This window comes from Propionivibrio dicarboxylicus, from assembly GCF_900099695.1.
GTDB classification, from domain to species: Bacteria; Pseudomonadota; Gammaproteobacteria; order Burkholderiales; family Rhodocyclaceae; genus Propionivibrio; species Propionivibrio dicarboxylicus.
Map to the genome: position 1 here is coordinate 1 of NZ_FNCY01000023.1, position 57,671 is coordinate 57,671.

Here is a 57,671-nt window from a genome sequence, read left to right on the forward strand (position 1 = left end):
GGCAAGGGCGCGCTGAAGGCGCCGATGCCTGGCGTGATCCTGGAAGTGAATGTCAAGGCTGGCGACAAGGTAACGCGTGGTCAGCAAGTGGCGATTCTGGACGCGATGAAGATGCACAACGTGATTGGTGCGCCGCGTGACGGCGTTATCGGTGAAGTGTGCGTGGCGGCGGGACAAAGTGTCGGTCACGGCGACGTGATCGTCACCTTCAAGGAGGACTGAGATGATCGATCAAGAAACGATCGGCCTGCTCATGAAAGGCGTCAATGGCGTCACATGGCAGTCGCTGGTCATGATCGGCGTGTCGTTTGTCCTGTTCTATCTTGCGATCGTCAAGGACTACGAACCGCTGCTGCTGCTGCCGATTGGCGCGGGCTGTCTGCTCGCCAACCTGCCGCTGTCGCCGTTGATTGCCGAAGACGGGATGCTGAAGATTCTGTACGAGATGGGCGTGGGCAACGAGATGTTCCCGCTGCTGGTCTTCATCGGGATCGGTGCGCTGACCGACTTTGGACCGCTCCTGGAGAATCCGAAGTTCGTGCTGCTGGGTGCTGCGGGTCAGTTCGGGATCTTCCTGACGCTGATTCTGGCGCTGCTGCTGGGCTTCACGCAGAAGGAAGCGGCCTCGATCGGTATCATTGGCGCGATTGACGGACCGACGTCGATCTACGTGTCGGGTATTCTTGCACCGCATATGCTTGGGCCAATCACGGTGGCTGCTTACAGCTACATGTCGCTGGTACCGATCATCATGCCGCCGGTGATTTACGCGCTGACGACGAAGCATGAGCGTGCGATCCGCATGCCGTATGCGTCGCGGAAGCTGAGCACGCGGACGCGGATCATGTTCCCGATCATCGTGACGGTGATGGTGGGTATTCTGGTTCCGTTTGCGACGCCGCTGATCGGCATGCTGATGCTGGGCAACCTGATGAAGGAATCGGGTGCGGTGGAACGTCTGACGAAGGCCTCGTCGAATGAGATCGCGAACACGGTGACCTTGTTCCTGGGTCTGGCGGTTGGCGGCACGATGGTTGGCACGGACTTCCTGAAGTTCTCGACGCTGTTCATTCTGGGTCTGGGTCTTCTGGCGTTCGGTGTTGACTGTGCGGCCGGGGTGATCTTCGCGAAGATCCTGAACGTTCTGACGGGCGGCAAGGTGAACCCGATCATCGGCGCGGCGGGTATCAGCGCGTTCCCGATGGCGGCGCGGGTTTGCCAGCGCGTGGCGCAGGACGAGGACTTCGAGAACTTCCTGCTGATGCACGCGATGGGTGCGAACGCTGCGGGTCAGGTAGCCTCGGTGGTTGCCGGCGGTGTGGTGCTGGCGCTGATGGGTGCTGGCGGCTAAGCCGTTCGACGCGTAGTCATGCAAAAAGCCCGCCTTCCGGCGGGCTTTTTTTTATGGGCGGCGAGGGCGGAGATTGCAGCGAAATGCGGGCAAAAAAACACCCGCCGGAGCGGGTGTTCGATGTCGTGTTCAGCTGCGGTTTCGGGCTCAGCTTTCGTGCACAAAATCGAGCAGCATGTGGGCGGCGGCGCCGGGGGTCATCTCTCCGGCGGCGACTTTGCGCGAGACCTCGGGCAGTGCGGAGTGCACCGAGGGGTTGTTGCGGAAGCGATAGTGCAGGCCCGACTCGATCATGCTCCACATCCAAGCCAGCGCCTGTTTCTTGCGCTTATCTTCGAACTCTCCGGAGGCCTTCATAGCCGTGCAGTAGTTCTGGATTTCCTTCCAGAAGTCGCCCATACCCTGTTTTTGCAACGCGCTGACGTTGATCACCGGCGGCCGCCAGTTGGGCGAGGTCGGACGCAGCATGTGCAGCGCCTGCTTCCATTGGGCGCGGGCGACGGCCGACATTTGCGGGTCGATGTCGCTCTTGTTGATGGCGACGAGGTCGGCGATTTCGACGATCCCCTTCTTGATTGCCTGCAGGTCATCGCCGGCGTTCGGCAATTGCACCAGGACGAACATATCGACCATGCCGGCCACCGTCGTTTCACTCTGGCCGACGCCGACCGTCTCGACGAGGATGACGTCGTAACCGGCGGCTTCGCAGGCCAGCATCGATTCGCGGGTCTTCTCGGCGACACCGCCGAGCGAGCCGGCCGAGGGGCTGGGACGGATGAAGGCTTCATGACGCATGCAAAGCTGTTCCATGCGCGTCTTGTCGCCGAGAATCGAGCCACCCGAAACCGACGACGAGGGGTCGACGGCGAGGACGGCGAGCTTGTAACCCTGATCGATCAGCCAGACGCCCAGTGCTTCGATGAAGGTCGACTTGCCTGCACCGGGGACGCCAGAGATGCCGATGCGGATGGCCTTGCCGGAGTGCGGCAGGAGTCGTCCGAGAACCCGGTGGGCGCGGACCTGGTGGTCGTCGCGGGTGGATTCAATCAGCGTGATGGTCTTGGCGAGTGCGCGCCGCTGGCCGGCGAGGACGCCGTCGATCAGGTGTTGATCGTCTGCGGTGAGGGCATTGCTGGGCGGGGTGGTGGTCGCATCCATGGGAAAGTGTCTTTGGCTTGTAGCTGAAATCGGGACTGTGTAGACAATGCGTGCGGGTGAGGTTCCCGCCAACTGCAATTTCGTCCGCTCAAAAAGCGAAAAGCCAAACCCCGGCGTCTGCCGGGGTTTGGCTGCTTACGACATGATTAAGCCTTCTTGGCCTTGCGGATCTCTTCGAGCACCTTGCGGGCCGAATCCTCGATACGCGTGCCCGGGCCGAACACAGCCTTGGCACCACCGGCGAACAGGGCATCGTAGTCCTGAGCCGGGATAACACCACCGGCGAAGACGACGATGTCGTTCGCGCCTTGAGCCTTGAGCGCTTCGACGAGTTGCGGAACCAGCGTCTTGTGACCGGCGGCCAGCGACGAGCAGCCAATGGCGTGCACGTCGTTTTCGATGGCCAGACGGGCGGCTTCTTCCGGCGTCTGGAACAGCGGGCCGACGTCGACGTCGAATCCGAGGTCAGCGTAAGCAGTCGCAACCACCTTGGCGCCGCGGTCGTGACCGTCCTGGCCGAGCTTGGCGATCATGATGCGCGGACGACGGCCTTCTTCGGCAGCGAACTTCTCGATGTCAGCCTTGATTGAATCCCAGGTTTCGATACCTTCCACGACACCACCATAGACGCCAGAAATGGTTTGATTGTTGGCACGATGACGACCGAAGATTTTTTCCAGCGCATCGGACACTTCACCGACCGTGGCACGCAGACGCATAGCCTTGATGGTCAGATCCAGCAGGTTGCCCTGGCCGGTCTTGGCGCATTCGGTCAGTGCATCGAGAGCGGCATTGACGGCAGCCGTGTCGCGCGTGGCACGAATCTTCTTGAGACTGGCGACTTGCTCTTCACGGACGGCGTGGTTGTCGATGTCGAGAATTTCGATCGGATCTTCCTTGGCCAGCTTGTACTTGTTGACGCCGACGATAACCTTCTTGCCGGAGTCGATCAGTGCTTGCGTCTCAGCGGCACAGGTTTCGATCTTCATCTTGGCCCAGCCCGATTCAACGGCCTTGACCATCCCACCCATGGCTTCCACTTCTTCGATGATCGCCCAGGCCTTGTCAGCCATGTCCTGGGTCAGTTTTTCCATCATGTAGGAACCGGCCCAGGGATCGACCACGTTACAGATCTTGGTTTCTTCCTGGATGATGATCTGCGTGTTACGAGCGATACGCGACGAGAACTGGGTCGGCAGCGCGATGGCTTCGTCGAGCGCGTTGGTGTGCAGCGACTGGGTTCCGCCGAAAACGGCGGCCATGGCTTCGATCGTCGTACGAATGACGTTGTTGTACGGATCCTGCTCGGTCAGCGACCAGCCCGAGGTCTGGCTGTGCGTACGCAGCATCATCGACTTCGGGCTCTTGGCGCCGAGCTTCGTCATGATGCGGTGCCACAGCATACGGGCGGCGCGCATCTTGGCGATTTCGAGGTAGAAGTTCATGCCGACGGCCCAGAAGAACGACAGGCGGCCTGCAAACACGTCAACGTCCATGCCCGAAGCGATACCGGTGCGCACATATTCGGCGCCGTCGGCCAGCGTGAAGGCCATTTCGATCGCCTGGTTGGCGCCGGCTTCCTGCATGTGGTAGCCGGAAATCGAAATCGAGTTGAACTTCGGCATGTTCTGGGCGGTGTACCCGAAGATGTCAGCGATGATTTTCATCGACGGCGTCGGCGGGTAGATGTAGGTATTGCGAACCATGAACTCCTTCAGAATGTCGTTCTGAATGGTTCCGGTCAGTTGCTCTTGCGAAACGCCTTGTTCTTCGGCGGCGACGACGTAGCCAGCCAGCACCGGCAGCACGGCACCGTTCATGGTCATCGAGACGGAGACTTTGTCGAGCGGGATGCCGTCGAACAGAACCTTCATGTCTTCGACCGAGTCGATCGCCACGCCGGCCTTGCCGACGTCGCCGACGACGCGAGGATTATCCGAGTCATAACCGCGGTGCGTGGCCAGGTCGAACGCGACCGAGACGCCTTGGCCGCCGGCGGCCAGCGCCTTGCGGTAGAACGCGTTGGATTCCGTGGCGGTCGAGAAACCGGCGTACTGACGGATCGTCCACGGGCGTGCAGCGTACATCGTCGCTTGCGGGCCGCGGGTGTAGGGGGCGAAACCAGGCAGCGTGTCGGTGCAGGGCAGGTCGGCAATGTCAGCCTTGGTGTACAGCGGCTTGACGGTGATCCCTTCGGAGGTGATCCAGTTCAGCTTCTCAATATCGCCACCCGGCGCAGACTTGCTGGCAGCCTTTTTCCAAGCGTCCAGATTGGACGAATCGGAGAATTTTTCGTTCGACATGACTTTACCTTTCAGGAAGTAAAAACCGGGGCGTCATACGGCCTTCTGCACGTTTTTCCGGCGCGGACCTCTCGTCCGGGCCGTCATGCGGCTGTAATCTGCCATGAGCCATAAATCGTACTTTAACGACACCCCCCTCACAAGGCGAAGGCAGTCGAAATGTGGAAATCCACAAACGAAATAGGGCGATAGGGCACGGCTGCAGGCTATGCCGCAGCACTATTTCCGGGTTTTTCGCCGGCGTTTCTAGAGGGCGATGTAAAGCGCCAGGGGAACGAAGATGAGCGAGGCGATGTTGCCGACGACGACGATCGCGGAAACCAGTCCGGGATCCTGGCCGTAGCGCTCGGCGAAGATGTAGTTCATGACTGCCGGCGGCAGCGCCGCGTACAGGATCAGCAAACCCTGCATCGGCGGCGTCAATGGCAGGATTTTGGTCAGCGGCCAGGCGATCACCAGGCTGGAGATCGGGCAGAGGAAGGCGCCGACGAGGCCGATGCTCCAGTTGCCGACCCGGAAGGTCGAGAAGCCGACGCCGAGCGCGAAGAGACCGAGCGGGATGGCGGCGTCGCCGATCATGCGCAGGCTGCTGGCCAGCCAGTCAGGCAGGGCGAGGCCGGCCAGGCTCATCAGGACACCCAGGATCATCGCCCAGAGCATTGGGCTCTTGAGTGTGCCGCGGATGTCGATGCCGGGTGAGCAGATGCGGATGCCCAGGGTGAAGTGGATCAGGCTGAAGATCATGAAGATCGATACGGCGGCCGGCAACAGGTCGGCGCCAAAGGCGAACAGCGTCAGCGGCAGCCCCATGTTGGCGACGTTGGAGAAGACCATCGCCGGGACGAAGGCCGGCACGCTGTACTTGAGCAGGCGGGCGACGCCCCAGGCGATCAGGCCCGATCCGAAGAGCATGATGATCGAACCGAGCAGCAGCGGCAGGTATTCGACGATGTGGAAGTCCTTGGCCGCCATCGCCGAGAAGATCAGCGCGGGAAAGAGCACGTCGACCGACAGGCGATTGACCCAGCGCATGTCCGGCTTGGCGATGCGCCCGTAACCGAAACCGATGGCGGAAACGACGAGTACCGGCGTAATGATGCCGATGATGCGAATGAAAAGATCCATGTCGGGGGAAACGGAGGCCTGCGATTTGTCTTGTATAGCAGTGTAACCCGAGAATCGGACGCTGCGTTATTTTGCCGCGGCGATCGGCGCTACGACCGGTGCTTCGCGGATCGGCAGATTCACCAGTGCAGCCAGGCCGGCGAGCGTGATGTCGGCATACCACATCCAGCTGTAATCGCCGAAACGGGTGATCGAGATGCCGCCGAGCCAGGCGCCGAGGAAACCGCCGATCTGGTGCGAGAGCAGCGTCATCCCGAACAGCGTGCCGAGGTAGCGGATGCCGAACAACTTACCGACGATGGCGGCGGTCGGTGGGACCGTGGCCAGCCAGGTGAAGCCGAGGCCGGCCGCGAACAGGTAGAAAGTCAGGTCGGTACGTGGCGACACGAGGTAGAGCGCGATCAGCACGGCGCGCGAGCCGTACATCCAGAACAGCACGTACTTGCTGCGATAGCGGGCGACGCAGGCGCCGGCGACGAGGCTGCCGAGGATGTTGGCGGCGCCGATGATGGCCAGCGACCAACTGGCGACCGAGGCCGGCAGTCCGCATAGGTTGACTTCACCGGGCAGGTGAGTGACGAGGAAAGCGATGTGGAAGCCGCAGGTGAAGAAACCGGCGTGTAGCAGCAGATAGCTGCGGTCGCGGAAGGCGTCCTTCAGACTTTGCCAGAGCCCGGCGCCTTGGGCGGCGTGGCCATGATGATCGGGGCCGTGCGGTTCGGCAACTACGCGCACGAGCGGCAGGGCGGCGAGGGTGACGGCAGCGAGCGCCCACATTGCGCCCATCCAGCCCAGCACCTGGATCAGCTTTTGCAGGATCGGCGCGAAGATGAACTGGCCGAAGGAACCGCCGGCGTTGATGATCCCGGAGGCGGCACCCCGCGTCTGCGGCGGCAGGCGGTTGCTGACCGCGCCGATCAGTACCGAGAAACTGCCGGCGCCCGAGCCCATCGCCGAGAGCAGTCCGAGCGAGAGGATCAAGCCCGAAGTGCTGTCCATCCACGGCGTGACGGCGCTGCCAATGGCCAGTGTGACGAGGCCGCAGGCGAGGACCTTGGCCGGGCCGTACCGGTCGGCGAAGGCGCCGGCGATCGGCTGGATCAGCCCCCAGGTGAACTGGCCGACGGCCATTGCCAGACTGATCGCGGCAATGCCGAGGCCGGTGCTGTCGTTGAGCGGCGCCAGGAACAGGCCGAGCGATTGTCGCGCGCCCATCGTCACCATGAGGATGCCGGCGGCGGCAAGGGTGACGATCCAAAGGGCGGGCGTATTGAGCGATTTGAACATGGATGGACGAGGTCGGCAGGAGGGGGTTCGAACGCGCCGGAATGGCGGAGTTCAATGCTTCAGGTGTTGTCGGTGAAACGGTGGATTTGGCGGCGATCACGCTTGGTCGGGCGCTCGCCGCGGTCGCTACCGGGCGCCGGAGCGAGTCGCCGCGCTTCCTGCTCGGTCGCCCGCCGTTGCACGCTTTGCTCGGTTTCCCGGTAAAGCTGCTGGGCCGCGCTGGCCGGGCCGCGCGTGGCGGCGATGGCGCAGACGACGACGGTCCAGCGCTGGTAGCCGATGCTGAGATCGACGGTGTCGCCGGGGCGCACTTCACGCGCCGGTTTGACTGCCGCGCCGTTGAGCCGGACATGGCCGGCATCGATGGCGGCAGTGGCCAGCGAGCGCGTCTTGAAAAAACGCGCGGTCCACAGCCACTTATCGATCCGCAGACTTGCCGACGTGGATTCTGAACTCAATCGTTCAGTCCTTCTCGGCGTCGACGTTCATGTGGGCGGCTTCTTCGCGCCGGGTGAAGCGGTCGAGGTAGAGGTAGATGACCGGCGTCAGATAGAGCGTCAGCAACTGCGACAGCAGCAGCCCGCCGACGACGGCAAGTCCCAGCGGTTGCCGCACTTCGGCGCCGGCGCCGATGCCGAGGGCGATCGGCAGCGTGCCGACGAGCGCGGCCATCGAGGTCATCATGATCGGCCGGAAACGGATCAGGCAGGCCTGGAAGATCGCATCGAAGGCCGGCATGCCGGCACTGCGCTGCCGGTCGAGGGCGAAGTCGATCATCATGATGGCGTTCTTCTTGACGATGCCGATGAGCATGATGACGCCGACAAAGGCGTAGAGGCTGAGGTCGATCTGGAAGATCAGCAGGGTCAGGAGCGCGCCGACGGCGGCGGAGGGCAAGCCGGAGAGAATCGTCAGCGGGTGGATGAAGCTTTCGTAGAGGATGCCGAGCACAATATAGACGACCACGATGGCGATCGCCAGCAGGATGCCGAGGCCTTGCAACGACGCCTGGAACGCCTGGGCAGTGCCCTGCAGGCTGGTGTTGAGCGATACCGGGAGGCGCAGTTCGCGCTCAAGTTCCTTGATGCGATCGACCGCCTCGCCGAGCGAAACGCCTGGCATCAGGTTGAAGGAGATCGTCACCGACGGCAGCTGCCCCTGGTGGTTGATGGTCAGCGCCTGCGTCGACTTGGTCATGCGCGTGACGGTGTCGAGGGGCACCAGTTTGCCGCTGCTGGCGCGTACGTACAGGCGCGAGAGCATCGACGGGTCGAGCTGGAACTCCGGCGCCACCTCAAGGATGACCTGATACTGGTTGGCGGTGCCGTAGATGATCGAAATCTGGCGGGCGCTGAAGGCGCTCTGCAAGGCATCCTCGACCTGGGCGAAGCTAAGTCCCAGCGTGGCGATCTTGTCGCGGTCGACGGTCAGCGAGACGACCGGGCTCTTGTTGTTGAGCGTGCTCGATACGTCCACGATGCCGGGAATCTGGCGGATCTTGTCGAGCAGGGTATTCGTCCATTGATAGAGTTCGGCGAGATCGGTGTCCTGCAGCGTGTATTGGTATTGTCCGGCGGTGATCTGGCCGCCGATGCGGATGACCGGCGGGTTCTGCATATAGACCCGGATGCCGGGTACGGCGGCCAGCTTGGGACGCAGTTCCTGAATGATCTGGTCCGGCGTCAACTTTCTTTCGTGCGCCGGCTTGAGCATGATCGACAGCGTGCCGGTGTTGGATGTCGGGCGCTGGTTGGTGGCGCCAACGCTCGACATGAACGAACGGATGTTCGGATCCTGTGCGATGATTTCGGCGATCGCTTGCTGGTGCTCGACCATGTAGGCGAACGAAGCGTCCTGCGGGCCTTCGGTGGTCGCCGTGATCTGGCCGCTGTCGCCGCTCGGCAGGAAGTCCTTGGGCACCTTGCCGAATAGCACTGCGGTCAGCGCGATGGTCAGGAAGAAGCCGACGAGCACCGTGCGCGGATGTGCCATGGCGAGGCGCAGGCTGCGCTCGTAGCCGTTGAGCAGCGTGGTGAAGAAATTTTCGAAGGCCTTGAAGACACGGCCGTGGTTCTCCGTGTCGGAATGCTTGAGATAGCGACTGCACAGCATCGGCGTCAGCGTCAGCGAGACGATGCCCGAGACGAGAATGGCGGCGCAGATGGTGACGGCGAATTCGTTGAGCAGGCGGCCGACGATGCCGCCCATGAAGAGGACCGGGATGAACACCGCGGTCAGCGAGAAAGTCATCGAGATGATCGTGAAACCGATTTCGCGCGAGCCTTTGATCGCCGCGTGTAGGGGTGTCTCGCCCATCTCGACGTGGCGGACGATGTTCTCGAGCATGACAATGGCGTCGTCGACGACGAAGCCGACCGACAGCGTCAACGCAAGCAGCGACAGGTTGTCGAGGCTGAACTTCATCGCGTACATGACGGCGAAGGTGCCGATCACCGAGATCGGCAGTGCCAGCGCCGGGATTGTCGTCGCCGAGAGATTGCGCAGGAAGAGCAGGATGACGAGGATGACGAGGAAGCCGGCGAGCACCAGTGTGAATTGGACGTCGTCGATGGCCTCGCTGATGGTGACGCTGCGATCGTAGAGCGTCGTCATGTGGATGGCCGCCGGGAGCTTGGCCTGGAAGCTCGGCAGCACGCGCTTGACGGCGCTGACCGTCTCGATGGTGTTGGCGCCGGGCTGGCGGAAAATGGCGAGGACGATGGCGCGTTTGTCGACGTTCCAGGCGGCGATGCGCTTGTTCTCGACGCTGTCGATCGGCGTCGCGACTTCATCGAGCCGGACCGGCGCGCCGTTGCGCCAGGCGACGATGATGTTGCGGTAGGCGGCCGCGTTGCCGAGCTGGCCGTTGTCCTTGATCGAGAACGCCTGGTGCTCGCCGTCGAACAGGCCGACCGGTTGATTGACGTTGGCTTGGGCGATGGCTTGTTGCAACTCGTCGATGCCCATGCCGCGGGCGCTGAGCTGGTCGGGGTTGGCCTGGATGCGGACGGCGAATTTCTGCGAACCGAAGACCTGGACTTGTGCCACGCCGGTGATCGTCGACAGGCGCTGGGCGAGTTGCGTTTCGGCGTATTCGTTGACGACCGGGAGCGGCATCGTCGGCGACGACAGGGCGATGAAGAAGATCGGCGCGTCGGCCGGGTTGATCTTGCGGAACGACGGTGGGACCGGCATGCTCGGCGGCAGTTTGCGCTGGGCGGCGGCAATGGCGGCCTGGACGTCCTGAGCTGCGGCGTCGATGTTCTTGTTGAGCGAGAACTGCAGCGTGATGGCGGTCGAGCCGAGGGCGCTGACCGAACTCATCGAGTCGAGTCCGGCGATTGTCGCGAACTGGTTCTCGAGCGGCGTTGCCACGGCGGCGGCCATGGTTTCCGGCGAGGCACCCGGCAGGTTGGCGGTGACCGAGATGGTCGGGAAGTCCACGCTCGGCAGTTCGGAGACCGGCAGGGCGCGATAGGCGATCAGCCCAAATATGACAAACGCTGCCATCAGCAGCGTCGTCATCACCGGGCGGCGAATACACAGTTCAGGCAGGTTCATCGTGCCGATCCTATTGGGCTTTGGGGGCTTCGGTGCCGGTTTTTTCGGTCTTGTCGGCCGGTTTTGCGTCCTTGTCCTTGTCGCGGATCTTGACGCCCGGCGTCAGGCGCAAATGGCCGTCGGTGACGACGGTGTCGCCGGTAACCAGTCCGCTGGCGATGGCGGTGAGGCTGCCGTCGGCGGCGGCGATCTGGATCTTGCGCATCTCGACGCTGTTGTCTTCCTTGACGACGTATACGAAGTTGCCGTCGGCGCCTTGCTGGATCGCTTCGCCGGGAACCGTCACGGCCTTTTCAAGCACGTCGAGGATTAGCGAGACGTTGAGGAACTGCCCCGGCGTCAGCTTTTCATCCTCGTTCGGCAGCGAGGCCTTCATCAGGATTGTGCCGGTGGCGGTATCGACGGCATTGTCGATGAAGATGACCTTGCCGGTGAAATGTTGTGACTTGTCGTTCGGGAGCGTGATATCGACGCCCATTTCGCCGGCCTTGAAGGCGCTGCGCAGCCGCGCCAGGTGTTTCTCCGGAATCGAGAAGGAGACGAGCAGCGGGCGTACGCGGTTGACGACGGCCAGCGTCGTGTCATTGACCTTGACTGCGGAGCCCGGGAAAACCACCCGGGCACCGACGATGCCGGTGAATGGCGCACGGATCGTGGTGTAGGACAACTGCAGGCGGGCGACTTCGGCCGCCGCCTGGCTGGCGCGCAGGTTGGCGGTCGCGGCCGCCTCGTTGGTGCGCGTGTCGTTGACCTTCTCTTCGGAAACGAAATTGCGATCCCTGAGCGCCGTGTAGCGGGCCGTGTCGGCGCGCGACTTGGCGATCAGGGCCTCGTCCCGGGCGACCGCGGCCTCGGCCTGTTGCAGGCGCGCGGCGAAATCGGTCGGGTCGAGGCGGATCAGTACATCGCCCTGCTTGACGTGCTGACCCTCGGTAAAGAGCACCGCGGCGACCTGGCCGTCGATACGCGGTTTGAGCGTGACGCTCTCATAGGCTTCTGCGCGCCCGACAGCCCGCAAGGCGACCGGGACATTCGCCTCGGTTGCCTTGGCTGTGGTGACCGGCACCGGTGGCGGGGCCGGTTTTTTCTTGATGTCTTCGGAGCAGGCCGCCAGCGCAAGCGTGGCGGCTGTCAGCAGGGCGACGGGCGCAAATTTCACGGCATCAGGCTTTCGAGAGCGTAGAGTTCCTCGACGGTTTCGCGCCGGCGGATGAGGTAGGCCTGGTCGCCATCGACCATGACTTCGGCGACGCGCGGACGCGTGTTGTAGTTCGAACTCATCGTCATGCCGTAGGCACCGGCCGAGAGGACGGCGAGGAGGTCGCCGGGTTCGAGCGCCAGTTCGCGGTCGTGGCCGAGGAAGTCGCCGGATTCGCAGATCGGGCCGACGATCTGCCAGGTCTGCGGGGCGACATCACGCGGCTTGACGGCGACGATGTCATGCCAGGCATCGTACAGCGCCGGCCGTGCCAGGTCGTTCATGGCGGCGTCGATGATGGCGAAATTCTTGACTTCGCCCGGCTTCAGGTACTCGATCCTGGTCAGCAGCGCGCCGGCGTTGCCGACCATGCGACGGCCCGGTTCGAGGATGATCTTGAGGCCGCGGCCCTTGAGCTTGGCGAGCAGCGGTTGCAGGTAGGCCTTGGCCGTGGGCGCTTCTTCGTCCTTGTAGCGGATGCCGAGGCCGCCGCCGAGGTCGATGTGGTGCAGGTGAATGCCGCTGGCAGCCAGTTGGTCGACCAGGATCAGGATCTTGTCGAGCGCTTCGGCGACCGGCGACGGGTCGAGGAGCTGCGATCCGATATGACAATCGATGCCGGTAATTTCGAGGTTCGGCAGCGATGCGGCGCGCTGATACAGGGCGAGCGCATCCTCGTAGGCAACGCCGAACTTGTTCTTCTTGAGGCCGGTGGAGATGTAGGGGTGCGTCTTCGGATCGACGTTCGGGTTGACGCGGAAGCTGATCGGCGCCTTCTTGCCCAGGCGGCCAGCGACCTCGTTGAGCCGGTCGAGTTCCGGTGCGGATTCGACGTTGAAGCAGAGGATGCCGACGTTGAGCGCGTATTCCATTTCCTCGACCGACTTGCCGATCCCCGAGAAAACGACCTTCTTCGGATCGCCGCCGGCAGCCAGCGCACGCTTGAGTTCGCCGCCGGAGACGATGTCGAAACCGGCGCCCTTGCGGGCGAACACGTTGAGCACGCCGAGGTTGGAGTTCGACTTGATGGCAAAGCAGACGAGTGCGTCGGTTCCCGCCAGTTCCTGATGGTATTCGTCGAGAGCGGCTTCGAGCGCGGCGCGCGAATACACGTAGCAGGGCGTGCCGAAACGGGCGGCGATGTCGGACAGGGCGACGGATTCGGCGTAAAGCTCGCCGTTCTTCAGGGTAAAGGCATTCATCGGGAGGCTTCCTTGGTCGTGGTAGTATCTACTGCAGTTGTTGCGTCTTGACGCTGGGTCGGGGAGTCTTGCGCTTGTTTGGCTTGTTGTTGCAGCGCCTGCTGCCGCGCTTTCAGCCACGCCTGCTGTTCGGCCATTTGCGCGGGGGTGAGTGTTACCGGTCCCCGGGTACCGCAGGCACCGAGCATGACGAGTGTCGCCAGCAGAACGGATTGCGCAAGACGAATGGGCATGGTCACTTAACCAAAAGCGGGAATGTTAGCACAGGATGAATGACTCGGAATTCAATGTGTTGGCCGATCAAATGCTGGATCGGATCGAGGCGGCGCTGGATCGGTGCGATGCCGATATCGATTGCGCGCGGTCGGGTGACGGTGTGCTCGAAATCGAGTTCGACGACGGCGGAAAAATCGTCGTCAATCGGCATGGCGCGGCACAGGAAATTTGGGTGGCTGCACGTTCGGGCGGGTTTCATTTTCGTTGGGACGGTGCAGTCTGGCGCGATACGCGCGATGCGTCCGAATTGACCGCGGCGCTGGCCCGCCTGGTGTCGGCCCAGTCAGGCGCGGCGGTCAGCTTCGACTGACCGCCGCCGCGCTTAGTCGACGGGTTTCGAGTTCGGGTCCTGTCGCGGCTCCGGATCGACGTTCGCCGGCACATTCTCGCGGTAGAAGAACTCCTTCGCCGGTCCCTTGCCGTTGCCGGGCGCATCGACGGCGACCAGGCCGGGCGGTTGCGGGAGGAAGGTCTCGGGTACGTCCTTGAGCACCTTGGACATGTAGCCGATCCAGGCCGGCAAGGCGGTGGTGCCGCCGGTTTCTCCGTTGCCCATGTTCTTGGGATGATCGAAGCCGACCCAGGAACAGCCGACGACGGTGCGCTGATAGCCGCAGAACCAGGCATCGACGTGTTCGTTGGTCGTGCCGGTCTTGCCGGCGAGGTCGCGGCGCTTGAGGGTTGCCGAGGCGCGGGCCGCGGTGCCGTAAATGGTGACGTCGCGCAGCATGCTATCCATCATGTAGGCGTTGCGCGGGTCGATCACCAGCAAGGATTCATCGCCTGCCTGGACGGGTTGCGCCTGAGCCAGCACCTGATCCTTGTCGTCGCGGATCTCGCTGACGATGTAGGGCTGGATGCGATAGCCGCCGTTGGCGAAAACGGCATAGGCCGTCACCATCTGCCAGGGCGTGACCGAACCGGCGCCGAGCGCCATCGTCAGGTAGGGCGGATGCTTGTCGGCGTCGAAACCGAAGCGCGTGGCGTAATCCTGGATGAAATGCACGCCGCTGGCCTGGAGCAGGCGAATCGACACCATGTTCTTCGATTTGGTGAGCGCCGTGCGCATGCGCATCGGGCCTTCAAACTTGCCGTCGTAATTCTTCGGCTCCCAGGCCTGGCTACCGGTGACGGATGCCGGGATGCTGATCGGCGAGTCGTCGATGATCGAGGTTGGTGTGAATCCCTTTTCGAGTGAGCCCGAGTAGATGAACGGTTTGAAGCTCGAACCCGGTTGTCGCCATGCCTGTGTCACATGATTGAACTTGTTTCGGTTGAAGTCGAAGCCGCCGACCAGCGCGCGGATGGCGCCGGTGTCGGGCATGGCCGACAGGAACGCCGACTCGACCTCGGGCATCTGGGTGATTCTCCAGGCATTCTTGTCGTCGGCCATGACGCGGATGATGGCGCCGCGGCGCAAGCGCTTGTTGGCCGGTGCCTTGTCGTCGAGCCAGCGGGCGCCGAGCTTGAGTCCGTCGCCGGTGATGGTGATGATCTCGCCGCCCTTGCGGTAGGCGCGAATCTGCTTGGCATCGGCGTCGAGGATGACCGCCGGATGGAGGTCGGGCGAATCGCTGAAGTCCTGAAGGACTTCGTCGAGCGCTTCGTCCTGATCGGACTTGATGTCGCCCATTTCGACGTAGGTTTCGGCGCCGCGATAGCCGTGTCGACGATCGTATTCGAGCACGTTGCGCCGCAGGCTGAGATAAGCCGCTTCCTGGTCGTTCTTGAGAATCGTCGTGTAAACCTTGAGTCCGCGCGAATACACTTCCTCCGGGAAACGCTCGGCCGCCATCTGTCGCGCCATTTCGGCGACATATTCGGCATGCACGGCGAATTCATTGGTGTCGCGCTTGATGATCAGCGTCTGCTTGATCGCTTCCTCGTGCTGCTTGTCGTTGATGAAGCCAAGTTCTCGCATGCGGCGCAGCACATACTGCTGGCGCAGGCGCGCGCGCTTCGGATTGACGACCGGATTGAAGGCCGACGGTGCCTTGGGCAAGCCCGCCAGCATCGCCGCTTCGGCGGGTGTGATGTCCTTGAGCGACTTGCCGTAATAGATTTGTGCGGCGGCGCCGAAACCGTAGGCGCGTTGGCCGAGGTAAATCTGGTTGATATACAACTCGAGGATCTGGTCCTTGCTCAGGTTTGCTTCGATCTTGAACGACAGCAGCGCTTCGTACAGTTTTCTGGCGTAGGTCTTTTCCGAGGACAGGAAGAAGTTCTTGGCGACCTGTTGTGTGATGGTCGAGGCTCCCTGCTTTTTGCCACCACCGATGAGGTTGCTGGCCGCCGCCCGGACCACGCCGAGTGCATCGATGCCGCCGTGCTGATAAAAGCGCTCGTCCTCGGCCGCCAGGATGGCCTGCTTCATGACGTCCGGGACGTCCTGGATATGGACGACCTCGCGTCTTTCCTCGCCGAATTCTCCGATCAGGTAGCCGTCGGCAGAGAAGACGCGCAGCGGAATTTTCGGGCGATAGTCGGTCAGAATCTCAAGCGAAGGGAGATTCGGATAGGTCAGCACAAGCACCACGGCAACCATCGCGGCAACCATCGCCACGGTGCCGATGAGCAGGAAGAAGGGATAGAGAATCCAGCGCGAGACGTTGGGCAAGGGAGTGTCCGGGTCGAATGAGACAGAGTCGCGCATTATAAACTTTGCGCAGATCGGCGTGGCGACGAGGGCTTTGTGTCGCCCGTTCGGGGGAGAAAATTCTTTACATGCTGAATACTTGTTGCTAGCATCTAAAGACGATTATCCGTAAATCCGCTAACTGCTCGTTATACAAGGGTTTTTTAGCAAAAGGGGGCGTGTTGCGGCTCGACCTGTCATTCCTCAATCCCAAGGTACGGTCTCTGATCGGCGTCGATATCAGTTCGTCTGCGGTCAAGATGGTCGAACTCGGTGGAGACGGGAAGAAATCTTATCGCATCGAGCGTTATGCCATCGAGGTGATGCCGCGCGACGCAGTATCGGACGGCAATATCGTGAACCTTGAGGCGACGGCCGAGACGGTGCGGCGCGCCTGGAAAAAGCTGGGCGCGGCGACGCGTCTTGCCGCGCTGGCGCTACCTGCCTCGCACGTGATTACCAAGAAAATCATCGTTCCCTCCGGATTGCGCGAGGACGCGCTCGAAGTGCAGGTTGAATCCGAGGCCAATCAATACATCCCGTTTGCGCTCGAAGAAGTCAATCTCGATTTTCAGATTGTCGGGCCGGCGCCTTCCGCGCCGGAAGAGCTTGAAGTCCTGATTGCGGCATCGCGCAAGGAAAAGGTCGAAGATCGCGTGGCGGCTGTCGAGTCCGCCGGACTCAAGGCTGTCGTGATGGATGTCGAGTCCTACGCCGTGCAGGCAGCTTTCGAACAGATCGTGAAACAGTTGGGGGATGAGGCCCAGGGGCAGGTCATCGCTCTGGTCGATGTCGGCGCCAATGCGATGAATCTGACCGTCTTGCGCGACGGGCAGCCCTTATACACGCGAGAACAGGCGTTCGGCGGCAACCAGCTGACGCAGGATATTGCCCGTGCGTATGGCATGACTTTTGAAGAGGCCGAAGCCGAGAAAAGGCGCGGCAATCTGCCGCCCGATTTCGAGCAGGAGTTGCTCCAGCCGTTCATGGAAAGCATGGCGCTCGAAATCGTCAGGACATTGCAGTTCTTCTATACCTCGACGCAGTATTCGCAGGTCGATACCATCGTTCTGGCCGGTGGCTGCGCCGTGTTGCCGGGAGCGGCGCAGGTCGTGACCGAGCGTACCGGCATCGAGGCGCATGTGGCCAATCCGTTTGCCGGCATGAGTCTCTCGGATCGCGTCACGGCCAAGCGTCTGCAGGTTGACGCGCCGTCCTTGCTGGTGGCCTGCGGTCTGGCGTTGCGGAGATTCGACGAATGATCCGCATCAATCTTCTCCCGCACCGTGAAGAGCGGCGCAAAGCGCGGCGCCAGCAGTTTTTCGGACTGCTCGGGCTGGTGGTCGTGTTGGCCGGGCTGATCGTTTTCCTCGTGTATTCGATTATCGGCGGCTATATCTCCGCTCAGGAAAGCAAGAACGACTTCCTCAAGAAGGAAATCACCGTTCTCGACAAGCAGATCGAACAGATCAAGCGCCTCAAGGAGCAGACGCAGGTGCTGCTGGCGCGCAAACAGGTCATCGAGTCGCTGCAGCGCGACCGCGCCGAGGCCGTTCGCCTGCTCGCGGAACTGGCGAGGCAGATGCCGGAGGGCGTGTATCTCAAGTCGATGAAGCAGGAAGGTCAGCGTGTCACCTTGAGTGGCTATGCCCAGTCGAACGCTCGTGTTTCTGCCCTGATGCGTAACATTGAGGCGTCGCCCTGGCTGGAAAAGCCGCTCCTGATCGAAATCAAGGCTGTTACGGTCGATAAGCGCCGCCTCAACGAGTTCAGCATGAACGTCTCGCTCAAGCGCGATCCGGCGGATGGAGGGAAGCGATGAAAAAGCCTTCCTTCGCAAAGATCGATCTGCAGATGCTGGCCGAAGATTTTCGCAATCTCAATCCGCAGGACGTCGGTGCCTGGCCGCTGGCGCCGAGGGTCGCCGCCCTGGTCGGCGTTTTCATCGTGGCGATGGTTGCTGGCTGGTGGTTCCTGTGGAGTGACCAGTTCGACCTCCTGGCCGTGCGGCAGCAGGAAGAGATCAAGCTGAAAGAGGAATTCATCGCCAAGAAGACGCAGGCAGTGAATCTTGATCTTTACACGCAACAGTTGAATGAAATCAACCGTTCGTTCGGCGCGCTGCTCAAGCAACTTCCCAACAAGGCCGAGGTGGAGTCCTTGCTGGTCGAGATCAACCAGTCGGGCATGGGGCGCGGGCTTCAGTTCGAATTGTTCAAGCCAGGCCAGGAAGCGAGCAAGGATTTCTACGCGGAATTGCCGATCAGCGTGCGACTGACCGGTAATTATCATGATTTTGGAGCATTCGCCAGCGATATCGGGCGTCTGTCGCGGATTGTCACGCTCGGCAATATTTCGATCACCGCCGGCGCTGCAGGAAAAGAAGGCGGGCTGACGATGGATGCGGTGACGAAGACCTATCGCTATCTCGATGAAGAAGAGCTGGCGGCCAAGCGCAAGGCGGCGCAAGCGGCCAAAGGGGGCAAGAAATGAGAGCGCCGGCGCTGCTCTTTGTTCCGCTATTGATCCTGGCCGGGTGTTCAAGCAACGAGCACGAGGATTTGCGGCAATGGATGGCGGAGGCCTCGCAGAACATCAAGGGGCGTATCCCACCCTTGCCTGAAGTGCGTCCGTATGAACCGGTGCCCTACGATGCCGGTAATCTGCTTGAGCCGTTCAAACCCGGCAAGATCGGTATAGAAACCAAAAAGAGCGGCGGCGGCCTGCGTCCCGATCTCGATCGTCCGCGCGAGCCGCTCGAGGCGTATTCGCTCGAATCGCTGCGATTTGTCGGCGTGATGGTGCGGAAGAACATTCCCTATGGAGTCGTGCAGGCGGACGGTGCCTTGTATCAGGTGCGCGCCGGGCGCTACATGGGGCAGAACTATGGCGTCATCGTGCGAATTTCCGATGCCGAAATCGTCGTCAAGGAACTGGTTCAGGATCCGGTCGGCGACTGGGTGGAAAAGGAAAGTTCGCTGCAGTTGCAGAATCAGGAGGTCAGAAAGTGAAAAAGGCGATGCGTTTCCTGCTCGGCTTGGCCTGGTTGGTGGCCACGCCACTTCTGGCCCAGGAGAGCCCGCGCAACGCGATCGAGTCGATCGCAGCGGTGCGTCAAGGTGGATCACTGAATGTCAAACTGACGTTCACCAAGCCGTTGGCGGCGCCGCCCGCGGGTTTCAGCGTGGCCAAACCGGCGCGGATCGCGCTCGATTTTCCGGGCGTCGACAACGGACTGGGGCGGAGCGTACAGACTTTTAACGAAGGCGACCTCAAAAGCGTCAATATTGTTCAGGTCGAAGGAAAAACGCGCCTGGTATTCAATCTGAATCAGGCAATGGTTTATGAAAGCCATGCGGATGGACGTGGTTTGCTGCTGGTGATGACGCCGAGCGCCGAAAAGGAGTGGCAGCGGAGCGGCGGCAGCGTTCCGGTCGAGCACTTCTCGCTGGGCGCCTCGATGCCGGCAATCAGCACTTTGCGCGACGTGACTTTCCGCCGGGGCAAGGATGGTGAGGGGCGCATCCTGGTCGATCTGAGCAATCCGGCGACGGCAATCGATCTCCGCCAGCAAGGGCAGTCGCTGGTCGTCGATTTCGTCAAGACGAGTGTGCCGGAGGTCCTGCGGAAACGGCTTGATGTGACCGATTTCGCGACGCCGGTGGTTTCTGTCGATACCGTCCAGCAGGGCCCCAACGCACGCATGACGATTACGCCGCGCGGTGCTTGGGAGCACAACGCCTACCAGTCCGAGAGCCAACTCGTGATCGAGGTCAAGCCGCTGGTCGAAGATCCCAACAAGCTGGTTCAGGGGTCGCGTGCCGGCTATCAGGGCGAGAAACTGTCGCTCAACTTCCAGAACGTCGATGTGCGTCGCTTGCTGCAGGTGATCGGCGAGTTCACCGGTATGAATATGGTGGTCAGCGATTCGGTCGGTGGCGCGATTACCCTGATTCTCAAGGATGTCCCTTGGGACCAGGCGCTCGACATCATCCTCAAGCAAAAAGGGCTGGATATGCGCAAGAATGGCAATGTCATTCTGATTGCGCCGCGCGATGAGATCGCGACCAAGGAAAAGCTGGAGTTCGAGGCGCGGGCACAGATTGACGATCTGGAGCCGCTGCGGACCGAGAGTTTCCAGATGAATTATGTGAAGGGCGAGGATGTGCGCAAGTTGTTGGCGGATCCGAAGCAGACGCTGCTGTCGAAGCGGGGCAGTGCGGTGCTCGACAATCGCTCGAACATCATGTTCGTCAAGGACACGCCGAACCGAATCGAGGATATCCGCGCCATGATCGCCAAGATCGATATTCCGGTGCGGCAGGTGATCATCGAGGCACGAATCATCGAGGCCGAGGATTCGTTTGCCAAGAATCTCGGCTCCCGACTGGGGTGGGGTGGTACGACAGCGAGCAGCGGTGGAACGCTCGCCTTCGCCAACGGAACGCCGTCGAGCCAGATCGGCGGGGCGCAGACACTGGTCGGCGGCATGTATTCGACCAATGCCAGTGTCAATCTGCCGGCGACACCGTCTTCAGGAACGGCGGGGACCTTCGGCTTCATGCTATTCAACAGCGCGCAGACACGCTATCTGACGGCCGAAATTTCGGCGCTCGAATCCGATGGTCGGGGAAAGATCGTATCGAGTCCGCGCGTCATGACAGCCAACCAGATTGAGGCCCTGATCGAGCAGGGGGTCGAGATTCCTTATCAGCAAGCGACGAGTTCCGGGGCGACGAGCGTTTCGTTCCGGAAGGCGAACCTCTCGCTCAAGGTCAAGCCGCAGATCACGCCGGACGGCAAGATCACGATGACGCTGGATATCAACAAGGATTCGCCGAATACCTCGATTTCCACCGGATCAGGTGTCGCCATCGATACCAAGCATGTCAAGACCGAAGTTCTTGTCGATAACGGCGGCACCGTGGTGATCGGCGGGATCTATACCGAGAATATCCAGAACACCTCGCAGCGCATCCCGTTCTTCGGCGATCTGCCCTATCTCGGCTGGTTGTTCAAGAACACCGCCTGGACCTCGACCAAGAAAGAGTTGCTGGTCTTTATCACGCCGAAGATCGTTGCCGAAGGACTGGCGGTGCGTTGAGGCGTTTGCGTGGCGAAAAGACCGGCGTTGCCGGTCTTTTTTTTGGATTGGGCCGGGTACGGTAGAATGCGGGTATGGAGAACAAGTACGGTTCACGCAACATCTTCCTTGTCGGCCTCATGGGGGCGGGCAAGACGACGGTTGGGCGCATGCTGGCGAGGCGTCTCGGGCTTGGCTTTGTCGATTCGGATCGCGAGATCGAGAATCGGACCGGGGTCGTCGTTCCCACGATTTTTGAAATCGAAGGGGAAGAAGGATTTCGGCGGCGCGAATCGCAGGCAATCGCCGACCTGACCGCCTTGCGCAGCCATGTCCTGGCGACCGGCGGCGGTGCCGTGCTGCGGGAAGAGAACCGCAAGAACCTCAAGGCCAATGGTTTCGTCGTCTATCTTAACGCGCCGCCTCAGGTGCTTTGGGAGCGGACGCGGCACGACAAGAACCGGCCGCTGCTCAAGGTCGAGGACCCGCTGCGCAAATTGCAGGAGCTCTTTGTCATTCGCGATCCGCTCTACCGTGAGGTCGCCGATTTCGTCGTCGACGACGGTAAGGGGAACGCGCAAATGGTCGTGCAGATGCTGGCGAGAGAGGTCGGTGAGCGATGGAATGCGTAAGCGTTGAGCTCGCGTCCCGCGCCTATCCGATACACATCGGTCCGGGGCTGCTCGATCGCGTCGATCTGATTCGTCCGTATCTGAAACAGGCGCGGGTGGCGGTGGTTTGCAACACGACGGTGGCGGCGCTGTATTTAGGCCGGTTCGCAGCGTCGCTTCGGGCGGCAGGCATCGCCGTTGTCGAGATCGTTCTGCCGGACGGAGAAGCGTACAAGAATTGGGAAACGCTCAATCTTGTCTTCGATACGTTGCTGCGCGAGCGTTGTGAGCGCTCCACCACGCTGATCGCGCTTGGCGGTGGGGTGATCGGCGATATGACCGGGTTTGCCGCCGCCTGTTATCAGCGTGGCACGCCCTTTATTCAAATTCCGACGACGCTGTTGTCGCAGGTGGACTCGTCGGTGGGGGGCAAGACGGCGATCAATCACCCCGCCGGCAAGAACATGATCGGCGCCTTCTATCAGCCGCGCCTGGTGCTCGCCGATACCGACGTCCTGAAAAGCCTGCCGGATCGGGAATTGCGCTCGGGGCTCGTCGAAGTCATCAAGTACGGATTGATTCGCGATCTCGCCTTCTTCGAGTGGCTGGAAGAAAATGTCGAACGCGTGCTGGCGCGCGACACGGCGGCGCTGGAGTATGCGATCGGTTTATCCTGCCGGCACAAGGCCGAGGTGGTTGCCGCTGACGAGCATGAACACGGTGAGCGGGCGCTGCTCAATCTCGGCCATACCTTCGGGCACGCGATCGAGACCGGCATGGGTTACGGCGAATGGCTGCACGGAGAAGCCGTGGCGGCCGGGACGATGATGGCGGCGGAGCTTTCCCGGATGCGGGGCTGGCTCGGTGTCGATGAGGTGGCGCGTATCGAGCGCCTGTTCGTTCGCGCCGGTGTGCCGGTAAAGGGGCCGGCGATGGCGACCGGAAAATATGTCGAACTCATGCGCCACGACAAGAAGGTCCAGGATGGGCGCTTGCGCTTGATCCTGCTGCGGCGTATCGGGGAAGCGGTGATCGACGATGCATCTTCGGTCGTGCAGATTGCTGAAGCAATCGATATCCGAATCGGCTGATCCGTTTTTTCGCTGCCGCTACAAACAACAACGCCCGCAATCGCGGGCGTTGTTTTTCGAGGTGTGACGGATTACTTGCCGGTGGTCAGCGCGCCGAGCACTTCGTCCAGCATCTTCTTGGCATCGCCGAAGAGCATCCGGTTGTTCTCCTTGTAGAACAGCGGATTGTCGACGCCGGCGTAGCCGGAAGCCATCGAGCGCTTCATGACGATCGAGGTCTTCGCCTTCCAGACTTCGAGCACCGGCATGCCGGCGATCGGGCTGGACGGGTCTTCCTGGGCGGCCGGGTTGACGATGTCGTTGGCGCCGATGACCATCGCCACGTCGGTGTCCGGGAAGTCCTCGTTGAGTTCGTCCATTTCAAAGACGATGTCGTAAGGAACCTTGGCCTCGGCGAGCAGCACGTTCATGTGGCCAGGCATCCGGCCGGCGACCGGGTGGATGCCGAAGCGCACATTGACGCCCTTCTCGCGAAGGTGCGAGGTGATCTCGTTGACGATGTGCTGGGCTTGCGCGACCGCCATGCCGTAGCCCGGCACGATGATCACGTTCTTGGCTTCGCGCAGTAGTTCCGCCGTTTCGGCGGCCGAGACGGCCGTGACTTCACCTTGCGGTTCGGCACTGCCCTTGGCTGCCGGGGCCGGCTTGGCGCCATCGGAACCGAAGCCGCCGGCGATGACGCTGATGAAGTTGCGGTTCATCGCGTTGCACATGATGTACGAGAGGATCGCGCCGCTCGAACCGACCAGTGCGCCGGTAACGATCAGCAGGTCGTTACCGAGCATGAAACCCGTCGCCGCCGCCGCCCACCCTGAGTAGCTGTTGAGCATCGACACCACAACCGGCATGTCAGCACCGCCGATGGCCATGACCATGTGCACGCCGAAGGCCAGCGCGATGATCGTCATCACCGTCAGCGGCAGGACGCCCTGACCCATTTCGGCGTGCAGGAACTCGCGGCCGAAATAAATGACGATCAGCAGGCCGATCAGGTTGATCATGTGACGGCCCGGCATCAGGACCGGCTTGCCACCGATCTTGCCCGAGAGCTTGCCGAAGGCGATCAACGACCCCGAGAAGGTGATCGCGCCAATCAGGATGCCGACATAGATTTCGACTTCATGAATCGCCTTTTCTGCGCCGGTCAAAGGGGACGAGGTGTCTATGTAGCTCGCATAGCCAACCAGACAGGCGGCCAGACCGACCAGGCTGTGCATCAGGGCGACGAGTTCCGGCATCTGAGTCATCTGCACGACACGGGCAGCATAGAGACCGATCGCGCCGCCGACGACCATCGCGCCGATGATCCAGGATAGGCCGGCAGTCCCGACGTTCGGACCGAAGACGGTGGCGACCACCGCGATGGCCATGCCGAGCATGCCGTAGAGGTTGCCGCGCCGAGCCGTTTCCTGATCGGAAAGGCCGCCGAGGCACAGGATGAAGAGGATGGTTGCTCCGAGATAGGAGACGGTAGCCAAACTTGCAGACATGTTTACATTCTCCTTATTTGCGGAACATTTCCAGCATGCGCCGGGTCACGGCGAAGCCGCCGAACATATTGATGGTGGCCAGCGCGATCGAGACGACCGCCAGCCAGCGGATGACCACATCCGGGCGGGTGATGTCGGCCGCTAGCGGCGGCGCGATCTGCACCAGGGCGCCGATGGCGATGATGCTGCTGACCGCGTTGGTGACGCTCATCAGTGGCGTATGCAGCGACGGTTTGACATTCCAGACCACCATGTAGCCGACGAAGCAGGCCAGCACGAAGACCGTGAAGTGGCCGAGGAAGGTCGCCGGCGCGTAGGCGCCGATCAGCGCGAACAGCGCTGCGGCGACGGCGATGACGATCGCGACCTTGTTGGCCGGCATCGGTTCGCCGCCACCATGGCCGTGCGCCGACTTCTTGGCGGCCGGTGCGGCTGCCGCTGCGGCGGGCTTTGCCGGCGGGGCCGGCAGGTTGAGCGGAGGGGCCGGCCAGGTGATGTTGCCGTCCTTGACGACCGTCAGGCCGCGGAGGGCGTCATCTTCCATATTGACGTTGATGATGCCGTCCTTGGTCTTGCACAGTTCTTCGGCCAGACGCAGCAGGTTGTTCGAGTACAGCATCGAAGACTGCTTGGCGAGACGGCTGGGCAGGTCGGTGTAGCCGATGATGGTGACGCCGTGGCGGACGACCGCTTCGCCCGGTACTGTCAGTTCGCAGTTGCCGCCCTGTTCGCCGGCCATGTCGACGATGACGCTGCCCGGCTTCATGCTCTGCACCATTTCGGCGGTGATCAGCTTCGGCGCGGGTTTGCCCGGGATCAGCGCGGTGGTGATGATGATGTCGCATTCCTTGGCTTGCTTGGCGTACATTTCGCGCTGCGCCGCCTGGAAGCCCTCGCTCATGACCTTGGCGTAACCGCCGCCACCCGAGCCTTCTTCTTCGTAATCGACCTTGACGAATTCACCGCCCAGCGACTTGACTTGATCGGCCACTTCGGCACGCGTGTCATTGGCGCGCACAATGGCGCCGAGGTTTGCGGCGGTGCCGATGGCTGCCAGACCGGCGACGCCGGCGCCGGCGATGAATACCTTGGCCGGCGGCACTTTGCCGGCAGCCGTCATCTGACCGTTGAAGAAGCGGCCAAAGGCGTTGGCCGCTTCAATGACGGCGCGATAACCGCTGATGCCGGCCGTCGAGGTCAGAGCGTCCATCTTCTGGGCGCGCGAGAGTTGGCGCGGCAGGCAGTCGATGGCGAGAACCGTGGCCTTCTTGGCCGCCAGTTTCTGCATCAGATCCGGGTTTTGTGCTGGCCAGATGAACGAAATCAGCGTGCCGCCTTCGCGCATCAATCCGACTTCGGCCTCGCTCGGGCCGCGAACCTTGAAGACGATATCGGAGGCGGCCCAAAGCGCCGCAGTGTCCGCAATGATCTCGGCGCCTGCTTCCTGGTAGGCCTCGTCGCCAAAGTTGGCAAAGTTGCCGGCGCCCGATTCGACAACGACCTTGAAACCCAGCTTGATGAGCTTTGCGACGACTTCGGGCACTGTTGCAACCCGTTTCTCGCCGGCAAAGACCTCTCGAGGTACTCCGATAGTCAGTGGCATTCGGTTCTCCATCAGATAGTCACATGATTGATTCATGCTTGTTGAAAAGATCGATCCGCATTGTGCAAACCAATTTCATTGTAAAAAAACGCAACAAAAAAACCGCCTCGAAACCTGCTCAGAACGCAATGTGGCTGGCAAAAGCGCACCGAACGCCTGTCTCCCTTGTCCCCCGCGATGGAAAAGGCGCATTGTCGTGGCGGTAGTCCTATTGTGGAAAACCGATATTAGCATGCTCCTCGGCGGGAGAAAAAGCGTAAGCAAAGGGATTCATTGAGGATTTCCCCTTTGCTTGTATGGTGGCACCAAAATGGTGCATGTATGACACTGTTTTGGTGCGCAATTGCTTGATTTCAAAGGGTGTGAACGGTTGGTCTGAGCGATTTTTTGTTATAGAATCAAAGACCGCCTTTCGGGCGACAGAGAAAGCTGGCCTCGTGCCAGCTTTTTTTGCCGATGGGTGTTTTCTCTAGGTGTCATCATCGATCCATGTTTATGAGGACTTGAGCGTGAAGGATTCGGCGTTACCAGAGCTGCAAGGCTTGTACGACCCCGTAAATGAACATGACGCTTGCGGCGTCGGTTTTGTGGCGCATATTAAGGGCGACAAAAGCCATTCGATCATTGAACAGGGGCTGCTGATCCTGAAAAATCTGGATCACCGCGGCGCCGTTGGAGCGGATCCCCTGATGGGAGACGGCGCCGGCATCCTGGTTCAGATTCCCGACCAGTTCTTCCGGGACGAGATGGCCAAGCAGGGCGTGGTCCTGCCGCGGGCCGGCGATTACGGCATCGGCATGGTCTTCCTGCCGAAGGAAAACGCTTCCCGCCTGGCGTGTCAGGAGGAAATCGAACGTGCCGTTCGGGCCGAAGGTCAGGTGGTGCTCGGCTGGCGGGATGTTCCCGTCAATCGTGATATGCCGATGTCGCCGAATGTCCGGGTGCGCGAGCCGATCATGCGCCAGATCTTCATCGGACGCGGTGCCGATGTCATGGTGACCGACCAGCTCGAACGCAAGCTCTACATCATCCGCCGCCGTGCCGCCAACGCGATTCGCGCACTGGGCCTGGAGCACAGCAAGGAGTTCTACCAACCCTCGATGTCGGCGCGGACGATCGTCTACAAGGGCTTGCTGCTGGCCGATCAGGTCGGCGAGTACTACCTCGACCTGCAGGACGAGCGCTTTGTCTCGGCGCTGGCGTTGGTGCACCAGCGCTTCTCGACCAACACCTTCCCCGACTGGCGCTTGGCCCACCCCTTCCGCATGATTGCGCACAACGGGGAAATCAATACCTTGCGCGGCAACTACAACTGGATGCGCGCGCGCGAAAAGGGAACCTGGTCACCGCTACTGGGTCCGGACCTCGAAAAGATCTGGCCGCTGATCTACCCGAACCAATCCGATTCGGCGTCGTTCGACAACGCGCTTGAACTTCTGGTGATGGGCGGCTATACGGTGGCGCATGCGATGATGATGCTGATTCCGGAAGCCTGGGAATCGCACACGCTGATGGACGAAAAGCGTCGCGCCTTCTACGAGTACCACGCGGCGATGATGGAGCCGTGGGACGGCCCGGCCGCCGTGGCCTTCACCGACGGGCGCCAGATCGGCGCGACGCTCGACCGCAACGGTTTGCGGCCGGCGCGCTATCTCGTCACCAACGATGACATGGTGGTGATGTCCTCGGAAGCCGGCGTGCTGCCGATTCCGGAGGAAAAGATCGTCAAGAAGTGGCGCCTGCAACCTGGCAAGATGTTCCTGATCGATCTCGATCAGGGGCGGATCATCGACGACCTCGAGATCAAGGATTCGTTGTCGCGACAGAAGCCTTATCAGGACTGGGTCGCACGCATCAACATCAAGCTCGACAGCCTGCAGGAACCGGAAAATGCAGGGGCGCCGCAGACGCCCGAAAGCCTGCTCGATCGCCAGCAAGCCTTCGGCTACACGCAGGAAGACATCAAGTTCATTCTCGAGCCGATGGCCAAGTCGGGCGAGGAAGCGACCGGGTCGATGGGCAATGATTCGCCGATGGCGGTGCTCTCGGCGAAGAACAAGCTGCTCTATAACTACTTCCGGCAGCTCTTCGCGCAGGTGACGAACCCGCCGATCGACCCGATCCGCGAGCAACTGGTCATGTCGCTCGTGTCGTTCATCGGGCCGAAGCCGAACCTGCTCGGCATCAACGAAATCAACCCGCCGTATCGTCTCGAAGTGACCCAGCCGGTGCTGACCTTCGGCGATATCGCCAAGTTGCGCAGCATCGATGCCTATACCGATGGCAAGTTCCATTCGGCCGAGCTCGATATCTGCTATCCGCTCGCCTGGGGCAAGGAAGGCGTCGAGGCCCGCCTGGCGTCGCTGTGCGCCGAAGCCGAAGACGCGGTGCATCGCGGCTGCAGCATCCTGATCGTTTCGGATCGCAAGCTCAACAAGGATAACGTCGCGATTCCCGCGTTGCTGGCCACCTCGGCGGTGCATCAGCACTTGGTGACGCAGGGCTTGCGGACGCGCGTCGGTCTCGTTGTCGAAACCGGTTCGGCGCGCGAAGTGCACCACTTCGCCGTGCTGGCGGGCTACGGTGCCGAAGCCGTGCATCCGTACCTCGCGCTGGAAATCCTCAAGACGATGGGCGGCGCCGACGGCGACAAGTACGTCAAGCATTTCGTCAAGGGCATCGGCAAGGGTTTGCTCAAGGTCATGTCGAAGATGGGCATCTCGACCTACATGTCCTACACCGGCGCGCAGATCTTCGAGGCCATCGGCCTGCAGAAGAAGATGGTGGACAAGTACTTCACCGGCACGTCGTCGCAGGTCGAGGGCATCGACGTATTCAACGTGATGGAAGAAGCCATTCGCGTGCATAAGCAGGCGTTCGGCAACGATCCGGTGCTCGCCAACATGCTCGAGGCGGGCGGAGACTATGCCTTCCGCATGCGCGGTGAAGAGCATATGTGGACGCCGGATGCCATCGCCAAGCTGCAGCATTCGACCCGTTCGGGCAAGTACGACACCTACAAGGAATACGCCAAGGTCATCAACGACCAGAGCAAGCGCCACATGACGCTGCGCGGCCTGTTCGAGATCAAGTCGGCGGGGCCGGCGGTGCCGCTCGAGGAAGTCGAATCGGCCAAGGACATCGTCAAGCGCTTTGCCACCGGTGCGATGTCGCTCGGCTCGATCTCGACCGAGGCGCACAGCACCCTGGCGATCGCCATGAACCGGATCGGCGGCAAGTCGAACACCGGCGAAGGCGGCGAGGATCCGGCCCGCTTCAAGAAGGTCAAGGACGGCCAGATGCTGTCCGACGTCGTCGGCAAGAGCCGCATCGAGCGCGATCTCGAACTCAAGGCGGGCGACAGCCTGCGTTCGGCGATCAAGCAGGTCGCCTCCGGACGTTTCGGCGTGACGGTCGAGTACCTGGCCAACAGCGACCAGATCCAGATCAAGATGGCGCAGGGCGCGAAGCCGGGTGAAGGCGGTCAGTTGCCGGGTCACAAGGTGTCCGAATACATCGGCTTCCTGCGCCATTCGGTGCCGGGCGTCGGTCTGATTTCGCCGCCGCCGCACCACGACATCTACTCGATCGAGGATTTGGCGCAGCTGATTCACGACCTGAAGAACGCCAACCCGAATGCCTCGATCAGCGTCAAGCTGGTTTCCGAGGTTGGCGTTGGCACGGTTGCCGCCGGTGTCACCAAGGCGAAGGCCGACCATGTCGTCATCGCCGGTCATGACGGTGGCACGGGCGCCAGCCCGCTGTCGTCGATCAAGCATGCCGGTTCGCCGTGGGAACTGGGTCTATCGGAGACGCAGCAGACACTGGTGCTCAACCATCTGCGCGGTCGTGTCCGTGTCCAGGTTGACGGACAGATCAAGACCGGTCGCGACGTGCTGATCGGCGCGTTGCTGGGCGCCGATGAATTCGGCTTCGCGACGGCGCCGTTGGTCGTCAGCGGTTGCATCATGATGCGCAAGTGTCATTTGAATACCTGCCCGGTCGGCGTGGCGACGCAGGATCCGGTCTTGCGTCGCAAGTTCACCGGCCAGCCCGAGCACGTCGTCAATTTCTTCTTCTTCATTGCCGAGGAAGTGCGCGAATTGATGGCCCAGATGGGTATCCGCCGCTTCGACGAACTGATCGGCCGTTCCGATCTGCTCGACATGAAGAAGGGCGTTGCCCACTGGAAGGCCCAAGGTCTCGATTACAGCCGCATCTTCCATGCGCCGGCACGGACGGCGGGCGAACCGCTTTCCCATTGCGAGACGCAGGATCATGGACTCGCCAAGGCGCTCGACAACAAGCTGATCGAATTGGCCAAACCGGCGCTCGACAAGGGCAAGGCGGTTCGCGTCGAACTGCCGATCGTGAACTCCAACCGCACGGTCGGTGCCATGCTGTCCGGTCGGGTCGCTGCCAAGTACGGGCATGCCGGCCTTCCGGACGACACCATCCATCTGACCTTCAATGGGTCGGCGGGACAGAGTTTCGGTGCATTCCTGGCCAACGGCGTCATGGTCGATCTCGTCGGCGAAGCCAACGACTATGTCGGCAAGGGCCTTTCCGGCGGACGCATCGTCGTTCGGCCGAATCCCGACTTTGCCGGCGATCCGGCCAAGAACATCATCATCGGCAACACTGTGCTCTACGGTGCGACCGAGGGTGAGGCCTTCTTTGCCGGTGTTGCGGGCGAACGCTTCGCCGTGCGCAATTCCGGGGCGACGGCGGTGGTCGAAGGCGTCGGCGATCATGGTTGCGAATACATGACCGGCGGTACGGTGGTCGTGCTCGGCATGACCGGCCGGAACTTCGCGGCCGGGATGTCCGGTGGCGTGGCTTATGTCTATGACGCCGAGGGCAGCTTCGAATCGCGCTGCAACATGGCGCAGGTCGCGCTGGAGCCGGTCGAGGACGAAATCGCTGCACGCAAGGGCAGCGGCGTCGGCGACGAACTCGAGAGCCATGGCAAGGTCGATGTCCGCCACCTTGGACTCGCCGACGAAGTGCTGCTCAAGGGCCTGATCGAGAAACATGCCAAATACACGGGCAGTCTGCGTGCACGCGGTATTCTCGACGACTGGTCTAACAGTCGGGCGCGCTTCGTCAAGGTCATGCCGCATGAATATCGTCGGGCGCTGACGGAAATGGCGGCGCAGAAATCGGAAAAATTGCAACAGGAGGCTGTATAAATGGGAAAGCCGACCGGCTTCATGGAAAATCCGCGTCTCTCCGAGGCTTATGAGCCTGCTGAAGCGCGCTTGAAGCACTATCGTGAGTTTGTGGCCACGCTCAATGACGAGCAGGCCAGCGTTCAAGGGTCGCGCTGCATGGACTGCGGCATTCCCTTTTGCCACAACGGTTGTCCGGTCAATAACGTCATTCCGGACTGGAATGACCTCGTTTACCGTAACAACTGGCAGCGTGCGCTTGAGGTTCTGCATTCGACCAACAACTTTCCCGACTTTACCGGCCGCATCTGTCCGGCGCCGTGTGAAGCCGCCTGTACGCTCAATATCAACAACGAGGCTGTCGGTATCAAGTCGATCGAGCATGCCATCATCGACAAGGGATGGCAGATGGGTTGGGTCGTGCCGCAGGTGCCGAAGGTCAAGACCGGCAAGAAGGTCGCTGTGGTCGGTTCCGGCCCGTCGGGCCTGGCTGCCGCGCAGCAGTTGGCGCGTGCCGGCCATGATGTGACGGTGTTCGAGAAGAACGACCGTCCGGGCGGGCTCGTCGGTTACGGTATTCCCGACTTCAAGCTCGACAAGTCGCTGATCGAGCGGCGTGTCAAGCAGATGCAGGCCGAAGGTGTCGTTTTCCGCACCAAGGTGCTGGTCGCTTGCAAGGACGTGCCGGCCGGCATCAACTGCGATGCGACCGAGTTTGTCAGCGCCGACGACCTCAAGCGCGACTTCGATGCTGTCGTACTGGCCGCCGGTTCGGAAGTGCCGCGTGATCTGCCGATTCCCGGGCGCGAACTCAAGGGGGTGTATGCCGCCCTGGAGTTCCTGATTCCCCAGAACAAGCAGGTGGCGACGACCAAGACAAACCCGATCAGCGCCAAAGGCAAGCATGTAATCGTCATCGGTGGCGGCGATACCGGGTCGGACTGTGTCGGTACGAGCTACCGTCATGGTGCCGCGTCGGTGACGCAGTTCGAGGTGATGCCGTGTCCGCCGGATCAGGAGAACAAGCCGCTGACGTGGCCGTACTGGCCGCTCAAGCTGCGGACCTCGACCTCGCATCTCGAAGGCAGCACGCAGCGCGTGTTCTCGGTCCTGACCAAGGAATTCGTCGGTGAAAACGGGCAGCTCAAGTCGCTCAACACCGTTGAAGTCGAGTGGAAGGGCGGGAAAATGGTCGAAGTCCCGGGGTCGGAGAAGACCTATCAGGCCGACCTCGTCTTCCTGGCCATGGGCTTCCTCGGTCCCGTCGGCGGCCTGCTGGACGCATTCGGCGTCGAAAAGGATGCGCGTGGCAACGCCAAGGCGACCACCGACGGCGAAGGCTGTTATGCGACCAGCGTCGCCAAGGTGTTCGCGGCTGGCGACGTCCGCCGCGGTCAATCGCTGGTGGTTTGGGCCATCCGCGAGGGACGCCAGTGCGCGCGCGAGGTCGATGCCTTCCTGATGGGGACGACGACGCTGCCGCGTTAATGCACCTGTCGTTAAACGGAACCCCGTTCCGGCGCTGCCGGAGCGGGGTTTTTTACTTCTGCTTCGGCGACAGCTATGGCATAGTAGCGGCTGATTTGATCAGGGAGGGGCGATGAATCCCGAGTTGCAGAGATCGTTGCAGGTCAGTGTGCTGCCCGGTTCGCTTGACGGTTACATGCTGGTCATTCTGGTGATCATGGTTGTCGCCGGTATCGTCGGCGGCGTGGCGAATTTCTATCTTAGCGAGCGACAGGGCGAGGCGGCACGTCGCGATCTCGGCAAGTACCTCACGCTTGGGGTGACTGCTGCGCTGACCGTTCCCTTGTTTCTGAACATGATTTCGAGCAATCTGCTCGAAGCGGCGAGAACGCGACCGGTCGACTTTTTCGTTTTTGCCGGGTTCTGTCTCATCTACGTCGTTTCCTCGCGGCGCCTCTTCGAAAATGTCGCCAACCGCCTGCGTTTCCAGATGGACCAGATGAAGCGCGAAATGGTCGAGATCAAGGAACAGCGCCAGGAACCGCTGGCATTCCCGGTGGCACGCGAAGAAAACGCGGCGCCGGCCGAATCGTCAGCGGGGCGTGCCGCCGAAAATGGCAAGGAAGCGCTTGCCTATAACGACATCGAGATCCTGCGGGCGCTGGCCGAGGATAACTATGTCTTTGGCAATCTCGCCGGTTTGACGGAAAAGACCGGTCTGGCGCGCGAGCAAGTGAGCACGCGACTGACGGTGCTCAAGAATCTCGGCATCATCGAAACGCGCATCAATGACAAGGGCGTGCTGCATTGGTATGTGTCGCCGAAGGGCAAGCAGATGCTCGGAGAAATCCTTTCGGGGCAGGACGACCGCTAAGCGGAATCGTCATGCTGTGGTCATCAAGGCCGGCTGGCGACAGTCCGGTCTTTTAATTTTGAAGAAATACGTGCAATGAATATCGTCATATTGGCGGCAGGGCAGGGAAAGCGCATGCATTCCAACCTGCCCAAGGTGCTCCATCCCATCGCCGGCAAGGCGCTTGTCTCGCATGTGATCGAAACCGCGCGCAGCCTGTCGCCGCAGAAACTCTGCGTTGTCTATGGCCACGGCGGCGAAATTGTCCGTAATGCGTTGGCCGCCCCCGATCTTGCCTGGGCCTTGCAGGAACCGCAGTTGGGAACCGGGCATGCCGTGCAGCAGGCGCTGCCGCATCTCGATCGGCAGGGGACGACGTTGGTGCTCTATGGTGACGTGCCGCTGACCTCGGTCGAGACCTTGCGGCGGCTGTTGCATGCGGCCGAGAATGCGCTGGCCGTGCTGACGGTCGAACTCGAGGATCCGACCGGGTACGGACGCATCGTGCGCAATGCGGCGGGACAAGTCGTCCGCATCGTCGAGCAAAAGGATGCGACGAGCGAGGAGCGGGCGATTCGCGAGATCAATACCGGCATCATGGCAATGCCGACGGCACGTCTCGACGACTGGCTGGGGCGCCTGTCGAACAACAACGCACAGCGCGAATACTACCTGACCGACATCGTCGGCATGGCCGTGGCCGAGGGCTTGCCGGTATGCACCGCGCATCCGCAGCATGAGTGGGAGGTGCTGGGGGTCAACAGCAAGGTTCAATTGGCCGAACTCGAACGCATCCACCAGCGGTGCACGGCCGATCGCCTGATGGAGCACGGCGTGCGACTCGCCGATCCGGCGCGTCTCGACGTGCGCGGCGAACTGGTATGCGGGCGCGACGTGTTCATCGACGTCAATTGCGTCTTCGAGGGGCGCGTCGAACTTGGTGATGCGGTGAGCATTGGTCCGAACTGTGTCATCAAGCAGGCGAAGATCGGCGCGGGGGCGCGAATCGCGGCGTTCACCCATGTCGAGGACGCGGTGGTCGGTCCGGATGGGCAGATCGGTCCCTATGCGCGCTTGCGGCCTGGCACCGAATTGGCCGAGGATGTGCATGTCGGCAATTTCGTCGAAATCAAGAAGAGCACGGTTGCGGCGCATTCGAAAGCCAACCATCTGGCGTATATCGGCGATGCGACGATTGGTCGCAACGTCAATGTCGGTGCCGGCACGATCACCTGCAATTATGACGGTGCCAATAAGCACCGGACGATCATCGAAGATGATGCTTTCATTGGCTCGGATACGCAGTTGGTTGCGCCGGTGACGGTCGGGAAAGGGGCGACGCTGGGCGCCGGGACGACCTTGACCAAGGACGCTCCCGACGGTGCGCTTGTCATCACGCGCGCCAAGCAGACGGCGATCGAGGGCTGGAAGCGCCCGACCAAGAAGTGAGCGGACATATCCCGGACCTCGTATTCATTTTTCATTTTTCCGCAGTGGGCTGAATTATGTGTGGCATTGTTGCAGCGGTCGCCGATCGCAATATCGTTCCCGTCCTTCTTGAGGGACTTCGCCGTCTCGAATACCGTGGCTACGATTCGGCCGGGCTGGCGCTGATCGACGGCGACGGTTTGAAGCGCCTGCGTTCGGTCGGACGCGTTGCCGAGTTGACGGCACAGGCGGAAAGCACCGCCGCACAGGGCGGCTCCGGCATTGCCCACACGCGCTGGGCGACGCATGGCGTACCCTGCGAGCGGAATGCGCACCCGCATATTTCCGGTGGATTGGCGGTGGTTCACAACGGCATCATCGAGAATCATGAAAGCCTGCGCGCTCGACTCAAGACCGAAGGTTATGAATTCACCTCCGATACCGACACCGAAGTCGTCGCGCATCTGGTGGCCTCGGAACTCAAGAAGACCCCGGAGTTTTTCACGGCGGTGCGCTCGGCGATTTCACAGTTGCAGGGCGCCTATGCGCTCGCCATTCTGCGTGAGAGCGAGCCGGAACGCATCATCGTCGCCCGCGAAGGCTCTCCCTTGCTGCTCGGCGTCGCCGAAGACGGCAATTACGCGGCGTCCGACGCTTCGGCGCTGTTGCAGGTGACCCGGCGTATCGTTTATCTGGAGAACGGCGATTGTGCCGAGATCACGCGCAACAGTGTGCGGGTGACGCGTGTCGATGGAACGCCGGTGATGCGTCCGGAATGCGAATCGCATCTTTCCGCCGACGCGGTCGAGCTCGGCCAATATCGCCATTACATGCAGAAGGAAATCTTCGAGCAGCCCGTGGCATTGGCCAATACGCTCGAAATGCTCGGCACGGCGCGCAGCATTCAGCCGGGGCTGTTCGGTGCGAAAACCGAGGAGTTGCTCAGCGATGTGCGCCAGGTGCTGATCGTGGCCTGCGGCACGAGTTATCACGCCGGTCTCGTCGCGCGTTACTGGCTCGAAGGAATTGCCGGGGTGCCATGCAATGTCGAGGTGGCGAGCGAATACCGTTATCGCGACTCGGTATCGGACCCGCAAACACTGGTCGTGACGCTGTCGCAATCAGGCGAGACGGCCGATACGCTGGCGGCATTGCAGCATGCCAAGTCGCTTGGCATGACGCGGACCTTATGCATCTGTAATGTGCCGGAGTCGTCGCTGGTGCGCGAGAACGCCTTGCGCTTCATCACACGGGCGGGGCCGGAAATCGGCGTCGCGTCGACCAAGGCGTTTACCACGCAACTGGCGGCGCTGTATCTGCTGACGCTGATCTTCGCCAAACTCCGCGGCAGACTTAGCCCCGAGGTCGAGGCTGCCGAGTTGCAGGCCTTGCGGCATTTGCCGGTCGCGGTCGGCAAGGTGCTGGCGCTCGAGCCGGCGATCCAGACCTGGTCGGAAGACTTCGCGATGAAGCAGGACGCCTTGTTCCTCGGCCGGGGGCGCCATTATCCGATCGCGCTCGAAGGCGCGCTCAAGCTCAAGGAAATCACGTACATCCATGCCGAGGCCTATCCGGCCGGCGAGCTGAAGCACGGCCCGCTGGCGCTCGTCGATAAGGATATGCCGGTCATTGCCGTGGCGCCGAACGACGCCTTGCTCGAAAAGCTGAAATCGAACCTGCAGGAAGTGCGTGCGCGTGGCGGCGAGTTGTATGTGTTTGCCGATGCGGACAGTGAAATGCCGGCTTCGGAGGGCGTGCATGTGATGCGCCTGCCCGAGCACTACGGGCAGTTGTCGGCCCTGCTGCATGTCATCCCGCTGCAGTTGCTTGCGTATCATGTGGCGCTGGTGCGCGGTACCGATGTCGATAAGCCGCGCAACCTGGCGAAGTCAGTGACGGTGGAATAATTCCTTCGGCATCGCTGGGTCAGAAGGCATAGCGTTGGTCGGATCCGAATAGCGTTGCTCGAGCAAATGGAAAATGGCCGGAGAATTCCCCGGCCATTTTTTTTCCGCGCATTGGTCTTTGCGGCTGCTGGCGGGATGTGCCCGGTCCGGCAGGAATCCACCGCTTATCCGACATACATCCGCACAGACTGGCGTGGCGCGGCTCCGAAAACGTGGTTTGCCATTATCCGAATGGAGCGCACACGGCGCGCCTTGTCTTCTATGACGCCTGGGAGAATTTCTCACGCAGGCTTTCCAGCGTGTCGTGCTCGCCACGGACGCGGAAAATGGCCCCCTCGACGACGGCGCTCTCTTCCAGCACTTCGCAACTGGCATAAAGCTCCCCGCGCAGTTGCTGCGCCGACCACGGGAGAAGAAGTTCGGTTTCGACGAGATCCTTCTGGAAATAGCGCACGATCGTCTTGCGCAGTCGTGCGACATCCTCCGGCCGGCGAGCGCTCATTACTATGCAATCAGGGTATATTCCCTTGAGCATCGCTTCGCGTTCGAGTTGCGCGGCATCGTCACCGACACAGTCGATCTTGTTGAAAACGAGAAGGCGTGGCACTGCGCTGGCACCGATTTCGTCCAGCACTTTGTCGGTCACCGCCAGCTGACGTTCAAACCCGGCATCGCTGGCGTCGACGACGTGAAGCAAGAGCGATGCGTCCAGCGCTTCTTCCAGCGTGGATTTGAAGGAAGCCACCAGTTCGTGCGGCAGGTTCTTGATGAAGCCGACGGTATCGCTGACGAGTACACGCGGAACGCTCTCCGGTTGAAGCGTGCGCACGGTCGTATCGAGCGTGGCGAAGAGCTTGTTGGCCACCAGCACTTCGCTTCCGGTGAGCGCACGCATGAGCGTCGATTTGCCGGCGTTCGTGTAACCGACGAGGGCGGTGCATGCCAGGCCCTGACGTTCCTGTCGTCGTGAGCGCTGGATTTTTCGCTCGGCATCCATCGCGATGATCTCCTGCTGGAGTTCGGCAATCCGGTCGCGAATCTTGCGGCGGTCCAGTTCCGTATGCGATTCACCCGCCCCACGGCCGCCCATGCCGCTGCGCTGTCGTCCTTGCGGTCCGGCCAGCTTCGCCGCTTCGCGCAGGCGCGGGGCCATATAGCCGAGACGGGCAATTTCCACCTGCGCTCTCGCGGCGCGGGATCGGGCGTTGCGATGAAAAATCTCAAGGATGACCATGGTGCGATCCATCACCTCGCAGCCGATCTCAATCTCCAGGTTTCGGGCTTGCGAAGGCGAGATCTCGTGGTCCACGAGGATGGCGTCGATGACGACATCCCCGCTGTGATCCTCCGCCATCTCGATGTCATCATCCCCGGTTTCGTTGTTCACGAAACGGCGTATTTCCTCGCGCTTGCCGGTGCCCATGTAGGCGGTCGTATCGAATCCCGGGCGCTTTTGCGTGAAGGTGTGGACAACCTTGAACCCCAGTGTTTTCGCCAGATCGCGCAGCTCGGCGAGGGAGGCTTCGAATTCCGTGTCGTTCACCGTCGGTCGTTGAACGGCAGCAACCACGGCATACCTGGGATTTTCGTTAGCGTTTGCCTGCATTCGGAGAGGACTTTCTGTGATGAGATGGTTTGGCGACTTTGGCGGATCGCCGCCAGAGATGTTGGGGGTAAAGGGAATTCACGCGACGCGGTCTGATGCCATCGGCTCCCGATGCCGAGGACAATGTCGCGGCAAGCAACCGGGGCATTTGCCGTGCAGGTACCGTGTCACGGACACCTTCGACGCCCCCTCAATTTTCCAGTGCCCGCACTTTGACACTTTTGCCCTTGACCTTGCCGGTGGCGAGCTTGCGCACCGCTTCGCCGGCGAGTTCACGTGCCACGGCGACGTAGGTGCTTTGGTCCGTCACGGTGATCTTGCCGACCTGTTCGCGGGTAAACGTGCGCGTTCCGGGCGCTTCTGCCGTCAAGGCGCCGAGGACGTCGCCCGGGCGGATCTTCTCCTTGCGACCGCCGAGAATCTGAAGCGTGACCATGGGCGGACGGAAAGCCTCATCGTTGCCGCTTTGCAGTGAGCCCAGTGTATGCCATTCGGGTTGCGTGCCGGTCATGCGGGCGATGGTATCGACGCGGCGCCGGTCGCGCGGGCTACAGAGGCTGAATGCCCAGCCGTCCTCGTCGGCGCGGCCGGTCCGGCCGATACGGTGCACGTAGATTTCCGGATCGGGCGTCACGTCGACGTTGATGACCGCTTCCAGTCGGTCGATGTCCAGACCGCGGGCGGCAACGTCGGTCGCCACCAGCACCGAACAACTGCGATTGGCAAACTGGATCAGCACCTGATCGCGTTCGCGTTGCTCCAGATCGCCATTCAGGGTCAGCGCGTGAAAGCCGCTGGCATGCAGTACGTCGAGCAAGTCGCGGCACTGCTGCTTGGTGTTGCAGAATGCCAATGTGCTGATCGGTCGATAATGCTTGAGCAACACCGTCACGGCCTGCAAGCGTTCTTCGTGTTTGACTTCGTAGAACCGCTGGCGGATTTTGCTGCCCTCATGCTGTTCCAGCAATTTCACTTCCTGCGGGTGACGCAGGAATTGCTTTGCCAGTCGCTCGATGCCTTCGGGATAGGTCGCGGAGAAGAGCAGGGTCTGGCGCTTGGGCGGGCAGTGCTCGGCGACATACACGATGTCGTCAAAAAAGCCCATGTCGAGCATGCGGTCAGCCTCATCGAGCACCAGTGTGTTGAGCGCATCGAGGCGCAAGCTGCCGCGCTCCAGGTGGTCCATGAGGCGTCCCGGTGTGCCGACGACGATATGCGCACCGTGTTCGAGGCTGCCGCGTTGCGGACCGATCGGAGTGCCTCCGCACAGCGACAGTACCTTGATGTTGTCTTCGAAACACGCCAGCCGACGGATCTCCTGCGTCACCTGCTCGGCCAGTTCGCGCGTCGGGCAAAGCACCATGGCCTGCACGGCAAAGCGGCGCGGGTTGAGATTGGTCAGCAACGTAATGGCGAAAGCCGCCGTCTTGCCGCTACCGGTCTTGGCCTGCGCGATCAGGTCATGTCCGCCCAAGGAGATCGGCAGGCTGGCCGCCTGGATCGGCGTCATCGTCCGGTATTCGAGTTGCTCCAGCGCGGCACGCAAACCGGGCGACAGCGAGAGTGTGTCGAAGGAATGTGTTTCGGTGGCGGCGAGGGACGCAGAGGTTTCGGTCATGTCGGTCAGTTCTTGTGTCGATTTGCGGGGAGTGGCTTGCGCTGGCGTTGGCCGGGGCGCGCTTTCTTGTTCTCGGCGGAGGGTTTGGGAGCCAACAGGGTGTTGTTGCCTGCACTCTTGGACGAAGCGCGATGGCCGAGAATGGCGGCGCTGACTTCCTTGGCAGAGAGCAGAATCGGCGGGTGCTCAGCCGTGGCTTCGTAGAGCGCCAGTTTTTCCTTGATGCTGGCGATTCGACGTGAGGTATTGCTGGTTCCCGAGGGATTGACCATGATCTTCTGGGCCTCCGCTGTCAGCGTAAACCCGTCATCCAGCGCGCAGATCAGGCCCGCCCTGGATAAGCGGGAGAAGCTTTCGATCAGCTGCACATTGGCAGGAATGATGCTCTGGACGACCTCGGCCGCTGCGACAATCTCGCCGAGCTGGGCTGGCCGCCGCTTTGAAGAAAGCGCCAACGCGAGTAACAGAAGAACATCAATATCGTGAATGGGGCGCATCGGGAACCTTTGGCATTTTGGGAAAGAACGGCTGAAGGGGGCGAGTGTACTGGATTGGGGGGCGCGGATTCATTTTCATTTTCGGGACGTGCTGCAACTCCTCTGCGCGATATGATTTTGTTAATTTTCGGCGACTGTTACACAAGCACCGCAAAACTGTCCTTGCTATTGCGGGGGATAGCGCGCATAGTCCGCCCCGCGTTCCTCAAGTGTTGTTTGTGTTGTTTGTCGGTTTTCCCGCCCGCTATTCTTCGGCGCAATTCCTCCAAGTACCTTGCTTTCTTGACTTTCGCTCTTTTCAGGGGAGTTTCCCTGCATTTTTCATTGGAGTTTCAAGATATGGCAACCGGTACGGTCAAGTGGTTCAACGATGCCAAAGGCTTTGGATTTGTCACCCCCGATCAGGGCGGTGAGGATCTTTTCGTTCATTTTTCGGCGGTTCAGGGCAACGGTTTCAAGACCCTTGCAGAAGGCCAGCAAGTTCGCTTCGAAGTGACCCGCGGCCCGAAAGGCCAACAGGCCAGCAACGTCACACCCGTTTGATGACAGATCATTCTGGTCGGGTTTTCAGGTCCCGGCCGCCAAAAAGGCCTGGCATAGCCCAGGCTTTTTTTTATCCGTTGAATGGAGAGCAAAATGGCAAAGGAAGAATTGTTGGAGATGTTAGGTGTCGTGTCGGAAGTCATGCCGGATTCGCGTTTTCTCGTGACACTTGAAAACGGCCACAACCTGGTTGCTTATACGGCGGGAAAGATGCGCAAGCACTTTATCCGCATCATTGCGGGCGACAAGGTGACGGTTGAAATTTCTCCCTATGACTTGAGCAAGGGAAGAATCAACTTTCGGCACCTGGAAAATCGCGGCCAGGCGCCTCGTCCCCCCCGTCGTCGCAGCTAAAAAAATAGTCAGTTGCGTCATGACTCAACCAGAACGGTCCTTCATCGTTCTGGCGGAGTCGATGACACAAGCCCGTTAAAGAAAGCGCAGCACGCCTGCTGTCGATTGTCGATTAGTGGTGCCGGCTACCGCGATGCTGTGCGGCACTTGCCGGTTTGGCGGGGCCACCGCGTTGGCCGTTGGTTTTGGGTTTTTGCGCCGTCTTCTGTTTTGGCGTGCTACTGCGCGGCGCTGATGCACGCTGACCGCCACGCCCTTTGGGCGCGGCCGAACGCATCAGGATTGGCTCGGCGCGAATCGTCGGGTCCGGGGCATAGCCCGGGTGTTCGAGCACTTCAATCGGCTTCTTGATCAGGCGCTCGATGTCGCGCAGGAGTTTGTGCTCATCGACGCAAACCAGTGAAACCGCAGCGCCCTCGGCACCGGCGCGGCCCGTACGGCCAATGCGATGCACATAATCCTCGGCGACATTCGGCAGTTCGTAATTGACGACGTGCGGCAACTCGTTGATGTCGATACCGCGCGCGGCGATGTCGGTCGCCACCAGCACATGCAGTTCGCCGTTCTTGAAGTCGGCCAGCGCCCGCGTGCGCGCGTTCTGGCTCTTGTTGCCGTGAATGGCATTGGCCTCGATGCCCGCCTTGAGCAGCTTCTCGACCAGTCCATTGGCGCCCCACTTGGTGCGCGTAAATACCAGCACCTGGTGCCAATTCTTCTCGCGAATGAGGTCGATGAGGAGGTCGCGCTTGCGCTCACGATCCACTTTGTAGACGTATTGCTTGACCAGCTCGGACGCCGTATTGCGGCGCTCGGATTCAACGTACGCAGGGTCGTTCAGCAGGCCGCTGGCGAGTGCGCGGATTTCATCGGAGAAGGTCGCCGAGAACATCAGATTCTGTCGTTGCTTTGGCACCAGCTTGATCACGCGTTTGATGTCGTGGATGAAGCCCATGTCGAGCATGCGGTCCGCTTCGTCGAGAACAAAGACCTCGACGCCGGACAGGTCGATGGTGCCCTGTTGGGCGTGATCGAGCAGACGGCCGGGGGTGGCGACAAGAATGTCCACGCCCTTCTTGAGTGCGGCGATCTGTGGATTGATGCCGACGCCGCCAAACATGACCAGCGAGGTAAAAGGAAGATGAGCTCCGTAGGTGCTCACGCTCTCTTCGACTTGTGCCGCCAACTCACGCGTCGGCGTGAGGATCAGCACGCGGATCTTGCGCGGTCCGGCCCGGCGAGAAGTCGCCAGGCGGTTAAGAATCGGCAGGGAAAAGCCGGCGGTCTTGCCGGTGCCGGTTTGCGCGCAGGCCATCAGATCGCGCCCGGAAAGGACGACGGGGATGGCTTGTGCCTGAATCGGGGTGGGCGTCTCATAGCCTTGATCGGCAATGGCACGCAGGATCTCGGGGGCGAGACCCAGTTCGCTAAACTTCATGCAGGGAGATTCCAGTGCTTGCCATGCGTGCGCGAAAAAAATTTTCGACTAAGCACGAACCAGTCCGGGCAAACACAGAGGAGGTGAATCGGGCCTGGCGGGAGTGCCAAACCCCTTCGGACGGTCGCCAAGACTGATGAATGGCAACACGAGGAGGGCGAATACTAACACGGAGGCGTCCCGATCGACGAGACAATCATCGATCTTCTGTGGCAGGCCCCCTTGCCAATGTATGTCTTTGTATTAATACCCGGCGCCGATTCGGGTGCGTGTCGAAGCGCTGAACCGGCTTGCCGATGCGCGGCTGCTCTTTCATTGAGGCCGGCGTTGCCGGGAATTCCCTAGGCGTTGCCGCTAGAAGAAAAACCGTTTTCGCCCGCGTCGTGTTGCTGCATCGCCCACATTTGTGCGTAGCGTCCGCTCAAGCGAATGAGTTCGAGATGCGTGCCGCGTTCGATGATGCGGCCGGCATCCATCACCAGAATCTGGTCGGCGTTCATGATCGTCGATAGACGATGGGCGATGATCAAGGTCGTGCGTCCGCGCGTTGCCAGGTCGAGGCTGGCCTGGATGGCTTTTTCGGTTTTCGAGTCGAGTGCCGAGGTGGCTTCGTCGAAAATCAGCAGTGACGGATCCTTGAGCAGCGCTCGGGCAATGGCGACGCGCTGTTTCTCGCCGCCGGAGAGTTTGAGTCCGCGTTCGCCAACGACCGTTGCCAGACCGTCCGGCAGCAGCGCGGCGAACTCGGTGAGCTGCGCCGCGTGTGCCGCGGCCAGCACTTCCTCGTGGGTTGCCTCGGGCCGACCGTAGTGGATGTTGTAGAAAATGCTCTCGTTGAATAACACGGTGTCTTGCGGCACGATGCCGATCGCCGCGCGCAGGCTGGATTGCCGGAATTCGCGCAGGTCGCGCCGGTTGATCCGGATGGCGCCGCCGGTGACATCGTAGAAACGATAGAGCAACCGCGCCAGCGTCGATTTGCCGGAACCGGACTTGCCGACGACGGCGACCGTCTTGCCCGCCGGAATGACGAAATCGACGCCAAACAGGATGGGCCGTTTGGCGTCGTAGGCGAACTCGACCCGGTCGAAACAGACTTCGATGTCGCCGTGCGGCAGATCGACGGCGTCGGGCGCGTCGACGACTTCTCGGTGCGTGTTCAGCAGCGTGAACATCCGTTCGATGTCGGTGAGCGACTGGCGGATTTCGCGATAGACGACACCCAGGAAGTTGAGTGGCATGTAGAGCTGGATCAGGAACGCGTTCACCAGCACCAGATCGCCGATCGTCAGCTGCCCCGACAGGACGCCGGCCGATGCCCGCCACATCATCGCGGTGACGCCGATGGCGATGATGGTCTGCTGTCCGATGTTGAGCAGCGATAGCGAGATCTGGCTGCGCGTCGTCGCGTCTTCCCATTTCTCCATGTTGCTGTCGTAGCGCCGCGCCTCGAATTCCTCGTTGTTGAAATACTTCACCGTCTCGTAATTGATCAGGCTGTCGATCGCCTGCGTGTTGGCGATCGAATCGGTCTCGTTGACCTGTCGCCGGATCACCATGCGCCGGTTGCTGACGCTAACGGTATAAGCGATGTAGGCGGCGAGCGAGAGCAGCGTAATCACGACAAAGCCGCTGTCATACTTGAAGAAAAGCACGCCCAGCACGAGCGATAGCTCGACCAGCGTCGGCAGGATCGAATACAGGGTGTAGCTGATCAGGCTGGTGATGGCGCGCGTGCCGCGGTCGATGTCGCGCGCGACGCCGCCGGTTTGTCGCGCCAGGTGAAAGCGCAGCGACAGGTCGTGGAGATGCCGGAACACTTCGAGCGCGACACGCCGAACCGCGCGCTGCGTGACGCGCGCGAAGATGATCTCGCGCAATTCGGCGAACAGCGAATTGCCGGCGCGCAGCAGTCCGTAGAGCACGAGCAAGCTCACCGGCAGAACGAGCGGCAGCGATTCGGCGCCGATCTCGTCGATCAGGGACTTGAAGATGATCGGTACCGCGACGTTCGACAGCTTGGCGGCGATCAGGCAGCTGAGCGCCAACAGCACGCGGCCTTTGTACTGCAGCAGGTAGGGCGCCAGCCGGCGCAGCGTCTGCCGGCCGTTGATCGGCCCGGTCGTGGCCGGATACAAATAATCGGAAGCGTTGCGAGAAGATCGACGCATGGTGCCTAGTCGTGAATGATGTGGGGCGCCGGAGCGAGCATCGTGAATACCGCTATTCTGACGTAAACCGGGACGATCGACGGGCGCGACCGGCAACGATGCCGCCAGGATCAATCCGTCCAATCAGCAATGACACCGAGCTTGAGGCTTGGTTGCGTCCGGGACGTGATGACGATGTATCGCGCTCCGCCAGGCCCGAAGACATCAGCGGAGTAGCTCAACGTCCGGGAGATTCGCCAGCACCTGGTCATAGGTGTTGAAGCGCTCCAGCACCTGCACGACGATCGGCAGCGGTTCTGCCCAGATTTCCGGCAGATCACGCTCGTTCGGCTCCTGCAGGGAGAAGGCGAGTTTTTCCTTGGGCGGACAGAACGCCGCGTCGACGCCCGGCTTGTTGCCTCTGGCATCGATCCGATACCAGCCATGTTCCTTGAGGAAGACCGCATTCAAGCCGTGCAGACAGTAGGGCGCGCCGCGGTCTCCGATCGACAGGCGTTGATAGCACAATCCGGTCGGGATGCCGTTGGCACGCAGCAGCGCGGCCAGCAGATGGCTCTTGGCGTAGCAATAACCGGTTCGGTATTGCAGGACCTCGGATGCCTTGCATGTCACCGGATTCAGTTTGAAGTCGACGCTGTGGCGAATCTCGTCGCGGACGAATTCGAAACATTTACGTACGAGTTCATCCCCGGAAACGGTGTCGCGCGCCAGTTGCCGCGCCAACGCCGATACCTCGGGGTGCTCAAAGTCGACGTATATGCCGGGCAGCAGATAAGGATTCATGTCGGGGGCGTGGCCGAGGGATGTTCTACGGGAGTCCTGTCTTGGATCGATGCCGCGCCTTCTTCAGCAAAACCAGAAGGCAATCCAGGCGGGGTCGTCGAGGAAGGCGAGAAACAGCGTGCTGCCGAAACGGTAGTACAGCATCGACAGGGCATCGGATAAACCCTGGGGCTGTCCGGGCATTGCGAGAGCGTCGGGCATCGGAAATAAGGAGCGTCGTAATAAACCGGAAAGCATGATCGTACCACTCGGGGCGTGTTTCGCCGTGCTATCCCGGCGCGATGTCTCAACGGTCTTTGCCTCAGATGACGCTCAAATAAAGGCATTGCGGCGATCGTTACTTCCACATGCCGCGCATGCGGGCGGCGAGATCGAGCGGCGGCTTCGATGCATCGGGATGCTGCGCCGCCCACGCCTGCAGGCCGGGCGGTTCGGGGGCGGGCGGCCAGCTGCGCTCGGCGAACGCATTCAACAGCCCGCTCGGGATGAAGCGTGTGCGGCTGGCATAGACGTGCCGGTCGCCTGTCCCGCCCGGACCGTTGGTATAAAAGCGTTGCGGCAACAGGAGGTCGAGATGATCCTTGGCGCGGGTCATCGCCACATAGAGGAGTCGCCGCTCTTCCTCGATCTCGGCCTCGCTGCCGGTGGCCATGTCGGAGGGCATGCAGCCGTCAACGACGTTGAGGACGGTCACCGCATTCCATTCCTTGCCTTTGGCCGAGTGGATCGTCGACAGGATCAGGTAGTCCTCGTCCAGCAGCGGGACGCCCGCTTCATCGCTGGTCGCTTCCGGCGGGTCGAGCGTGAGCTCGGTGAGGAAACGTTCGCGGTTGGGATAACTCGAGGCAATGCGTGTCAGCTGCTGAATATCGCTGCGGCGCACGTCGGCATCCTCGTACAGGCGGTCCATCTGGGCGTCATACCAGAGGACGACGCTTCCGAGCGGCGCCGGCCAGGTGTCGGCGCCTTGCCGCAGTCCTTCGATCAGTGCCGCAAAAGCGCTCCATGCCTCGCGTGCGCCTTCCGGAACCGGTTGTTCGGCAAGCAGCTCGCAACCGGGTGCGGCATTCTGCAGGTGGTCGACAATGCGCCCGGCCGTCTTCGGGCCGATGCCGGGCAGTAACTGGATGGCGCGAAATCCCGATACCCGGTCGCGCAGGTTCTGCGCCCAACGCAGGATGGCGAGCAGGTCCTTGACGTGACGCGCTTCCAGGAACTTGAGGCCGCCGAACTTGATGAACGGGATGTTGCGCCGGGTCAGTTCGATTTCGAGACGGGCGCTATGCGAGGCGGCGCGAAACAGCACCGCCTGCGATTTGAGGGGAATGCCTTGTTCGCGCCGTTCGAGCGTGCGTTCGACGACGTAGGTCGCCTGGTCGGTCTCGTCGCGGACGGTGATCAGGCCCGGCTTTTCCGAGGAGATGCGTTCGCTCCGCAGTTCCTTGCTGTGACGCTCTTTCGCCCGGGCAATGACGGCATTCGACACGGCGAGGATCGGCTGCGTCGAGCGATAGTTCTGTTCGAGCGCAATCTGTCGGGCCGGCGGAGTGAACTGCGTCGGGAAATCGAGGATGTTGCGCACGCTGGCGCCCCGGAAACTGTAGATCGATTGCGCGTCGTCGCCGACCACCGTCAGCCCCCGGCCATCGGGTTTGATCGCCCGCAGGATGGCGGCCTGCAGGAAATTGGTATCCTGATATTCGTCGACGAGCGCATGGCTGAAGCGCGTGCCGATTTCCCGCGCCAAGTCCGCTTCGCCGACCATCTGCGCCCAGTAAAGCAGCAGATCGTCATAGTCGAGCACCTGCTGCGCCTGCTTGGCTTCGACATAGCCGAGATAGAGCGACTTGAGCTCGTTTTCCCATTCCGCACACCACGGGAAATTGCTTTGCAGGACATTGGCAAGGTCCCGCTGCGTGTTGATGACTGCCGAATAAATGGCGAGGCAGGTGCCTTTGAGCGGAAAGCGCTTTCCTTTCCCGGAATGCCCGAGATCGTTGCGCACCAGATTCATGAGGTCGGCCGAGTCTTCACGGTCGTGGATGGTGAAATCGGGGCTCAGTCCGATGCGTTGCGCATAGTCGCGGAGCAGGCGCGCGCCGACGCCATGGAAGGTGCCGGACCAGGCAAAGCCGCCGCTGGCCAGGCGCGCATGGCGTGCCGAAACCTTGCTGGCGATCGTCTGGACGCGCCGCGTCATTTCGTCTGCCGCACGACGAGAGAAGGTCAGCAACAGCAGCCGGTCGGGATCGGCGCCCTGCGCGAGCAAATGCGCGACGCGGTGGGCGAGCGTATTGGTCTTGCCGGTTCCGGCGCCGGCGATGATGAGCAGCGGAACCTCATCCGGCGCGACGGCCGCATCGCGTTGCGCGGCATTCAGCGTCTTCAGATAGGCCGGGATGTCGGCGGAGTCCGCGGACTCTGTTTGGATGAGGTCGGTCATGGCACGGGCATGGCCATCGCGGCGCCCGTTCGCCGCGTCGCGGGGTCTGGGTCGGGATGCCTGTTGGTGGGAGGCTGGGCGCTTGCCAGGATGATCATGCCATCGCATTCCGGACAGATGCAGCCCTCCCATGCCAGGCCCGACGCATTGTCGAGGGTGAGCGAGTCGATGGGGGCGCGGCAGTGCGGGCAGAGGATGCGTGGCGGTGTTGCTGGGGGCATGGCGATGTAAAGTGACACTGTAATAATATACAGTATCACTTCGCGGCGACGATCTCAAGCCGGCGATTCAGAGGCTATTTCGGTCGGGATCGTGGGCCGCGCAGCAAAAATTGAATCCCTGGCGCGGACGCTTGTCTGACGGATGCAGCCCTCAAGAAAGGAGCGATTCATGGCGACAAGCATTGGCGATTTCGGCGAACTCCGGGTAGACGCGCCACCGCAGCAGGCCATCTGTACCTTCGGCGAAGCGTGCGTGGACAGCCCTCCCGCGGTGGCGATCTGTAGCTTCGGTGAGGAATGCGTCGAGGCGGCGCCGGCGGTGGCGATCTGTGCGTTCGGCGAACCGTGCAGCGATGCGCCGCCGGCCCAGGCCATCTGCCTGTTTGGCGAGGAGTGCGTTGAGCGGCCGCCGACACAGCGCATCGGAGAATTCGGTCAGGAAATCCTCTGATCGAAAAACGCTTGCCAGGGGGCGAGGCGGGCTCCTTGAGCCGGCGATGATTCCGGCATGAGCGCGCAACGGACGGCAGGAGCCCTGCCGTCCATGACGATTGCTAGGACTCGACGACCTCGTTGCGCTTGCGCAGGATCGCCGGCGACATCAGCACGAGCAGGATGACGACGACCGTGGCGAGCAGGACGGCGCTGATCGGTCGCGTCACGAAGACGCTGAAATCGCCGCCCGAGAGCATCATCGCGCGACGCAGGTTTTCTTCAAGCTGCGGGCCGAGCACCATGCCGAGCAGCAACGGCGCCGTCTCGACCTTGACCTTGTTGAAGAAATAACCGACGACCGAACAGCCGAGCATCAGCCAGACGTCGACGACGCTGTTGTTGACGCCATACGCGCCGATGCAGCAGAACAGCAGGATGGCCGGGAAGAGCAGACGGTACGGCACCTTCAGCAAGGACACCCACATGCCGATCAGCGGCAGGTTGATGATGAGCAGCATCAGGTTGCCCGTCCACATACTGGCGATGACGCCCCAGACGAGTTCCTTCTGCTCGACCATGATCTGCGGTCCGGGCTGGATGCCGTGGATCATCAAGGCGCCGATCATCAGGGCCATCAGTGCGTTCGACGGAATGCCGAGGGTGAGCAGCGGAATGAAACTGGTCTGGGCGCCGGCGTTGTTGGCGGCTTCCGGCGAGGCCACGCCTTCGATGGCGCCGCGGCCGAAGCGCGACGGATCCTTGGCGATCTTCTTTTCGACGGCATAGGCGGTGAAGGGCGGCAGCGCGGCGCCGCCGCCGGGCAGGACGCCGAGGATCGAGCCGATCGCCGTGCCGCGCAGTGCGGCGGGAAACGCCGCCTTGAGGTCGGCCAGCGACGGGAACAGATCCTTCATGCGCTGGCTGACGATGACGCGCTGCGACGGCTTCTCGATATTCGTCATGATTTCGGCGAGGCCGAAAAAGCCCATCGCGACCGAGACGAAGCCGAGGCCATCGGCGAATTCCGGGATGTTGAAGGTCATCCGCTCGGCGCCGGAGTTGACGTCGATGCCGACGATGCCGAGCAGCAGGCCGATGCCGATCATCGCCAGCGACTTGATGACAGAACCATGGGCGAGAATGACGGCGGCAACGAGACCCAAGACCATCAGGCTGAAGAATTCGACGGCGGTGAAACTCAGCGCGAGCTTCGAGAGCGGGCCGCTCAGCAATGCGATGACGATGGTGGCGACGGTGCCGGCGAAGAAGGACGAGAGCGCCGCGATCGCCAGCGCGGTACCGGCGCGGCCTTGCCTTGCCATCTGGTGGCCGTCGAGGCAGGTGACCACCGACGAGGTCTCGCCGGGAATGTTGACGAGGATCGCCGTCGTCGAGCCGCCGTACTGAGCGCCGTAGAAAATGCCGGCGAGCATGATGAAGCCCGATGCTGGCGGCATGCCGAAGGTGAAGGGCAGCAAGAGCGCGACGGTCGGGACCGGGCCGATGCCGGGCAGGACGCCGATCATCGTGCCGATCAGCGCGCCGATCAGGCAGAACAGCAGGTTGTTCCACTGCATCGCGGTGGAGAAACCGATCATCAGGTTGTCGAGGAGTTCCATGCGGTCGGCGCCTACCAGGGAAAGATGGGAACGGGCAAGGACAAGGCCCGGACGAAGAGCAGCACCGATCCGGCCGAGATGAACAGGCTGAAGACCAGGATCTCGAGCGGCCGCGTCTCGCTGCTCGCGGCGCTGGCCACCAGCATGCAGAGGAAACTCGCGATGGCGAGTCCCGCCTTCATCACCAGCAGCGAGAAGACGGCTGCCGCCAGCGGGATCAGGATCAGCGCTCGCCAGCAAGGCGGCAGGATACGTTCGCCGGGGATGACGAACGAGCGGCCGACGAAGAACAGGCCGAAGAGCAGCATGCCCCAGCTGATCGCCTGCGGCACGTAGCCGGGCCCCATGTCGCCGGCGGTGCCGACCGACAGCCGGCGGGTGGCGTAGAACACGCCACCGGCCAGCGCGGCCAGGAACAGGCCGAACAGCAGCTCCTCGAGGGCGGGGCGCTGCTTCGTCTTTTCCGATGCCTCGGTCATTGTTCGACCTTGATATTGGCCGCCTTGATTTCCGCGCCGAAGGACTTGATGCTGGCATGCAGCCAGTTCTTCAGGTCATCGGGTTTGCCGGCCATGACCTCGCCGCCCTGTTCGGCGATTTTCTGCTGGATGTCCGGTTGGGCCAGCACTTTCTGCAGTTCTTCGTTGAGGCGGCGGACGGTTGCCGGCGGCGATCCGGCGGTGGTGAACATGCCCTGGAAGGTGCCGTAATCGGCAGCCGGAAGTCCGACTTCCTTGAAGGTCGGCAGGTCGGGCGCGTTCTTCAGGCGGCTCTTGCCGGTGACGGCGAGGCCGACGAGCTGGCCGCTGGTGACGAAGGGCAAGGTCGCCGTCGCGCCGTTGATGATGGTGTTCGACTCGCCCGAGACGACCGCGCGCGATGCCGCCGAGCCGCCCTTGTACGGGATGCTCTTCCAGTTGATGCCCTTGTCCTTGGCGACGACGAGCGCGGCGATGTGGTTGATGCCGCCGATGCCGGAATTCGCCACCGCCAGCTTGCCGGGGTTGCTCTGGGCATATTTGATGAATTCGCCGATGTTCTTGGTCGGCACCGACGGGTGCACGGCGAGTACATAGGGAGCGAACATGATCATGCCGACCGGCGCCAGGTCCTTCTCGACGTCATAGGTCAGGTTGTTGAAGAGGTTGGGGGAGGTGGCCAGCGAACCGACGTCGAGCAGCAGCAGCGTGTGGCCGTCCTTCGGTGCCTTGGCGACGGCGTCGGCGCCCAGGTTGCCGGCAGCGCCGGGCTTGTTCTCGACGATGACGGTCTGGCCGATCGCCGTCGAGAGTTTCGGCGCGATGATGCGGGCGAGGATGTCGGAGGTGCCGCCCGGCGCGAAGGGGACGATGATGCGGACGAGATGGTTGAATTCGTCGGCGGCGTGTGCCGAGGTGCCGAGCAGCAGCGAGGCCGCCAGCGTTGTGGCCGACATGAGTTGCGTGAATTTGCGTTGCATCGTATGACCCTCCGGTATTGGTGTATTGATCTGGCCTGCGTGCGAAACAATGTGAGTCGTTGCGGGTATTGCGGGTGTTGCGTGGAATGATGCCATCGGCGTGAGCGGATCAAGCCGGAAAAGTGTCGATCGATTCCGGATTGCTTGCAAAGCCTTTGCTGCCTGACGCCGTCCTGAGCCTGTATTCATGTTGCCGATTGCCGGCTTTATCGGAACATCATAGTATGGGAGCAATGCCGGAATTGCTTATAAAGTGAATTGATCGATGCGGATTTTGGAATGATCCAGGACTTCAACCAGCTGGCTTGTTTTGTTGCCGTCGCCGAGGAATTGCATTTCGGTCGGGCGGCCGAGCGCCTGTGCATGACGCAGCCGCCGCTGAGCCGGCAAATCCAGTTGCTCGAACACGCGCTTGGCACGACGCTCTTCGAACGCACCAGCCGCTCGGTACGGCTGACGGCGGCCGGACGGGTCTTTCTCGACGACGCGCGCCGCTTGCTCCAGTTGGCCGAGCAGGCGGCCGTGACCGCCCAGCGCACCAGCAAGGGCAATGCCGGGCGGGTGGTCATCGGTTTCACGACGGTGATGGGTTACGAATTGATTCCGGGATTGATCGCCGCGGCGCACCGGGGCCTGCCCGACATTGAAATCGTGCTGCGCGAAATGGTGGCGGCGGCGCAACTCGATGCCCTCGAGAATCATACGATCGATATCGGCTTCCTCTGGCCGCTCACGAGCCGGATGACGGCGCTGCGGCACGAAACGATCTTCCGCGACCCGCTGGTCGTGGCGATGCCCGAGCACCATCCGCTGGCGGCGCGCGCCGACGTCGCGCTCGACGATCTCGACGGCTTGCCCTTTGTCATGTTTTCGCCCGAGCGGGGGCGGTATTTCTACAGCCTGGTGAATGGCTTGCTCCTCGCTGCCGGGGTGACGCCGCGTTACGTTCAACACCTCGATCAGGTGCTGACGGTCGTCGGTCTCGTCGGCACCGGCATCGGTGTCGCCATCGTGCCGGCCTCGGTCGCGCGTTTCCGTTTCGAGCAGGTGGTCTTCCGGCCGATTCGCGGCAAGACGGTGGTGGCCGAAGGGCGAATGGCCTGGCGCGACGATCACCAGAATCCGGCGCTGAAGACTTTTCGTTCGTTTGCGGTGCGCCATTTTGGCCACTGACATGCGCCCGGTGTGTCGGTGCGTATTCCATGTGAATGAAAATTTCAGGGCAATAATGTGGCATCGATCACATGAATTTGTCAGCCAGTTCGGCTATCATCGCCTGATACTGCCGATTCCGACCGACACGCCATGATCCTTGACCTGATCGCTCGCCATTGGGAAATTCTGGATGCGCTGCTGGCGGCGATCGGTCTGGTCGTCTATGCCGTCGCCTCTCACAGCTTGCACCAGCGCCGCCATCCGTCGGCGGCCATCGCCTGGGTGATGACCATCCTGCTGGTGCCCTATATCGCCTTGCCGCTGTACCTCGCGTTCGGCTCGCGCAAGATCGTTCCCGTTCGCCCCGCCGCCGGACCGCGGGCCGTGCTGCCGGCGAATACCTCGATGCATGCGACAGCCGCACGCGCCCAGCAACTGGCCCGGGCGATGGGCTTGCCGGCGCCGGTCGCGTACGAACATCTGGTCATCCACGCCGACGGCAGCGAATCGCTCCAGGCCTTGCGGCGACTGATCGATGGCGCGACCCGGACGCTCGAAGTCAGCACTTTCCTGGTCGGACGCGATTCGCTCGGCAACGAAATCGCTGCGCGCCTGCAGCAACGCGCCCGCGACGGTGTCCGGGTGCGTCTGCTGATCGATGGCATCGGCATCTACATGGGCGGTTTTCCCGACATCGCGGCATTCCGTGAGGCCGGCGTCGAGGTACAGCGCTTCGTCTCGCCCTTCCGCTCGCCGCAGCGCGGCCGGACCAATCTGCGCAACCACCGCAAGATGCTGATTGCCGATGGGCGCTGCCTCTGGTGCGGCGGGCGCAATCTCGCCGCCGAATATTTCGAGGGAGATGCGACGGCCTTGATTCCGCGCAAGCCCTGGGTCGATCTGAGCTTCGACTTGTGCGGCGGCGTCGCCGCGTACGCGCAACGCCAATTCGAAGAGGATTGGGCGTTCGCGAGCGAGGGCACGGTCCCGGACGGCGAGCCCGATATTCCGCCGGGGAGTCCGGTCTCGGGGCTGGCGCAACTCGTCGCCAGCGGGCCGGACCGGGTCGACGACACCATCCACACGCTGCTGGTTTCGGCCTGTTTTACCTCGCAGCGCCGGATTCTCGCCGTAACGCCGTATTTCGTTCCCGATCCTGTGCTGCTGAGCGCGATGACGCTGGCGGCGCGGCGCGGGGTCGAGGTCGATCTGGTCTTGCCGGACCGCTCGAATCACCGCCTGGCCGACTTTGCCCGCCACCGCGCCTTGCGTGAATTGGCCGCGGCCGGGGCGCGGATATGGCTGCACCCCGAGATGCTGCATGCCAAAGCGGTGATCGTCGATGACGAGTTGGCAATGGCCGGGTCGGCCAATCTCGACGGTCGCAGCCTGTTCATCAACTACGAGTTGATGGTGGCCTTCTACGACGCCAAGGCGGTCCGTGCGTTTGCGCGCTGGGGCGAATTGCGGCGGCACGAGTCGGCGCCGTATGTGGTGGCATCGCCGGGGGTTTTACGCGAACTGGCCGAAGGTTTGCTGCTCTGGCTGGCCTTCCAGCTTTGATGCGGATGCACTAAGAGCCGATTTCGGTAGGGCTCGCGGCCCACGATCCCTACCGAATAGGCGCTAAAAGAAAAACGGCGACGCCGGAAAGTCCGGGGTCGCCGCGCTGAGGCGCTGGCCTTGTCTGTCTACTTGGCGTTGGCCGCGAGTTTCTGTTCGATCTGGGCAATCGGCACGGCGCCGGGGATGCGGTCGCCGTCGGCGAAGAACAGCGTCGGGGTGCCGTTGATGTTGAGGCGGCGACCGAGTTCCACGGTCTTCTGCACCGCGGTCGTGTCGCAATCGCCCTTGCCGGTCGGCGCCCGGCCGTCCTGCATCCAGTCGTTCCAGGCCTTGGCGCGGTCGGCCGAGCACCAGATCTGGTTCGATTTTTCCAGCGAATCCGGCGACAGGATCGGCAGCAGGAAGGTGTAGATCGTCACGTTGTCGAGCTTGACCGCCTCGCGCGCCAGCTTCTTGCAGTAACCGCAGTTGGGGTCTTCGAAGGTCGCCATCACGCGCCGACCATCGCCGCGCACCTGCTTGACGGCGTATTCGAGCGGGAGGTCGGAGAACTTGATCGCCATCAGCTTGTGCATGCGTTCGGCGGTGTGGTTTTTCATCGTCTTGCCGTCGATCAGCGTGCCGGCGATGATCACCGACTGCTTCTCGTCGGTATAGACGATCTGGCCTTCGGCATAGACTTCATAGAGGCCGAGATAGGGGCTCTTGGTGACGCTGGTGATCTTGGTGCCGAGCTTGGTTTCGAGCGCCTTCTTGACGCTGGCTTCGTCGGCCGATGCCTGCAGGCAAACGGTCGTTCCCAGCGCGGCGCAGAGCGCCAGGGGGAGCAATCTTTTCAGCATGGTCTTTCTCCGTTGAATTCAGGTACCCAGCGCATAGCGCAGGAGCTGGTTCTTGACGAGCGGCAGGCGATCGGTCAGCGACAAACCGGTGTTGCGCACGAATTTCAGGCCCGGAAGTGTCTCACGAAACAGCAGCCGAAGTGTGTGAGTTGTGTATTGGAGCAGCGCCGTCTCTTCGGCGCGTTCGCGCTGGTGGCGGCGCAGCAGGCGCAGGTCGCCGATGTCCTGCCAGTCGGGCGTGGCGGCGAGTCGTGCGGCGAGCGCTTCGGCATCGCGCAGGCCGAGGTTGATGCCGTGGCCGGAGAGCGGATGGATGCCGTGCGCGGCGTCGCCGATCAGCGCCAGGCGCGGGGCGACGGTCGTCGGCACGCGCATCAGGCGCAGCGGAAATGCGGCCGCCGGCGTGATCAGGCGCAGCGCGCCGAGCGTGTGCTCGCCGGCGGCGGCGACGCGTGTCGCGAGCGCCTCGGGCGACAAGCGCATCAGTTCGTCGGCGAGCGCGTTCGGGGCCGACCAGACCATCGACAGGCGCTGGCCCGGCAGTGGCAGCCAGGCGAGTACGCCGTCGTCGCGGAACCACTGGAAGGCGGTGTTGCGATGCGGTTCTTCGCATTCGAAATTGGCGACGACGCCCATTTCGTCATACGGCGTGTGGTGCGCCCCCAGGCCGGCAGATTCGCGCACCCAGGAATCGCGCCCGTCGGCGCCGATCAGCAGGCGGCCGGCAAGCACCTGCCCGTCATTGAGGGTGAGGGTGGTAGCGTCGTCGCCGAGGTCGAGCTTTTCCGGGGTCGCCGGACAGTACAACGTCACATTGCTTTGCCGGCGCAGGTTTTCCCAGAGTTCGCCAGCCAGTTGCGACGATTCGAGGATCCAGGCGAGTTCGTCGACGCCGGCTTCGTAGGCGTCGAAGACCAGTCGGGCGCCGGTGTCGCCGTACACCTTCATGGTGTGGATCGGCGACAGGCGCTCGGTATCGAGATGCTTCCAGGCGCCGATGCGCTGCAGGAAGGCGGCGTTGGAGGGGCTGAGCGCGTAGATGCGCGCGTCCCAACCTTCCGCGCGCTGCGGCGCGCGGGCTTCGACAAGGGCGATCTTCAGGCGTGTGTCGCGCAGCGCGCAGGCCAGTGACAGGCCGGCCAGTCCGCCGCCGACGACGATCACATCAAATGACATCGAGGAACTCCGGTGAGCCGCGATTGTGCCTTGAGCCCCTGCCCTTTTACAAGCGGCGGGCGGCGTGGTAGAACCGCAGGATGTCCGAAGCTCCCGTCACCGGCTACCTGCCGGCCATTTTCTGCGCCGAATTCGAGTCGCCGATCGATGCCCTGATCGGTCTGCATGTGCCGCACGATGAAGCCATGGACCTTGTCGCCGCGGCCTGGCATCGCGGCGCGGTGCGCTGCGTGCTGGCAAGCGTCGACGGCGGTCGCGCGGTGGCCGCCATCCGTCTTCCGGACGGCCGCTGGGCCGGGTGCAACGCCTTCCCCGAGCATCTTTGCGGCAGTTTGGACGAGGCCGAACGGCGGCTGAAGAAACTCGTCAAGCGCGGGCGCACGGGGGTCGTCGGCGAGCTTTGATGTGGAACGGATGGAGTGTTGTATTTAAGCATCACCGACCGCCTCTTGATGACGGTGGGCGCCGTTATTAGTAAACGAGCCGGACTGGCCTGGTTGAGGCTACGACCTTTGTCATAGATGCTTGCCCCAAATCCAGGCATGAATGCGGTTTGTCTTGTGTAACCGCTGGAAAGCGTTGGTAAAATCCTGCGCTGTTGCCCGGATGTCGTATTCAGGGAGCATGGCCGGGCAGAAAGCAAAAAACAAAAATGTCATACCATGAAGCGTTCGATGCCATTTGGGTTGAAGACGACGGCTGCTGCTTTGGCTGCTGCATGGGCTGGTATTGCTCAGGCTAATCCGGCTAATCCTGTCGTCCTCGCCGGGCAGGCGACGTTTCAACAGGTCGGCAAGACGCTGACGGTGAGCAACACGCCGGGCGCAATTATCAACTGGCAAAGCTTCAACATTGATCGCGGCGAATTGACTCGCTTTATCCAGCAGAGCGCCAGCAGTCAAGTGCTTAACCGTGTTACCGGCGTTGATCCGTCGGTAATTCTCGGCA

46 protein-coding genes (1 of these 46 running past the window's edge) are annotated in these 57,671 nt (G+C 61.9%); 22 read left to right on the forward strand and 24 right to left on the reverse strand.

The window, feature by feature from the left end:
* A partial coding sequence (locus tag BLR25_RS18680; protein WP_143009869.1) for an acyl-CoA carboxylase biotin carboxyl carrier protein subunit occupies nucleotides 1–222 on the forward strand: 222 nt, incomplete at its 5' end.
* Nucleotide 223: 1 nt separating this feature from the next.
* Nucleotides 224–1,351 carry a sodium ion-translocating decarboxylase subunit beta gene (locus BLR25_RS18685; protein WP_091938550.1) on the forward strand — a complete coding sequence of 376 codons (1,128 nt, stop codon included), beginning with the start codon at nucleotides 224–226 and terminating at the stop codon, nucleotides 1,349–1,351.
* 147 nt (nucleotides 1,352–1,498) lie between these two features.
* Here the strand turns inward: BLR25_RS18685 and meaB are convergent, their stop codons facing one another.
* From meaB to BLR25_RS18730, 9 genes are all read right to left on the reverse strand, one after another.
* Entirely contained in the window at nucleotides 1,499–2,509 is a 1,011-nt protein-coding gene (meaB, locus tag BLR25_RS18690) for a methylmalonyl Co-A mutase-associated GTPase MeaB (RefSeq protein WP_091939953.1), read from the reverse strand.
* A gap of 146 nt (nucleotides 2,510–2,655) precedes the next feature.
* Nucleotides 2,656–4,812: a methylmalonyl-CoA mutase gene (gene scpA / locus BLR25_RS18695; RefSeq protein WP_091939955.1), complete on the reverse strand. Its 2,157-nt coding sequence runs from the start codon at nucleotides 4,810–4,812 to the stop codon at nucleotides 2,656–2,658.
* Between the two features lie 246 nt (nucleotides 4,813–5,058).
* On the reverse strand, nucleotides 5,059–5,937 hold the full coding sequence (locus BLR25_RS18700; RefSeq protein ID WP_091939957.1) for an AEC family transporter: 879 nt from the start codon (nucleotides 5,935–5,937) through the stop codon (nucleotides 5,059–5,061).
* Between the two features lie 66 nt (nucleotides 5,938–6,003).
* Nucleotides 6,004–7,224, reverse strand: coding sequence for an MFS transporter (locus tag BLR25_RS18705; RefSeq protein ID WP_091939959.1), 1,221 nt, complete (start codon nucleotides 7,222–7,224; stop codon nucleotides 6,004–6,006).
* Nucleotides 7,225–7,283: 59 nt separating this feature from the next.
* Nucleotides 7,284–7,682 carry an RNA-binding S4 domain-containing protein gene (locus BLR25_RS18710; RefSeq protein ID WP_091939961.1) on the reverse strand — a complete coding sequence of 133 codons (399 nt, stop codon included), beginning with the start codon at nucleotides 7,680–7,682 and terminating at the stop codon, nucleotides 7,284–7,286.
* Between the two features lie 4 nt (nucleotides 7,683–7,686).
* A complete protein-coding gene (locus BLR25_RS18715; protein WP_091939963.1) occupies nucleotides 7,687–10,785 on the reverse strand; it encodes an efflux RND transporter permease subunit in 3,099 nt (1,032 codons plus the stop codon).
* 10 nt (nucleotides 10,786–10,795) lie between these two features.
* Nucleotides 10,796–11,944, reverse strand: coding sequence for an efflux RND transporter periplasmic adaptor subunit (locus BLR25_RS18720; RefSeq protein WP_091939965.1), 1,149 nt, complete (start codon nucleotides 11,942–11,944; stop codon nucleotides 10,796–10,798).
* Nucleotides 11,941–13,185 (reverse strand): diaminopimelate decarboxylase, encoded by a 1,245-nt coding sequence (gene lysA / locus BLR25_RS18725; RefSeq protein ID WP_091939967.1) that lies wholly within the window; start codon nucleotides 13,183–13,185, stop codon nucleotides 11,941–11,943. The genes BLR25_RS18720 and lysA overlap by 4 nt, the downstream gene beginning before the upstream one ends.
* The gene (locus BLR25_RS18730; RefSeq protein ID WP_091939969.1) at nucleotides 13,182–13,418 is read right to left on the reverse strand and encodes a hypothetical protein; all 237 of its coding nucleotides are present in this window, start codon (nucleotides 13,416–13,418) and stop codon (nucleotides 13,182–13,184) included. The genes lysA and BLR25_RS18730 overlap by 4 nt, the downstream gene beginning before the upstream one ends.
* A 35-nt stretch (nucleotides 13,419–13,453) precedes the next feature.
* Here BLR25_RS18730 and cyaY point away from each other — a divergent pair, with 35 nt between their 5' ends.
* On the forward strand, nucleotides 13,454–13,771 hold the full coding sequence (cyaY, locus tag BLR25_RS18735) for an iron donor protein CyaY (protein WP_091939970.1): 318 nt from the start codon (nucleotides 13,454–13,456) through the stop codon (nucleotides 13,769–13,771).
* A gap of 12 nt (nucleotides 13,772–13,783) precedes the next feature.
* Here cyaY and BLR25_RS18740 read toward each other — a convergent pair whose 3' ends face one another.
* Complete coding sequence (locus tag BLR25_RS18740) at nucleotides 13,784–16,078, reverse strand: penicillin-binding protein 1A (protein ID WP_425438699.1); 2,295 nt, start codon at nucleotides 16,076–16,078, stop codon at nucleotides 13,784–13,786.
* A 200-nt stretch (nucleotides 16,079–16,278) separates the two neighbouring features.
* Here BLR25_RS18740 and BLR25_RS18745 point away from each other — a divergent pair, with 200 nt between their 5' ends.
* From BLR25_RS18745 to aroB, 7 genes are all read left to right on the forward strand, one after another.
* Nucleotides 16,279–17,358, forward strand: a complete 1,080-nt coding sequence (locus tag BLR25_RS18745; protein ID WP_176785985.1) for a pilus assembly protein PilM — start codon at nucleotides 16,279–16,281, stop codon at nucleotides 17,356–17,358.
* Entirely contained in the window at nucleotides 17,355–17,918 is a 564-nt protein-coding gene (locus BLR25_RS18750) for a PilN domain-containing protein (RefSeq protein ID WP_091939974.1), read from the forward strand. Before BLR25_RS18745 ends, BLR25_RS18750 begins: the two co-directional genes overlap by 4 nt.
* Nucleotides 17,915–18,589 (forward strand): type IV pilus inner membrane component PilO, encoded by a 675-nt coding sequence (locus tag BLR25_RS18755; protein WP_091939975.1) that lies wholly within the window; start codon nucleotides 17,915–17,917, stop codon nucleotides 18,587–18,589. Before BLR25_RS18750 ends, BLR25_RS18755 begins: the two co-directional genes overlap by 4 nt.
* A complete protein-coding gene (locus tag BLR25_RS18760; protein WP_091939977.1) occupies nucleotides 18,586–19,107 on the forward strand; it encodes a pilus assembly protein PilP in 522 nt (173 codons plus the stop codon). The genes BLR25_RS18755 and BLR25_RS18760 overlap by 4 nt, the downstream gene beginning before the upstream one ends.
* Entirely contained in the window at nucleotides 19,104–21,200 is a 2,097-nt protein-coding gene (locus BLR25_RS18765; RefSeq protein WP_245715612.1) for a type IV pilus secretin PilQ, read from the forward strand. The genes BLR25_RS18760 and BLR25_RS18765 overlap by 4 nt, the downstream gene beginning before the upstream one ends.
* Nucleotides 21,201–21,274: 74 nt before the next feature.
* Complete coding sequence (locus BLR25_RS18770) at nucleotides 21,275–21,811, forward strand: shikimate kinase (protein WP_091939979.1); 537 nt, start codon at nucleotides 21,275–21,277, stop codon at nucleotides 21,809–21,811.
* Entirely contained in the window at nucleotides 21,799–22,881 is a 1,083-nt protein-coding gene (gene aroB / locus BLR25_RS18775) for a 3-dehydroquinate synthase (protein ID WP_091939981.1), read from the forward strand. Before BLR25_RS18770 ends, aroB begins: the two co-directional genes overlap by 13 nt.
* Before the next feature lie 71 nt (nucleotides 22,882–22,952).
* On the opposite strand, the gene pntB is transcribed toward aroB, so the two are convergent.
* A complete protein-coding gene (gene pntB, locus BLR25_RS18780; protein ID WP_091939983.1) occupies nucleotides 22,953–24,371 on the reverse strand; it encodes a Re/Si-specific NAD(P)(+) transhydrogenase subunit beta in 1,419 nt (472 codons plus the stop codon).
* 13 nt (nucleotides 24,372–24,384) lie between these two features.
* Nucleotides 24,385–25,974, reverse strand: a complete 1,590-nt coding sequence (locus BLR25_RS18785; RefSeq protein WP_176785984.1) for a Re/Si-specific NAD(P)(+) transhydrogenase subunit alpha — start codon at nucleotides 25,972–25,974, stop codon at nucleotides 24,385–24,387.
* A 509-nt stretch (nucleotides 25,975–26,483) separates the two neighbouring features.
* Between BLR25_RS18785 and BLR25_RS18790 the strand changes: the two genes are divergently transcribed.
* From BLR25_RS18790 to glmS, 5 genes are all read left to right on the forward strand, one after another.
* The gene (locus BLR25_RS18790; protein WP_091940034.1) at nucleotides 26,484–31,166 is read left to right on the forward strand and encodes a glutamate synthase-related protein; all 4,683 of its coding nucleotides are present in this window, start codon (nucleotides 26,484–26,486) and stop codon (nucleotides 31,164–31,166) included.
* Nucleotides 31,167–32,633, forward strand: coding sequence for a glutamate synthase subunit beta (locus BLR25_RS18795; RefSeq protein WP_091939987.1), 1,467 nt, complete (start codon nucleotides 31,167–31,169; stop codon nucleotides 32,631–32,633).
* 112 nt (nucleotides 32,634–32,745) lie between these two features.
* A complete protein-coding gene (locus BLR25_RS18800) occupies nucleotides 32,746–33,486 on the forward strand; it encodes a helix-turn-helix domain-containing protein (RefSeq protein ID WP_091939989.1) in 741 nt (246 codons plus the stop codon).
* Between the two features lie 75 nt (nucleotides 33,487–33,561).
* Entirely contained in the window at nucleotides 33,562–34,914 is a 1,353-nt protein-coding gene (glmU, locus tag BLR25_RS18805) for a bifunctional UDP-N-acetylglucosamine diphosphorylase/glucosamine-1-phosphate N-acetyltransferase GlmU (protein WP_091939991.1), read from the forward strand.
* A gap of 56 nt (nucleotides 34,915–34,970) precedes the next feature.
* Nucleotides 34,971–36,800: a glutamine--fructose-6-phosphate transaminase (isomerizing) gene (glmS, locus tag BLR25_RS18810; protein ID WP_091939993.1), complete on the forward strand. Its 1,830-nt coding sequence runs from the start codon at nucleotides 34,971–34,973 to the stop codon at nucleotides 36,798–36,800.
* Nucleotides 36,801–37,059: 259 nt separating this feature from the next.
* On the opposite strand, the gene hflX is transcribed toward glmS, so the two are convergent.
* From hflX to BLR25_RS18825, 3 genes are all read right to left on the reverse strand, one after another.
* Nucleotides 37,060–38,406, reverse strand: coding sequence for a GTPase HflX (gene hflX, locus BLR25_RS18815; protein ID WP_091939994.1), 1,347 nt, complete (start codon nucleotides 38,404–38,406; stop codon nucleotides 37,060–37,062).
* Between the two features lie 190 nt (nucleotides 38,407–38,596).
* Nucleotides 38,597–40,024, reverse strand: a complete 1,428-nt coding sequence (gene dbpA / locus BLR25_RS18820) for an ATP-dependent RNA helicase DbpA (RefSeq protein ID WP_091939996.1) — start codon at nucleotides 40,022–40,024, stop codon at nucleotides 38,597–38,599.
* 5 nt (nucleotides 40,025–40,029) lie between these two features.
* Nucleotides 40,030–40,521, reverse strand: a complete 492-nt coding sequence (locus BLR25_RS18825) for a hypothetical protein (RefSeq protein WP_091939998.1) — start codon at nucleotides 40,519–40,521, stop codon at nucleotides 40,030–40,032.
* A gap of 339 nt (nucleotides 40,522–40,860) precedes the next feature.
* Here BLR25_RS18825 and BLR25_RS18830 point away from each other — a divergent pair, with 339 nt between their 5' ends.
* The gene (locus BLR25_RS18830) at nucleotides 40,861–41,064 is read left to right on the forward strand and encodes a cold-shock protein (RefSeq protein WP_091940000.1); all 204 of its coding nucleotides are present in this window, start codon (nucleotides 40,861–40,863) and stop codon (nucleotides 41,062–41,064) included.
* Nucleotides 41,065–41,157: 93 nt separating this feature from the next.
* Nucleotides 41,158–41,418, forward strand: coding sequence for a translation initiation factor IF-1 (infA, locus tag BLR25_RS18835; RefSeq protein ID WP_091940036.1), 261 nt, complete (start codon nucleotides 41,158–41,160; stop codon nucleotides 41,416–41,418).
* Nucleotides 41,419–41,530: 112 nt separating this feature from the next.
* Here the strand turns inward: infA and BLR25_RS18840 are convergent, their stop codons facing one another.
* From BLR25_RS18840 to BLR25_RS18855, 4 genes are all read right to left on the reverse strand, one after another.
* The gene (locus BLR25_RS18840; RefSeq protein WP_091940001.1) at nucleotides 41,531–42,853 is read right to left on the reverse strand and encodes a DEAD/DEAH box helicase; all 1,323 of its coding nucleotides are present in this window, start codon (nucleotides 42,851–42,853) and stop codon (nucleotides 41,531–41,533) included.
* A gap of 341 nt (nucleotides 42,854–43,194) precedes the next feature.
* Nucleotides 43,195–45,024 carry an ABCB family ABC transporter ATP-binding protein/permease gene (locus tag BLR25_RS18845; protein ID WP_091940003.1) on the reverse strand — a complete coding sequence of 610 codons (1,830 nt, stop codon included), beginning with the start codon at nucleotides 45,022–45,024 and terminating at the stop codon, nucleotides 43,195–43,197.
* A 204-nt stretch (nucleotides 45,025–45,228) separates the two neighbouring features.
* A complete protein-coding gene (locus tag BLR25_RS18850; protein WP_091940004.1) occupies nucleotides 45,229–45,807 on the reverse strand; it encodes a transglutaminase-like domain-containing protein in 579 nt (192 codons plus the stop codon).
* 337 nt (nucleotides 45,808–46,144) lie between these two features.
* Nucleotides 46,145–48,250, reverse strand: coding sequence for an ATP-dependent helicase (locus tag BLR25_RS18855; RefSeq protein ID WP_091940006.1), 2,106 nt, complete (start codon nucleotides 48,248–48,250; stop codon nucleotides 46,145–46,147).
* A 390-nt stretch (nucleotides 48,251–48,640) separates the two neighbouring features.
* On the opposite strand from BLR25_RS18855, the gene BLR25_RS18865 reads away from it, so the two are divergent.
* Nucleotides 48,641–48,922, forward strand: a complete 282-nt coding sequence (locus tag BLR25_RS18865) for a hypothetical protein (RefSeq protein WP_091940010.1) — start codon at nucleotides 48,641–48,643, stop codon at nucleotides 48,920–48,922.
* Between the two features lie 103 nt (nucleotides 48,923–49,025).
* Here the strand turns inward: BLR25_RS18865 and BLR25_RS18870 are convergent, their stop codons facing one another.
* The 3 genes from BLR25_RS18870 to BLR25_RS18880 are packed head-to-tail and all read right to left on the reverse strand — an operon-like array spanning nucleotide 49,026 to nucleotide 51,984.
* Nucleotides 49,026–50,525: a tripartite tricarboxylate transporter permease gene (locus BLR25_RS18870; protein ID WP_091940012.1), complete on the reverse strand. Its 1,500-nt coding sequence runs from the start codon at nucleotides 50,523–50,525 to the stop codon at nucleotides 49,026–49,028.
* 11 nt (nucleotides 50,526–50,536) lie between these two features.
* On the reverse strand, nucleotides 50,537–51,004 hold the full coding sequence (locus tag BLR25_RS18875; RefSeq protein ID WP_091940014.1) for a tripartite tricarboxylate transporter TctB family protein: 468 nt from the start codon (nucleotides 51,002–51,004) through the stop codon (nucleotides 50,537–50,539).
* Complete coding sequence (locus BLR25_RS18880) at nucleotides 51,001–51,984, reverse strand: Bug family tripartite tricarboxylate transporter substrate binding protein (RefSeq protein ID WP_091940016.1); 984 nt, start codon at nucleotides 51,982–51,984, stop codon at nucleotides 51,001–51,003. The genes BLR25_RS18875 and BLR25_RS18880 overlap by 4 nt, the downstream gene beginning before the upstream one ends.
* Before the next feature lie 279 nt (nucleotides 51,985–52,263).
* Here BLR25_RS18880 and BLR25_RS18885 point away from each other — a divergent pair, with 279 nt between their 5' ends.
* Together BLR25_RS18885 and BLR25_RS18890 are read left to right on the forward strand one after the other, a co-directional pair.
* Nucleotides 52,264–53,157 (forward strand): LysR family transcriptional regulator, encoded by an 894-nt coding sequence (locus BLR25_RS18885; RefSeq protein WP_091940038.1) that lies wholly within the window; start codon nucleotides 52,264–52,266, stop codon nucleotides 53,155–53,157.
* Nucleotides 53,158–53,289: 132 nt separating this feature from the next.
* Nucleotides 53,290–54,702 carry a phospholipase D-like domain-containing protein gene (locus BLR25_RS18890; RefSeq protein ID WP_091940018.1) on the forward strand — a complete coding sequence of 471 codons (1,413 nt, stop codon included), beginning with the start codon at nucleotides 53,290–53,292 and terminating at the stop codon, nucleotides 54,700–54,702.
* A gap of 128 nt (nucleotides 54,703–54,830) precedes the next feature.
* On the opposite strand, the gene BLR25_RS18895 is transcribed toward BLR25_RS18890, so the two are convergent.
* Nucleotides 54,831–55,547 carry a DsbC family protein gene (locus tag BLR25_RS18895; RefSeq protein ID WP_091940020.1) on the reverse strand — a complete coding sequence of 239 codons (717 nt, stop codon included), beginning with the start codon at nucleotides 55,545–55,547 and terminating at the stop codon, nucleotides 54,831–54,833.
* An 18-nt stretch (nucleotides 55,548–55,565) separates the two neighbouring features.
* Nucleotides 55,566–56,723: a UbiH/UbiF family hydroxylase gene (locus BLR25_RS18900; RefSeq protein WP_091940022.1), complete on the reverse strand. Its 1,158-nt coding sequence runs from the start codon at nucleotides 56,721–56,723 to the stop codon at nucleotides 55,566–55,568.
* A gap of 80 nt (nucleotides 56,724–56,803) precedes the next feature.
* On the opposite strand from BLR25_RS18900, the gene BLR25_RS18905 reads away from it, so the two are divergent.
* Entirely contained in the window at nucleotides 56,804–57,127 is a 324-nt protein-coding gene (locus tag BLR25_RS18905) for a hypothetical protein (protein ID WP_091940024.1), read from the forward strand.
* 258 nt (nucleotides 57,128–57,385) lie between these two features.
* Nucleotides 57,386–57,671, forward strand: part of the annotated coding region (locus BLR25_RS18910) for a GLUG motif-containing protein (protein WP_143009928.1) (this coding region is incomplete at its 3' end). Its footprint extends 10,710 nt past the window's final position; 286 of its 10,996 annotated nt are in view.

Excerpts from the sequence above, each read along its gene's own strand:
- BLR25_RS18795 (WP_091939987.1), top strand. The coding sequence starts at position 31,167 with ATGGGAAAGCCGACCGGCTTCATGGAAAATCCGCGTCTCTCCGAGGCT.
- lysA (WP_091939967.1), bottom strand. The coding sequence starts at position 13,185 with ATGAATGCCTTTACCCTGAAGAACGGCGAGCTTTACGCCGAATCCGTC.
- meaB (WP_091939953.1), bottom strand. The coding sequence starts at position 2,509 with ATGGATGCGACCACCACCCCGCCCAGCAATGCCCTCACCGCAGACGAT.
- BLR25_RS18750 (WP_091939974.1), top strand. The coding sequence starts at position 17,355 with ATGATCCGCATCAATCTTCTCCCGCACCGTGAAGAGCGGCGCAAAGCG.
- BLR25_RS18785 (WP_176785984.1), bottom strand. The coding sequence starts at position 25,974 with ATGCCACTGACTATCGGAGTACCTCGAGAGGTCTTTGCCGGCGAGAAA.
- cyaY (WP_091939970.1), top strand. The coding sequence starts at position 13,454 with ATGAATGACTCGGAATTCAATGTGTTGGCCGATCAAATGCTGGATCGG.
- BLR25_RS18800 (WP_091939989.1), top strand. The coding sequence starts at position 32,746 with ATGAATCCCGAGTTGCAGAGATCGTTGCAGGTCAGTGTGCTGCCCGGT.
- BLR25_RS18905 (WP_091940024.1), top strand. The coding sequence starts at position 56,804 with ATGTCCGAAGCTCCCGTCACCGGCTACCTGCCGGCCATTTTCTGCGCC.
- infA (WP_091940036.1), top strand. The coding sequence starts at position 41,158 with ATGGCAAAGGAAGAATTGTTGGAGATGTTAGGTGTCGTGTCGGAAGTC.
- BLR25_RS18700 (WP_091939957.1), bottom strand. The coding sequence starts at position 5,937 with ATGGATCTTTTCATTCGCATCATCGGCATCATTACGCCGGTACTCGTC.
- BLR25_RS18865 (WP_091940010.1), top strand. The coding sequence starts at position 48,641 with ATGGCGACAAGCATTGGCGATTTCGGCGAACTCCGGGTAGACGCGCCA.
- glmS (WP_091939993.1), top strand. The coding sequence starts at position 34,971 with ATGTGTGGCATTGTTGCAGCGGTCGCCGATCGCAATATCGTTCCCGTC.
- BLR25_RS18870 (WP_091940012.1), bottom strand. The coding sequence starts at position 50,525 with ATGGAACTCCTCGACAACCTGATGATCGGTTTCTCCACCGCGATGCAG.
- BLR25_RS18900 (WP_091940022.1), bottom strand. The coding sequence starts at position 56,723 with ATGTCATTTGATGTGATCGTCGTCGGCGGCGGACTGGCCGGCCTGTCA.
- BLR25_RS18685 (WP_091938550.1), top strand. The coding sequence starts at position 224 with ATGATCGATCAAGAAACGATCGGCCTGCTCATGAAAGGCGTCAATGGC.
- BLR25_RS18845 (WP_091940003.1), bottom strand. The coding sequence starts at position 45,024 with ATGCGTCGATCTTCTCGCAACGCTTCCGATTATTTGTATCCGGCCACG.
- BLR25_RS18730 (WP_091939969.1), bottom strand. The coding sequence starts at position 13,418 with ATGCCCATTCGTCTTGCGCAATCCGTTCTGCTGGCGACACTCGTCATG.
- BLR25_RS18880 (WP_091940016.1), bottom strand. The coding sequence starts at position 51,984 with ATGCAACGCAAATTCACGCAACTCATGTCGGCCACAACGCTGGCGGCC.
- hflX (WP_091939994.1), bottom strand. The coding sequence starts at position 38,406 with ATGCAGGCAAACGCTAACGAAAATCCCAGGTATGCCGTGGTTGCTGCC.
- BLR25_RS18715 (WP_091939963.1), bottom strand. The coding sequence starts at position 10,785 with ATGAACCTGCCTGAACTGTGTATTCGCCGCCCGGTGATGACGACGCTG.
- aroB (WP_091939981.1), top strand. The coding sequence starts at position 21,799 with ATGGAATGCGTAAGCGTTGAGCTCGCGTCCCGCGCCTATCCGATACAC.
- BLR25_RS18760 (WP_091939977.1), top strand. The coding sequence starts at position 18,586 with ATGAGAGCGCCGGCGCTGCTCTTTGTTCCGCTATTGATCCTGGCCGGG.
- pntB (WP_091939983.1), bottom strand. The coding sequence starts at position 24,371 with ATGTCTGCAAGTTTGGCTACCGTCTCCTATCTCGGAGCAACCATCCTC.
- BLR25_RS18855 (WP_091940006.1), bottom strand. The coding sequence starts at position 48,250 with ATGACCGACCTCATCCAAACAGAGTCCGCGGACTCCGCCGACATCCCG.
- BLR25_RS18885 (WP_091940038.1), top strand. The coding sequence starts at position 52,264 with ATGATCCAGGACTTCAACCAGCTGGCTTGTTTTGTTGCCGTCGCCGAG.
- BLR25_RS18840 (WP_091940001.1), bottom strand. The coding sequence starts at position 42,853 with ATGAAGTTTAGCGAACTGGGTCTCGCCCCCGAGATCCTGCGTGCCATT.
- dbpA (WP_091939996.1), bottom strand. The coding sequence starts at position 40,024 with ATGACCGAAACCTCTGCGTCCCTCGCCGCCACCGAAACACATTCCTTC.
- BLR25_RS18890 (WP_091940018.1), top strand. The coding sequence starts at position 53,290 with ATGATCCTTGACCTGATCGCTCGCCATTGGGAAATTCTGGATGCGCTG.
- BLR25_RS18875 (WP_091940014.1), bottom strand. The coding sequence starts at position 51,004 with ATGACCGAGGCATCGGAAAAGACGAAGCAGCGCCCCGCCCTCGAGGAG.
- BLR25_RS18755 (WP_091939975.1), top strand. The coding sequence starts at position 17,915 with ATGAAAAAGCCTTCCTTCGCAAAGATCGATCTGCAGATGCTGGCCGAA.
- BLR25_RS18895 (WP_091940020.1), bottom strand. The coding sequence starts at position 55,547 with ATGCTGAAAAGATTGCTCCCCCTGGCGCTCTGCGCCGCGCTGGGAACG.
- BLR25_RS18850 (WP_091940004.1), bottom strand. The coding sequence starts at position 45,807 with ATGAATCCTTATCTGCTGCCCGGCATATACGTCGACTTTGAGCACCCC.
- BLR25_RS18825 (WP_091939998.1), bottom strand. The coding sequence starts at position 40,521 with ATGCGCCCCATTCACGATATTGATGTTCTTCTGTTACTCGCGTTGGCG.
- BLR25_RS18705 (WP_091939959.1), bottom strand. The coding sequence starts at position 7,224 with ATGTTCAAATCGCTCAATACGCCCGCCCTTTGGATCGTCACCCTTGCC.
- glmU (WP_091939991.1), top strand. The coding sequence starts at position 33,562 with ATGAATATCGTCATATTGGCGGCAGGGCAGGGAAAGCGCATGCATTCC.
- BLR25_RS18830 (WP_091940000.1), top strand. The coding sequence starts at position 40,861 with ATGGCAACCGGTACGGTCAAGTGGTTCAACGATGCCAAAGGCTTTGGA.
- BLR25_RS18770 (WP_091939979.1), top strand. The coding sequence starts at position 21,275 with ATGGAGAACAAGTACGGTTCACGCAACATCTTCCTTGTCGGCCTCATG.
- scpA (WP_091939955.1), bottom strand. The coding sequence starts at position 4,812 with ATGTCGAACGAAAAATTCTCCGATTCGTCCAATCTGGACGCTTGGAAA.